The organism is Cellulomonas endometrii (assembly GCF_949769265.1).
GTDB classification, from domain to species: Bacteria; Actinomycetota; Actinomycetes; order Actinomycetales; family Cellulomonadaceae; genus Cellulomonas; species Cellulomonas endometrii.
Genome location: NZ_CATKPC010000012.1, coordinates 1 through 54,728 on the forward strand (window position 1 = coordinate 1; position 54,728 = coordinate 54,728).

Here is a 54,728-nt window from a genome sequence, read left to right on the forward strand (position 1 = left end):
CGCCCACACCGCGGCGGGGCGGAACACGTCGTCGACGGTCAGCTGCTCGGGGCTCGTCGGCCCGCCGAGCTCCGCGGTGAGGTACTCGACCACCAGCGCGACGTCGGCCGTCGGCAGCAGCACGGGGAGGGCCGCGAGGTGCGCCGCCAGCTGCCGCTCGCCGACGACGGTCCCGCCGCCGCACACCGCGACGGGCTCGTGGTCGCGTCCGGCGAGGCACAGCACGGCCTGCACGGCGCGGCGGTGGGTCGGGGCGAGCAGTGCCGTGAGGGCGCCGGCGGTGGCGGCGACCGCGGCGACGTCGGGCGTGCGGCCGTACCCGCGGTGGCGGAGCGTGCCGCCGGCCACGGTGATCTCCCCGTCCCAGTGCAGCGTCTCGACCACGACGATCCCGCCGGGCCCGACGGCCACCAGGTCGACGGTGGCGCTGCCGCTGCCGGGGCGGTGCAGGTCGGTCAGGGTGGTCCAGCCGTCGGCGCGCTCGAGCGCCCGGCGGGTGCCGGCCGTGGCGGCGGAGTCGGTGAGCCAGGAGTCGAACCAGTCGTCGGCGCGGTCCGCCGCGGGGCGTGCCGCGGGGACGCCGGGCGCTGTGCCCGCCGCCGTGCCCCACCACCGGGCCCGCCGCCGCGCGCGTCGCGCGACCGGGTCACCCGTGCCGATCCCCTGATCCATCTCTCTCACCCCACGGACCTATCGACACGCGGGGGTGCGGTGCTGAGCCGAACGGACCGCGGAAATCGTGTCGCCGGCGCCCGGGCGTCCTAGCCTCGGTGCATGGCCGCGCTGCTGGACATCGTCGTCGACTGCCACCACGCCGCCTCGCTCGCGCGCTGGTGGGCGGAGACCCTCGACGGGTACCGCGTCGCCCCGTACGACGAGGCCGAGCTCGCGCGGCTGCGGGCGAAGGGCGTCCACGACCCCGAGGACGACCCGACGGTGCTCGTCGAGCCGGAGTCCGGCACCGGCCCCCGGCTGTGGTTCAACGCCGTGCCCGAGCCGAAGACGGTGAAGAACCGCGTGCACGTCGACGTGACCGTGCCGGACCTGGAGCCGGGCGTGGCGGAGCTGGTCGCCCGGGGTGCCACGGTGCTGGCGCGGCACGACGGCTGGGTGGTGCTGGCCGACCCGGAGGGCGACGAGTTCTGCGTCTTCCCGCGCTAGCCGTCAGTCGTCCCAGCCGGCGATCGTCCGGCGGGTCTCCGCGATCCAGGCCAGCGTGGCGCGGCCGCTGTGCTCCCCTGCGCTGAGGGTGAGCAGCGCGTACCGCTGGTCCGGGTCCCGCGGGTCCAGGCTGCGGCGGACCTCGTCCAGCCGCGCCAGGCGGTCCGTGACCTCCCGCTCCGTGCCGGCGAGCAGGTCGAGGCACGCGTCCCGGCCGATCTGCCCCCCGAAGAACAGCCGCAGCAGCAGCGCGTTGCGGGGCGGTGCGATCTCCGGCGGGGTCAGCAGGAGCTCCCGCAGCCGACCGAGCCCCGCCTCGGTCGCGGTGAAGCGGCCGTCCTCGGTGCGCCCGACGAGCCCGCCCTCCTCGAGCCGGGTCAGCGTGGGGTAGATCTGCCCGAAGCTCTCCGCCCAGAAGTGCCCGAGCGTCTGCTGGATCTCCTGCCGGACCCGGTACCCCGACATGGGCTCGATCGACAGGGCACCGAGCACCGCGAGCTCGGTCTGGGACGGGGGGCGCGCCATGGCGTTGACTATATCTGACAGATAGCCGAGGATCGCCGCATGGCAGAGACGGCCGCGGTCGCGGCACTGGTGGTCCTCGGGCTGCTCACGGTGTTCCAGGTGCTGCTCGTGGCGGGGGCACCGCTCGGCCGGTACGCCTGGGGCGGGGGGCACGAGGTCCTGCCGCGCCGGCTGCGTGTCGGCAGCGCCGTGGCCGTCGGCATCTACGCGGTGATCGCGCTCGTGCTGCTCGACCGGTCGGGCGTGACGGCGGTGCTGCCCGGTCGCTTCGTCGACGTGGGCGTGTGGGTGGCGTTCGCCTACTTCGTGGTGGGCATCGGCATGAACGCGATCTCCCGCAGCCGGCGCGAGGCGGTCGTCATGACCCCGACGTGCCTGGCCCTGGCGGGCCTGACGTTCCTGGTGGCGACGGGCGCCTAACCCTCGTCCTCGGCCGGCGTGGCGTCCTGGTCCGCCGCGTACCCCGCCGCCGCGTACCCGTCCGCCGCGTACCCGGCCACCGCGTCCCCGGCCACCGCGTCCGCCGCGCCCGGTGCCTCCTGGTCCGCCGCCCGCCTGGCCTCCTCGTCCGCCTCCCGGGAGGCGCGCCCCTCGGCGATGACGCGCGCGGCCCACTCGTCGAGCGACTCCTCCGCGTGGAGCGCCCCCGGTTCGGCCTCGAGCCGCTGGAGCCGCATGAAGTCGTCGACGCCGATCAGCACCGCCACGAGCGACCCGTACCGGTGCAGGCCGATCCGGCCGCGGCCGTATGCGGCCTCGTTGACGAGGGAACCCAGGTGGGCCCGGAGCTCCCGGGCGGTCACTTCGCGTGTGAGTGTGCTCATGGTCCGACGCTAGGGCCGCAACCGGCGCCGATCGCCGTCGTCCCCAGGGCAGATCTCGGCAGGTGCGCTCGGGGGTCGTGTACCGGTGTGCACCGTGTACGCGGTGTCGCCGAGGGAGGCCGGCACACCTCTTCCGCAACCGTGACTGCGGTGCGTGCGGTGACCTCGGTGCGTGCGGTGCCTGCGGTGCGTGCGGTGCCTGCGGTGCTCGCGGTGCGTGGGGTGCGTGGGGTGCCCGCGGTGCGTGGGGTGCGCGCGATACAGACGGTGCGCACGGCGGTCACGGCGGTCGCGGTTGCCGAAGGGCTGTGTCGTGGCCGGTGGGGAACACGGTGGACACCGTGGGCACGGCGGTCGCGGTCGCGGAAGGGCTGTGTCGTGGTCGGTGGGGAACACGGTGCGCACGGCGGTCACGGCGGTCGCGGTTGCCGAAGGGCTGTGTCGTGCTCGGTCGGGGACACCGTGGGCACGGTGGTCACCGCCGTGGCACGCACGATGCTGCGCGTCAGCGACCGCGGGTCCGCGACCGCGGGGTCAGCGACGGCTGGGTCAGAGGCCGCTGCGGCGGGCGTACGCCGCGGCGTCCACGCCCCGGAGCTCACAGAACTCCCGCACCGGCCCGGTGATCAGCAGGTCGACGCGGCGCAGGTCCGCGACGGTGCGCGCGCCGAGCAGCGTCATGATGTCGCCCACCTGCTCGAGCCAGGTCTGGATCCGGGTGACGAGCGCCGACTCGCCCTCGGTGAGCAGCACGCGCAGGAAGCCGCCCGCCACGCCGACCGCCGTCGCGCCGAGGGCCAGCGCGCGGACCACGTCGAGCGGGTGCCGCACGCCGCCGGACGCCAGCAGGTCCACCCCCTCGACCGACGACGCGTCGAGCAGCCCCTCGACCGCCGACTGCCCCCACGAGGCGAGGTAGCCCATGCCGCCGTCGTCGCGGCGGGCCGACTCGATGGCGGTGAAGTCCGTGCCCCCGCGGCCGGAGACGTCCACGGCCGCGACGCCGAGGTCGCGGAGCTGCGCGACGGTGCCGCGGCTCATGCCCGCGCCGACCTCCTTGACGACCACCGGGACGCCGACGCCCTCGACGATCGCGGCGATGTGGTCCGCCCAGCGCGTGAAGTCCCGGTCGCCCTCCGGCATGACGATCTCCTGCGCCGGGTTCACGTGCACCTGCAGGCCGTCCGCCTCGAGGATCTCCACCGAGCGGCGGGCCTGCGCGGGGCTGAGGTTCGCGTTGACGTTCGCCATGACGAAGCCGTCGGGGTTCAGCTCGCGCAGCACCCGGAACGACGGGATGGCCGCGGGCTCGCGGTGCAGGATGCCGGTCGACCCGGACGCGATCGGCACCCCGGTCTCCCGGGCCGCCAGGGCCAGCGCCCGGTTGATGGTCGCGGTGTGCGCGGTGCCGCCCGTCATGCCGTTGATGTACAGCGGCACGTCCCAGGCCAGGACGCGGCCGGTGGTCGCCAGCGACACCTGGGACCGGTCGCCGGCGGCGAGCGGGTGGTTCATCGGCCGCACGTGGTCGAAGTCGTGGGCGCGCGGCTCGGCGTGCTGCGCGGAGGCGAGCCGCACGTGGTCGTCCTTGCGCCGCGCGTCCTGCGCGGCGGGCCCGGGCTCGTCCTGCCCGGACAGCGCGGGCTCGTCAGCAGGCATCGTCGACCTCTCGCGGCGGCTGCACGCGCAGCGACAGGTGCCGCACGTCGGACAGCTCCCAGTCCCGGAGCATGGGCTCCAGGTCGGTGTCGGCGTCCACGAGCACGATGCCGCAGTCCCCGCCCCCGGCGCCAGAGGACTTCGCCGCCGCACCGACCCCCTCGGCGGTCTCGCAGAGCGTGCGCAGCGCCGGCGTCTCGATGTCCACGCCGGCCGTCCGGGCCAGCGACGTGAGCAGCCCGCGGGCGCGCCGGATCTGCTCCTTCGCGGCGGGGGCGTCGTCCCGCTCGATGGCGTCGGCCAGCGCGTCCACGCACGCGCGGGAGGCGGCGAGGAACTCGGGGTAGTGGCTCTCCGTGACGCCCTTGCGCGACTGCATGGTGTCCACGAGGCGGGTGGTCGACGCCGGGACGCCCGTCCACCCGACGACGAGGCGCATCGACCGCGGGGTGGGCAGGCGGCGCACCGACAGCCCGGGCCAGTCGGCGTCGAGCAGGTCCGACAGCGGGCGCGGGGACCCGGCGGCCTCGGCCGCGGCCTGCGCCTGCCGCAGCCAGTCGCGGTCGAGCGCCGCGTACCGGATCCACCCGCCGTACAGGCTCGCCGCGACGTCGCCGCCGGAGCCCATCGGGTTGACCACCACGGTCGCGAGCAGCGCCAGGCGCAGCAGCCGCTCGGTCGGCAGGCCCAGGTCGTAGAACCGGTCGAGCGCCCGGACCGTCGCCACGGTCACGGCGGCCGACGACCCGAGGCCGAACTTCCGCCCGGACCGGTCGTCGAGCTCCGAGGTGATCGTGATGTCGTAGAACCCGAGCGTGCGGCCCTGCTCGGCGGCGAACCGCTCGACCACGTCGATGGCGGCCAGGACGTAGTCGAACGGGCGGCTGTCGTGGTCCAGCACGACCCGGTCGCCCCGGCGGCGCCACACGACGGGCAGCCGGCCGTACTGGTCGGACGCGATGGACCCGGCGCCCTCGGCGGGCGCGAGCCGGACGGTGACGTGCCGGTCGACGGCGACGAGCACCGCGGGGTACCCGGCCTCGACGACGGCGTACTCCCCGGCGACGAACAGCTTCCCGGGCGCGCAGACCTCGATCACGCCGCACCCCCCGCCGTGACGCGCAGCTCCGGCCCGGGGCGCGCGGTCACGACGCGGCGGGTGCCGCCCTCGGACAGCGCGCCGGCGACGGTGGCCAGGTCCGACGCGGCGCACAGCACCTTGACGTTCGGGCCGGCGTCGATCGTCGCCCAGCAGGGCAGGCCGTCGGCGCGCAGGGCGAGCACCTGGTCCAGCACCGCGACGGTGTGCGCGGTCCAGTACCGGACCGGCGGGCGGGCGCCGAGCATCGTCGCGTGCATCCGCAGGGCGTTGGACTCCGCGAGCTCCCCGAGCGCCGCGAGGTCGCCCGCGGCGACGGCCTCCAGCATGAGGGCGACGTCCCGCTCGGTGGCCTCCGTCCAGGCGGCGAAGAACGGCGACGTCTCGACGGTCCGGCGCATGGCGACGCGGCTCGACACGGACTTGGGCCCCGCGTCCAGCACCACGACGGCCATCGCGGGGTCCAGCGGTCCGCCCGCCTCCCCGCCGGGGACGGGCTCGGCGAACGACGACGCGTCGTCGGTGCCGGCGTGCCAGACCACCAGCCCGCCGAACACGGACCGGGCGGCCGAGCCGGAGCCCCGCCGGGCCAGCCGGGACAGGGCGCGCGGGTCGAGGTCCAGCCCGTAGGCGGCGGCCGCCGCACCGGCCAGCGCGGCGAACCCGCTCGCGGACGACGCGAGCCCGGCGCCGGTCGGCACGGTCGACGTGGAGGTCACCGACGCGTGGACCGAGGACCCGGCCAGGGACCGCACCAGGTCGAGGAACCGGCGGACGCGCACGACCTCGCCGTCGGACATCGGCCGGCCGTCCAGCACGCCGGAGTCCTCGGTCGCGCACGGGTCGAGCGTCACGGTGGTGGTCGCGTGGAACGCGTCCAGCGTGAGCGACAGGCTGGAGGTCGCGGGCAGCGCCAGGGCCTCGTCACGCTTGCCCCAGTACTTGGCGAGGGCGATGTTCGCGTGCGCGACGGCGGTCGCGGAGTTCGTCATCCGAGGGACACCTGGGCGGGAGCGGCGGGATGCCGCGCGTCGGTCCGGTGCAACCAGGTGCGCGCCGCGCCCGCGCGGCGCAGGGCAGCGGCGATCGTACCAGCGGAGGTGGTGTCGGCCGCGAGCGCCAGGAGGCATCCGCCCTGGCCACCGCCCGTCAGCTTGGCGCCGAGCGCCCCCGCGGCGAGCGCCGCCCCGACCAGCCGGTCGAGCTCCGGGGATGAGACGCCGAGCTCCGCGAGCGCGCCGTGGGCGCGGGTCATCCGGGCCCCGAGCTCGCGCGGGCGGTCCAGCGCCAGGTCGTCCACGGCGTCGCGGGTGATCTGCCCGAGCTCGGCGATCAGCTCCGCGCCGCGGGCGGGGTGCCGCTCGAGGAACGACCGCACGTCCGCGACGGCGACGCGGGTGCGCCCGTGCACGCCGGTGTCGGCGACGACGAGGTGCGCGCGCAGGCGCAGGTCCAGGGACCGGATCTCGCCGGCCTGGAACCAGACGGGCTCGGTGGACGCGGTGGTGCGGGCGTCGAGGCCGCTCGGGTTCCCGTGGGCGACGCGCTCGCCGACCTGCACGAGGTCGAAGTGCTCCTGCGGGGTGAGGGTGCGCCCGGCCAGGTCGGCGAGCGCCAGCGCCAGGGCCCCGGCGGTCGCGGCGCTGGACCCGAGGCCGCGGGCGGCGGGGATCGTCGACTCGGTCGCCAGCACGATGCCGGTGTGCGGCAGGCCCAGGTGGTCGAGCGTGGCCTCGACGGCGGCCCGCGGCGCGGCGAGCTGCTCGGGGGCGTCCGCGAGGGTCCCGGAGTACAGCACCGACTCGAGCATCAGCGGGCCGTCCTCCCGCCGCGCGGTGGCGCGCATCGGCAGGCTGGCGATCGGGAGCGCGATCGCGGGCTCGCCGTACACGACGGCGTGCTCGCCCACGAGGATCGCCTTGGCGCGGGTGCGCCCGGTGCCGGTGCTGCGCGGCGCGGAGCTGCTGGGGCTCGGGATGGTCGGCTCCTTCACATCAGGTGCAGGACGAACCACGGGGCCGCGTACAGCGACATGAACTGCACCCCGAAGTTGACGCCCAACCGGTTCAGCGTGCCGCAGGTCAGGCCGACCAGCAGCACGGCGAAGACGTTGATCAGCCCCGCGTCCAGGTACGCGAGCAGCAGCACGAACACGACGAACAGCGCGAGCACGGCCTCGTGCGGCACGTGCCGGGTGACCAGGGCCGTGAGCCGGAACGAGTACCGGACGGCGAGCACGTACGACAGCACGAGCGCCAGCACCCCGCCGACCAGGACCGCGGCCACGAACTGCCCGGTGGTCAGCAGGTGGTGCAGGTTCTGGTCGAGGGTGAGGACGGGCGGCGCGTTGAACAGCGCGTTCGCGGGTCCGACGGCGACCGGCGACAGCGGCAGCCCGACCGCGAGCAGCGGGATGATCACGCCGGCCAGGTAGGTGGAGTGCGCGAGCGCGGCCATCGAGGTGACGGCACGGGACGAGCGCTCGGTGGGGTCCTGGGCCCGGGCGCCGGACGCCTCGCCCATGAGCAGCGTGAGGGCGACGGGGCTGAGGAAGAACAGCGGCGTCGACGCGGCGGACACGGTGGCGCTCGCGCCGAGCTCGGCCCGGGTGAGCAGCCGGCGCGGGTTGAGCGACGACCCCCGCAGCTCGGACCGCGTGATCCGCACCGGCGTGCGCCCGGCCCGGGGCAGCGCGCCGCGCAGCGTCGGGTTCAGCAGCGTGGCCAGGCTCAGCAGCAGGGGGCCGGCGGTGATCGACAGGAAGAACGACACCGTGATGGTGCCGTCCTCGGGGAGCACGCCGGTCTGCCGGTAGAGCGCCTGCACGCCCTGGAACAGCAGGCCCAGCGGGATGATCGCCAGCAGCGACAGCACCCGGTTCTTCCCGAGCAGCGCCAGGACGACCGCCCCGCCGACGAACAGCAGCGACCCGTACTCGCGGAGCTGGTCGGCCAGCGGCGTGATGGCCCGGGCGATCAGCAGGGCCAGCGGCACGGAGATCAGCGTCCCGACGACCGACCCGGCGGCCATCTTCCGGATCGTCTCCGCCGCGCGCCCGGACCGCTTGAGGACCAGCGCGTGGTCGATCATCGGCGCCGACAGCACCCCGCCCGGCAGCCCGACCAGCGCGGTCGGGATGGAGTTCGTCAGGTTGAGCGTCACGACGGCGGCGATGAAGAACGCGAGCACCACCTGCGGGTCCGTGCCGGCGAGCACGAGCGCGAGCGTCACGGGCAGCAGCACGGACGTCTCGTCGGTGCCGGGGATGAACCCGATCAGCGTGTAGAGCGCGACGGCCGCCAGCGCGGCGGCGACCATCGGCAGCAGCAGGGAGAGGTCCACGGAGGTCTTTCGGTGCGGGGCGCGGTCCCGGACGGGTGCGCGCGGTCGGGCTCGGTCGGGCTCAGTCGGCGAGCGGGTCGGGTCGACCGGCCTCCGCGGCGTCGTCGTCGACGATCTGCACGTCCCGCTTCGGCCGGACGAGCGCGACCGCCGCACCGAACCCGACGACCGAGCCGCCCAGCCCCCAGAAGAACTCCGACCCGTCGAGCGCGCGGCCCACGGCGACCGCGGCGACCGTCGCGGCGGCGACCACGGCCAGCGCGAGCACGAGGTCCCGCAGGGAGACCCGGTCGCCCCAGATCTCGACGTACTGCTCGTCGTCGCCCACGTCTCTCCTCGCCGATCGTCCGGACCGCCACCCTAGGATCCCCGCTGCGGGGACCCTGTGCGGCCGGTGTGCGCGCGACGTGGATGTGCTGGTCGGGCGCCGACAGGCCGGGGGCCACTGTGGTGCGACCGAGGCCGGCGCGGCAACTCGGGGCGGCCCCGGTGCTGCGCCGGCGGGCAGGTTCACCCGCTCCGGTGGCGCTCGCGCGCGGGGCGCGCACCATGGATGAGCATGAGCGACCAGACGACTCCCCAGGACCCGACCACCCAGCACCCCGAGCCCGAGCAGCCGGCGGAGAACATCCCGCACCCCGGCCTCACGGGCGAGATGGAGCAGAAGCCCGACCACGGCGAGGAGTCGTACGTCGGCTCCGGCCGGCTCGAGGGCAAGCGGGCGATCATCACCGGTGGCGACTCCGGCATCGGCCGGGCGGTCGCGCTCGCGTTCGCGCGTGAGGGCGCCGACGTGCTGATCGTGTACCTGCCCGACGAGGAGCAGGACGCCCAGGAGACCGTGCGGCTCGTGCGCGACGCCGGTCGGAAGGGCGTCACGTGCCCCGGCGACCTCCGCGACGAGGCGTTCTCGCAGACGATCGTCGACACGGCCCTGTCCGAGCTCGGCGGCGTCGACATCCTGGTCAACAACGCGGCGTACCAGATGTCCCAGGAGAACGGCCTGCTCGACCTCACGACCGAGCAGCTCGACCGCACCATGAAGACCAACGTCTACGCGATGTTCTGGCTGACCAAGGCGGTCCTCCCGCACCTGCAGGCCGGCGCGAGCATCATCAACACCACGTCGATCCAGGCGTTCCAGCCGAGCCCGCAGCTCATCGACTACGCCGCGACCAAGGCCGCGATCCTCAACTTCACCAAGGCGCTCGCGCAGCAGGTCGCCGAGCAGGGCATCCGGGTCAACGCCGTCGCACCGGGCCCGATCTGGACGCCGCTGATCCCGGCCACCATGCCGGAGGAGAAGGTCCAGCAGTTCGGCGCGGACACCCCGCTGGGCCGCGCGGGCCAGCCGGCCGAGCTCGCGCCGGCGTACGTGTTCTTCGCCAGCCAGGAGAGCAGCTACATCACGGGCGACCGCATCGGCGTGACGGGCGGCAACCCGCTCAGCTGACGACCGGGGCCGGGGTGGCCGGGCCCGGTGCGTCCGGGCCCGCCGCGAGGTCCCGGGCGCGGAGCAGGACGGCGTCGAGCATGGCGGGCGTGAGGCGGCCCGTGAAGGTGTTCTGCTGGCTGACGTGGAAGCAGCCGAGCAGGGTCAGGCGCTGGGGCTCGGCCCCGTCCGGGGCCGGGCGCTCCAGGACCTGCTCCGCGCCGTGCGCGAACCGCGGGCGGGGACGCGGCACCGCCCAGCCCTGCTCGGCGAGCGTGCGCAGCAGCGCGTCCCACCCGAACGCCCCGAGCACGACCGCGACCCGCGGCCGGACGAGCTCCAGCTCCCGCGCGAGCCAGGGGCCGCACCGGTGCCGCTCCTCGGGCAGGGGCTTGTTGTCCGGCGGGGCGCAGTGCACCGGTGCGGTGATCCGCACGCCCGTGAGCGTGAGCCCGTCGCCGAGGTGCGTCGACGTCGGCTGGGACGCCATCCCGACGCGGTGCATCGCCGCGAACAGGAAGTCCCCGGACCGGTCGCCGGTGAACATCCGGCCGGTGCGGTTCGCCCCGTGCGCCGCGGGCGCCAGGCCGACGACCAGCACCGCGGCGTCCGGGTCGCCGAAGCCGGGGGCCGGGCGCGCCCAGTACGTCTGGTCCCGGTAGGCCGCGCGCTTCACGTCGGCGACGTGCTCCCGCCAGGCGACCAGCCGAGGGCAGGCCCGGCACTCCACGACGGCCCCGTCCAGCTCCGCGAGGTCCCGGGCGCCGGGCGCGACCTCCGCGGGGTAGCGGACGTCGTCGGGCAGCGCGGCGGTCACGGGCCCGCGCCCGTCAGGAGAACCGGTCCGGGTCGCCCGCGCCGACGCGGACCACCTCGGGGTACCCCTCGGACCAGTCGACGACGGTGGTCGGCTCCTGCCCGCACTCCCCGGCGTCCACGACGGCGTCGACGACGTGGTCGAGCTCCTCCTTCACCGTCCAGCCGTCGGTCTGGGGCTCGGTCTCGCCCGGCAGGATGAGCGTGGACGACAGCAGCGGCTCGCCGAGCTCCCGGAGCAGGGCCTGCACCACGCGGCTGTCGGGGATGCGCACGCCGACGGTCTTCTTCTTGGGGTGCGCGAGCCGGCGCGGCACCTCCTTGGTGGCCGGGAGGATGAACGTGTAGGGCCCGGGGGTCGCCGCCTTGATCGCCCGGAACGGCGCGTTGTCCAGCCGCACGAGCTGCCCGAGCTGCGCGAAGTCGCTGCACATCAGGGTGAAGTGGTGCCGGTCGTCGAGGCGCCGGATCGCGCGGATGCGGTCCGCCCCGGCGTGGCTCTCCAGGCGGCAGCCGAGCGCGTAGCCCGAGTCGGTGGGGTACGCGATGAGCGCGTCGTCCCGGAGCATCGCGACGAGCTGGCTCACCGCCCGGGCCTGGGGGTCGTGCGGGTGGACGTCGAAGAACCGGGCCATGCGGTCGAGCCTGGCACGGCTCCGGCGCCGCGACCAGCGCGGCTGTCAGCCGAGCACGGCGACCAGGAAGTCCGACTCCGGCGCGAACGGCCGCAGGTCCCAGGTGGCGAACCGGTGCTGGACCGTGAACCCCGCGGTGCGGGCGTCCCCGTCCAGGGCGTCGAACGCGTAGCCGCGCCCCGCACCGAACCCGACGACCAGCCGGCCGCCGGGGACCAGGTGCGCGCGGATGCGGCGCAGCACCTCCGCCTCGGTGCCGGGCGCCACGAACGTCAGCACGTTGCCCGCCATGACGGCGACGTCGAACGGCTCGGGCACCCCCGCCGCCGGCAGGTCCAGCTCGGCCAGGTCCCCGACGTGCCAGTCGCCCTCGGGGTGGTCGGCGCGCGCGGCCTCGACCAGCACCGGGTCGACGTCGACGCCCACGACGGCGTGCCCGCGCCGGGCGAGCTCCCCGCCGACCCGGCCCGGGCCGCACCCGGCGTCGAGCACGCGGGCGCCGCGCGGGACCATCGCGTCGACCATCCGGGCCTCGCCGGCCAGGTCCGCGCCCTCGGCGGCCATGCTGCGGAACCGCTCGACGTACCACTGCGAGCGGTCGGGATTCTGCCGGCCGATCTGCTCCCAGCGGGTCTGCTGGCGCATGCGGGCGCTCCTCGGGCGGGGTCGGACGCGGACGGACCGAGCCTAGCCAGCCCGCGCCCGGCCCCGGGGCGGCGTCAGCGCCGGACGGCCCTCGTGGCCTTCTTCGCGGCCTTGGCGCCGGCCTTCTTGGCCGACGAGGTCAGGGTGTCGATGAGGTACGACGCGGCGGCGCCGGCCATCACGACGTCCTTGGCGACGCCGATGCCCTGCGGGTTCGGGCGCGGGTCGTTCGGGCCGCGGTGCAGCGCGGGGGTGCGCAGGTACATGCCGACGAGCGCGGCGGAGAACGCCGTGAACCCGGTGGCGACGACGACGCGGGGCAGCACCGGCACCAGCAGCGCGGCGCCGAGGCCGACCTCCGTGGCGGCGAGCGCCTTGGTGAACGTCTTCGGGTCGACGTCGGCGAGGAACGGGTACGCGCCCACGGCGGTGCCGTGGATCCCGGCGGCGGCCTCCTCGTCGGCGGAGAACTTGTCCAGGCCGGAGCTCAGGATGTAGGCGCCGGCGCCCAGCCGGAGCGGCAGATGACGAAGCTTCACGCGGTCCTCCTCGGGGGATGGGTGTACACGCCGACGCTACGACCGGACGGCCGCCTCCGCAGGCCCGGCTTGACTTCGAGCGCGCTCCAAGGGCGACGGTCGGGCCATGACTCTTCCCACCCGCACCCTCGGCAGCGCCGCGAACGGCACCGCCCTCACCGTCTCCGCCCTCGGCCTCGGCTGCATGGGCATGTCCGAGTTCTACGGCGCGACGTCCGCGCCCGGCAGCGACCAGGAGCGCGAGTCGGTGGCGACGATCCACCGCGCGCTCGACCTGGGCGTGACGCTGCTCGACACGGCCGACATGTACGGCCCGCACACCAACGAGCGGCTGGTCGGCCGCGCGATCGCCGGGCGCCGCGACGAGGTCGTCCTCGCGACGAAGTTCGGGATCGTCCGGGACCCCGACCCGGCGGTCGCCACGCGGTCGGTCGACGGCCGGCCCGAGTACGTCCGCGCGGCGCTCGACGCCAGCCTCCAGCGCCTGGGCGTCGACCACGTCGACCTGTACTACATGCACCGCATCGACCCCACGGTGCCGGTCGAGGAGACGATGGGCGCGCTCGCGGAGGCCGTCCAGGCGGGCAAGGTCCGGCACCTCGGCCTGTCCGAGGCGGGGCCGGAGACGATCCGCCGCGCGCACGCCGTGCACCCGCTGACCGCCGTGCAGACCGAGTACTCGCTGTGGACGCGCGACGTCGAGACCGCCGTACTGCCCGTGCTGCGCGAGCTCGGCATCGGCCTGGTGCCCTACTCGCCGCTCGGCCGCGGCATGCTGACCGGGGCGATCACCGCGGTGTCCGACCTGGCCGACGGCGACTTCCGCCGCGCCAACCCGCGGTTCGCGGGCGAGGCCTTCGACGCCAACCGCGCCCTGGTCGAGCGGGTGCAGGCGCTCGCGGCCGACCGGGGCGTCACCGCGGCGCAGCTCGCCCTGGCCTGGGTGCTCGCGCAGGGCGAGGACGTCGTGCCGATCCCCGGCACCCGGCGGGTCCGCTACCTCGAGCAGAACGCCGGCGCCGTCGACGTCCGGCTGACCCCCGAGGACCTGGCGGCGCTCGCGGACGCGGTGCCCGCGCAGGCGGTCGTCGGGGACCGGTACCCCGACATGAGCACCATCGGCCGGTGACGGGGCGCATGCTGGTGGGCGTGACCGACCAGACGCGCACGCTCACGATCGCCGAGGCCGCCGCCGCGACCGGGCTGTCCCCGCACACGCTGCGGTACTACGAGCGCGACGGGCTGCTGCTCGACGCGGTCGAGCGGGCCGCCTCCGGGCACCGGCGGTACACCGAGCGCGACCTCGGGTGGCTGCACCTGCTCACGCGGCTGCGGGCCACCGGCATGCCGATCCGGGAGATCCGGGAGTACGCGGACCTGGTGCGCCGGGGGGAGGGCACCGAGCCGCAGCGGCTCGCCCTGCTGCAGGCGCACCGGGACGCGGTGCGCGCCCAGCTCGCGGAGGCGGCGGAGCACCTGGCGGCGATCGAGATGAAGATCGACCTCTACGCCGGCCGGCTGGGGACCGGGATGCCGGTCCCGGAGGCCCGGGTCCCGGCGGACGCCTGACGTCTGAGGACGCCCGCCCTTCCGGGTCGAGGCCCCGAGGGGCGGATCAGGGTCCGAGCAGTGCGGCAGGCACGACAGCCACACCGTCCCGCCGCCGGTAGGCGTCGGAGCCGGTCGTCACCACGACGGCGTCGAGCAGACGCGAGCCGATCTGGTCGCGCAGCCACAGCAGGTGCCGGACGTCCCGGTCCTCGACGTCGGTCGCGAGCTTGACCTCGACCGCGACCACCTTGCCGTCGGCGCGGCTGACGACGAAGTCGACCTCGCGTTCACCACCCTTGGTGCGCAGGTGCCCGACCGAGGCCTCGGAGTGCTGCGCGTAGACCCGCAGGTCCAGGGCGACGAGCGACTCGAAGAGGGCACCCAGCAGGGTGCCGTCGCGTGGCACGGCCGGTGCGGCGTCCTGTCCGGTGAGAAGGCTCTCGGCTGTCGAGCCGAGCAGCCGGCACGCGAGCGCGGGATCGGCGAGGTGGTGCTTCGGCGCTGCACCGAGCCGCTTGAGGTGGTTGGACGAGGGCGACCAGGCGGGCACGGGGTCGAGCAGCCACAGGCGCTCCAGCGTGTCTCGGTAGGGACCGGTCGTGGTCTTCGCCGGCTTGTCGCCGTGCCCGGACGTGGCGGCGTCCCGGATGGTCTCGTAGGAGGCCGTGGTCGACGTCGCCGCCGCGTACGCCGCCATCCACCTGCGCAGGGTGTCGGGACGCCGGACCTCCTGGCCGACCTCCGGGAAGTCCCGGTCGACGACCCTGGCGAGGTAGCCGTCGAGCTGCGCGCGCAGCGCCCGCCCGGGCAAGCCGCGCAGCGCGGGGAAGCCGCTCGCCAGGATCTCTGCCACGTAGTCCTCGAGCGACACCGTGGTCGCGCCGACGACCTGGACGGGGGCGCCGGAGAGCATCGCGCCGAGGCTGACGGACGGGGTCATCCCGCGTTCGGCCAGCGTCATCGGGCGCATCCGCACCTGGACGATGCGGCCCGCGCCCGAGTGCGTGGCCGGTGTACGGGGCGAGGCGGAGCCCGTCAGCAGGAAGCGTCCGGCGGTCGGGTCGCGGTCGACGTCTCGCCGTACGAGGTCCCACGTCCGAGGGAGCAGCTGCCACTCGTCGAGGAGGACCGGGGGCCGGCCCGTGAGCACGCGGTCCGGGTCGGCCTCGATCACCGCGCGCGTGGCGGGGTCGTCGAGCAGGTGGGTCGTGCCGGCCCGTGCCGCGGCCGTGGCGGTCTTGCCCACCGCCTTCGCGCCCTCGATGGCGATCGCTGGCACGCCCGGCAGCAGCGCATCGATCTCGTCGTCCACGACGCGACGGTGGTACGGCTCGGTCAGGGCGCTGGTCACAGGCGTTACGCTACCGTTGGTCGGTCACCTACGCTACCGATCGTCGGCTGGATGCACTACCAATCGTCGCCTCGCTACGCTACCGATCGTCGGCTCTCACACCGCCGCGAGGTGCCCCGGCCGGACCTCGTACTGCCCGGGCGCGAGCGTCACCTCGCCGCGGCCGCCGGCCAGGGCCCGCAGGTCCAGGGCGTACCGCACGACCTCCGCCTCCGGCACCGTCGCCTCGATCCGCACGCGCCCGTCGTCGGTCGTGCTGCTCGCGGTGATGTGCCCGCGCCGGCCGGACAGGTCCCCGAGCACGTCGCCCTGGGCCTCCGGCGGGACGACGACCGTGACGCGGACCGTGGGTTCGAGCAGGACGGTGCCGGCGGACGCGAGCGCGGCGCGCACCCCGGCGGCGGCCGCCGTGCGGAACGCCATGTCGGACGAGTCGACGGCGTGCGACTTCCCGTCGTGCACCTCGACCTGCACGTCGACCACGGGGTGCCCGAGCGGCCCGCCCGCGGCGAGGGCCTCGGCGGCGCCGCGCTCCACGGCGGGCAGGTACGACCGGGGGACGGCACCGCCCACCACCGAGTCCTTGAACGCGAAGCCGGACCCGGCCGGCAGCGGCGTGAGCCGGAGCTGCACGACTGCGAACTGCCCGTGGCCGCCCGACTGCTTCTTCAGCCGGCCCTCGGCCTCCGCCGGGCGCGCGAGCGTCTCCCGGTACGCGATCCGCACCGGCTCGGTGGTCACGTGCACGCCGAACACGCGGGCCAGCCGCTCGACCGCCACGGCCAGGTGCGCGTCACCCAGGCCGCGCAGCACCGTCTGGTGCGGCGTGCGGTCCACCCGCAGCGTCGGGTCCTCGGCCGCGAGCCGGGTCAGCGCGGCCGACAGCTTGTCGTCGTCGGCCTGGCTCACCGGGACCAGCGCGACCGCGAGCACGGGGGGCCGCGCGGGCAGGGCGGCCGGACGGACCGGCTGGGCGCGGGCGGCGAGCAGGCCGCCGGTCGGGGTGCCGGTGAGCTTCGCGACGGCGGCGATCGACCCGGCGGGCACCGCGTCGACCGGCAGGTGCTCCCGGCCGCGCAGCCGGAACAGGCCGTGCAGCCGCTCCTCGGTGCCCGTGGCGGTGCTGACCAGCCGGTCGCCGGAGCGCACGGTGCCGGACAGCACCTTGAACACCGACACCTGCCCGACGAACGGGTCGGCGACCGTCCGGAACACGTGCAGCACCGGTTCGCCGCGGGGGTCCGCCGGCAGGTCGGTCGTCGGGCCGTCGTCGCCGCCGACGCGCAGCCGGGCGGGGCGGTCCGACGGCGCGGGCCCGATCTCGCACAGCAGGTCCGCGAGCCGGTCGACCCCGACGCCGGTGGCGGCCGACGCGACGAGCACCGGCACCGCCTCGCCCGTCACGACCTCCCGCGCGAGCGTGCGCTCCAGGTCGGCCGCGTCGGGCACCTCCCCGGACAGGTAGCGCTCGAGCTGGTCGTCGTCGTGCGCGACGATCTCCTCCGTCACCTCGTCGTGCAGGCGGTGCTCCTCCTCCGCGACGTCCTCGGGCAGCGCGCAGGTCTGGTGCCGGCCGTCCGCGGCGTAGTCGAGCCCGCGGTCGGACAGGACGTCGGCGACCCCGTGCAGCGCCTGCTCCTCGCCCAGCGGCAGCTCCAGCGGGACGACGCTCGCCGGGTCGCGCCCGGTGCGGCGCGCGAGGTCACGCACCTGGTCGAGCACCCGGTGGAAGTCCGCGCGGGCGCGGTCCTCCTGGGAGACGACGACGAGGCGGGGGATCCCCGCCTCGTCGCACCGCCGCCACGCCGCCTCCGTCCCGGACTGGACCCCGTCGACGGCGCTCACCACCACCACCGCCAGGTCCGCCACGGACAGCGCGGCGTCGACCGCGCCCGCGAAGTCCGGCGCCCCCGGGGTGTCCAGCAGGGTGAGCCGGTGGGGGCACCCCTGGCTGCAGGTCCAGTCGAGGTCGGCGACGCCGAGCGCCACGGAGGAGCCGCGCGCGACCTCCTCGGGCTCGTGGTCGCAGACCGTCGAGCCGTCCTCGACGCGGCCGGCGCGCGGGACGGCCCCGGCGCGCAGCAGCAGCGCCTCGGCGAGTGTCGTCTTGCCGGATCCGCCGTGACCCACGAGCGCCACGTTCCGGACCGTCGGCGTCGTTGCCGCGTCCATCGCCGTCTCCTGACTGGTGCTGGGACGCCAGGCTAACCACGTCGGTCGCGAACGGAACAGGGCCCTCGGTCACTGGTGCGACCGAGGGCCCTGTGCTTCGTCCGGAGCGTCAGGACGCGGCGAGGATGTCCACCACGAAGATCAGCGTCGAACCGGCGGGGATGCCGGTCTTCTCGGTGTCGCCGTAGCCGAGGTCCGGCGGGATGACCAGCAGGACCTGGCTGCCGATCGTCTGCCCGACCAGGCCCTGCTGCCAGCCCTGGATGAGGTTGCTCAGCGGCGTGGACAGCGGGGCGCCGTTCTCCCATGAGGAGTCGAACGGGGTGCCGTCCCACAGCCAGCCGCTGTACTGGATGGTGATGTTCTGCCCGGCCTCGACCGCGGCGCCGGCGCCCTGGATCAGCGGCTGGACGACCAGGTCGGCCGGCGGGTCGGTGTCGACGGGCTCGATGGACGGCTGGCCGTCGTCGGCGAGCGTCACGGTCGGCAGGCCCTCGGGCAGCGGGGTGACGGGCGTGCCCTCGGCGCGGCTCGGGACGGACTCCGCGCTCATGATCTCGAACGCCCAGATCAGCGTCTGGTCCGTGCCCGGCTCGGAGTACAGGACCCGCGCCCCGATCTGCTGGCCGACGATCTGGTCGTTCACGATCTCAGGGAGGTTCGCCGAGGGCACGAGGTACTGCTGGGGCTCCGCTCCGTACGTGGTGCCCTGGCTCGCGCCGTCGGCGCCGTCCACGGCGGTGAGGTTGACCGTGACGAGCTGGCCCTCCTCGACGGTCGCGCCGGTGCCGGCGGCCGCGACGCGCGCGACAGGCGCGGACACGGTGAACGGCTGCTCGAACGCGAACGTCGGCTCCGCGCCGGGCTCCCCGGTGAGGGTGACGCCCTCCAGGGCGGCGACGTCCTCGGCGCTCGCCGTCGCGGCGGCGGAGGCGCTGGCGGAGGCCGACGGCGACGCGTCGTCCTCGGAGCCTCCGTCGCTGCACGCGCTGAGCAGCAGCAGGGAGGCGGCGAGCAGGGTGGTGACCGTGCGGCGCACGTTCTCGTCCTTCGATCGGGGGCGGCGGGGCGGCCATCGTAGGCGCCCCGGCTGGACGTGGCCTGTGCCCGCCCGCCCCCGTGCCGGCGCGGAGCCGCTCAGCGGCCCGTGACGATGCCCTCCGCGTGCGCGCCGATCCAGGCCATCAGGGGCAGCAGGTGCTCGGCGAGCTCCCGGCCGAGCGGGGTCAGGGAGTAGTCCACCCGGGGCGGGATCGACGGGGTCGCCTCGCGCAGGACCAGGCCGTCGGCCTCGAGGGTGCGCAGGGTCGAGGCCAGCATCTTCTCGCTGATGCCCTCCACGAGCCGGCGCAGCTCGCCCCAGCGCAGCGTCCGCTCCGACAGCGCCACGAGGACGAGGACGCCCCACTTGCTGGTGACGTGGTCGAGGACGACGCGGCTGGGGCAGGCCGCGGGGAGCACGCCGTCCGTCATCAGCGACGCGAGGGGCGAGGTGTCGAGCGCCGCAGGGGCCGTGACCTGGCTGCTTACCGTCATGTCCGTACCTTACCTGAAAGTGGGTACCCGCGATGAGGAAGGTCCGGCGCCGGTGCCGGGTTGGGCGGGGTGCCGGACGCGTCACGCCCCGGCGCGCACAACCGAGAGGAAGTCCCATGTCGATCGTCGTCACCGGTGCCACCGGCCACCTCGGCCGCCTCGTCGTCGAGCACCTGCTCGCCGACGGCGTCCCCGCGGACCAGGTCGTCGCGACCGGCCGCCGCACCGAGCGCCTCGCCGACCTCGCCGAGCGCGGGGTCCGCGTCGCCGAGACCGACTACGCCCGCCCGGAGACCCTGACCGCCGCCCTGGACGGCGCCGACGTCGTCCTGCTGGTGTCCGGCAGCGAGGTCGGCCAGCGGGTGGACCAGCACCGCGCCGTCATCGAGGCCGCGAAGGCCGTCGGCGTCGGCCGGCTCGTCTACACGTCCGCCCCGCACGCCGACACGACGCCGCTGGTGCTCGCCCCGGAGCACAAGGCCACCGAGGAGCTGCTGCGCGCCTCCGGCCTGACCTTCACCGTGCTGCGCAACGGCTGGTACACCGAGAACTACGTCGGCGACGTGCAGCGGGCTGGCGAGACCGGGGAGATCGTCGGGGCCTACGGCGAGGGCCGGGTCGCCAGCGCGCCGCGCGACGACTTCGCCGCCGCCGCCGCGGTGGTGCTGCGCACCGAGGGCCACGACGACGCGACCTACGAGCTGTCGGGCGACGTCGCGTGGACGTTCGACGAGCTCGCCGCCGCGGCGTCCGAGCTGCTCGGCCGCCCGGTCGTGTACCGCGCGGTGACCTCCGAGCAGCGCCGCGCCGACCTGCTGGCCGCCGGGCTGGACGAGGGCACGGCGGGCTTCGTCGTCGCGCTGGAGGAGAACACCCGCGACGGGCTGCTCGCGGAGACGTCCGGCGACCTGTCCCGCCTGACCGGGCGTCCGACGACGCCCCTGGTCGACGCGCTGCGCGCCGCGCTCGCGCAGGCGTGACGCCGCCGCCGGCCCGCTCCGGATGCCGGGGCGGGCCGGTGGTGCTTGTCTCGGAGGCATGACGCGATTCGGCTACACCCTGATGACCGAGCAGTCCGGCCCGAAGCAGCTCGTGGGGTACGCGGTCGACGCCGAGCGGATCGGCTTCGACTTCGAGGTGTCGAGCGACCACTACTTCCCGTGGGTCGACGAGCAGGGCCACGCCCCGTACGCGTGGACGGTGCTGGGCGCCGTGGCGCAGGCGACCTCCCGCGTGGACCTGATGACGTACGTGACGTGCCCGACCGTCCGGTACCACCCCGCCGTCGTCGCGCAGAAGGCCGCGACCCTCGGCGTGCTGTCGGACGGCCGGTTCACGCTCGGCCTCGGGGCGGGGGAGAACCTCAACGAGCACGTGGTCGGCGAGCGCTGGCCGGCGGTCGGCGAGCGGCACGACATGCTCGAGGAGGCCATCGAGATCATCACGGCGCTGCTCGACGGCGAGCGGCTGACCTTCGACGGCGTCCACTTCCGCACCGACTCCGCGAAGCTGTGGGACCTGCCGGAGAGGCCGGTCGAGATCGGCGTGGCCGTCTCCGGCGCGCAGTCGATCTCCCGGTTCGCGCCGCTGGCCGACCACCTCATCACCACGGAGCCGGAGGCCGACCTGCTGCGCGGGTGGGACGAGGCGCGCGCGCAGGCGGCGGCCGAGGGCGGGGGCGGGGAGCCCGCCCCGTCCCGCAAGATCGGGCAGATCCCGATCTCCTGGGACCCGGACGTCGACACCGCGAAGCAGCGCGCGCACGAGCAGTTCCGGTGGTTCGCGGGCGGCTGGCACGTGAACGCCGACCTGCCCACCACCGAGGCGTTCGACGCGGCCAGCCAGTTCGTCCGGCCCGACGACGTCGCCGAGACCATCCCGTGCGGCCCCGACCTGGACGCGATCGTCGAGGCCGTGTCCGCGTACTGGGAGGCCGGCTTCACCGACATCGCGCTCGTCCAGGTCGGCGACGCCGCGCAGCAGCGGTTCCTCGACGAGGCCGCCGGGCCGCTGCTGGAGAAGCTGCGCGCGGCCGCGCCCGCGTCCTGAACCCGTCGACTCGGACGTTGCGCAACCCCACGGTTGAGAGGAGCAGCATGGCTGTCACCGCGTTCCAGGACCTCCCGCTCGCCGACCGCGACCGCGAGTGGGACGGTGCCGCCGCCGAGAAGCGAGTCCGCGCCTGGGCCGACGCCCAGGACGAGCCGAACGAGAAGTACCGCGACGCCCACGTCTGGTACGACGCCGACGCGAAGCAGAACTTCACCGCGTACAAGCTGCTGATCGCGGACGTGGTCGGCGGGAAGCTCGTGGCGGTGCCCCGCGGGGTGTTCGCCGCGGCGGCCGTCATGCAGGGCTCGCGCGGCGGCGTGGACCTGCCGGCCAAGGACGTCGACCGGGTCAAGAGCCACCTCGCGAAGTACTACGCGAAGCTCGATGACACCCCGCCCTGGGAGGACTGAGACCGCGCGGGTGGGCGGACGCCCCGATTCGGGCGCCCGAACAGGCGTGGAACGCGTGACTCGGCGCCCGCGGGACTCCACCATGGACGACCGTGCCACCCACCGACAGCCCCTCCACCAGCGCCACGCCCACCCGGCGGCAGGTCCGCCGCTGGCGCCGCTACCTGGCCGACGAGCGCGCCGAGGCCGCCGCGTACCGCGACCTCGCGTCTCGCCGCACGGGCGAGGAGCACGCGATCCTGCTGGAGCTCGCGGACGCCGAGCGCCGGCACGAGCAGCACTGGCTCGACCTCCTGGGCGACCAGGTGGGCCGGCCCCTGCGCGGCGACTACCGCTCGCGGGTGCTGGGCTGGCTCGCCCGCCGGTTCGGCGGGGTGTTCGTGCTGGCGCTCGCGCAGCGCGCCGAGGCCCGGTCGGCCTACGACGAGGACGTGGACGCCACGCCGACGATGGCGGCCGACGAGCGGATCCACGAGGAGGTCGTGCGGTCCCTGGCGATGCGGGGCCGGAACCGGATGTCCGGGACGTTCCGCGCCGCCGTGTTCGGGGCGAACGACGGGCTCGTGAGCAACCTCGCGCTCGTGCTCGGCATCGGGGCGAGCGGCGTCGCGACCTCGACGGTCCTGCTCACCGGCCTGGCCGGTCTGCTCGCGGGTGCGCTGTCGATGGGCGCCGGCGAGTACGTCTCGGTGCGGTCCCAGCGCGAGCTGCTGGAGGCGTCGCGCCCGAGCCGTCAGGCTCGCGAGGCGCTGCCGCACCTGGACCTGGACGCCAACGAGCTCGCGCTGGTCTACCGGGCGCGCGGCATGTCGGTGGACGACGCGCGCGACCGGGCCGACCGGGTGCTCGCCGACCTCCGCGTCCTGGACGTGGCGGTGCCCGCGTCGGCGCTCGGCACGGCCGGGTCCGCGGACGAGGCCGCCGTCGGTGCGGCGCCGGTGGACGGTCCCGAGGCGCCGGAGGTCGACGAGCACGAGACCGTCGGCAGCGCGATCGGGGCGGCCGCGGCGAGCTTCTGCTTCTTCGCGACCGGCGCGCTCATCCCGGTGCTGCCGTACCTGCTCGGGCTGGAGGGGTGGGTGGCCGTCGCGGTCGCCAGCACCCTGGTCGGGCTGGCGCTGCTCGTGACCGGCGCGACGGTCGGCGTCCTGTCCGGGTCCTCGCCGACCAAGCGGGCGCTACGGCAGCTGGCCATCGGGTTCGGGGCCGCCGCCGCGACGTACCTGCTGGGTCTCGCGTTCGGGACCTCGGCTGCCTGAGCGCCGCCCACGGCATCCACCATGTGGGATGTGTCACAAGGGGGGTGAGGTAAGGCTCACCTTCGATATACGGTGGCTCGCATGACAGCGTCCACCACCGCACCGGCCGTCACCACGCCGTTCCGGTTCTTCGACGTCCGCGTCGCGCGGATCGTGGACCTCACCCCCTCGTTCCGCCGGTTCACGTTCACCGGCGACGACCTCGACCAGTTCGCCGACAACGGCTTCGACCAGCGCATCAAGCTGCTGCTGCCGCTGCCGTGCGGGTACGACGTCGTCCCGCAGGGCGAGTCCTGGTACCTGCAGTGGCGCGACCTGCCCGAGGAGCTGCGGCACCCGATCCGCACCTACACCGCCCGCGCGGTCCGCCAGTCCGAGCGCGAGATCGACGTCGACGTCGTCCTGCACGGCGACGCCGGGCCCGCCTCCCGCTGGGCCGGCTGCGCCGCCGTCGGCGACTCCCTCGTGATCCTCGGCCCGAACCGCGAGCACCCCGGCCCGTCCGGCGGTATCGACTTCGTCCCGCCCGCGCACGCCGACCGGCTGCTGATCGCCGGCGACGAGACCGCGGTCCCCGCCATCGCCGGCATCCTGGAGCGCCTGCCCCGCGACGCCCGCGGCGAGGCCCTGCTCGAGGTCCCCGTCACCGGCGACGAGCTCACCATCGACGCCCCCGCCGGCGTCACCGTCCGCTGGCTCCCGCGCGACGGAGCCGCCCACGGTGCCCGCCTGGTCCCCGCGGTCCAGGCCGCCTGCGCCCGGCTCATGCCCGGCGAGGCGCCCCTGCCCGACGGCATGGAGCTCGAGGACGTCGACATCGACACCGGCATGCTCTGGGAGGTCCCCGTGGACCACACCACCGGCGAGCCGCTGCGGCAGAGCGCCGCCCTGTACGCGTGGCTCGCGGGGGAGGCCGGGGCGATCAAGACCCTGCGTCGGCACCTCGTCGGGACCTGCGGGGTGGACCGGAAGGCCGTGGCGTTCATGGGGTACTGGCGCGAGGGGCGTGCCGAGGGGGCCTGAGGGTCTGACGACGTCGGTCGTACGTAAGAATTTCGGACCGATCGCAGGAAACCTGAGCCGCAAGTCAAGAAACTCGGCGTCGAACTTCCTGACTTGGTGCCGTGTGCGTCGACCCCCGGTCGAGCACCGTTTCCAGCAGCTCTTCAGAGGTGCTGCTGCTCCGCTGACCTCGTGTATTACCGCGGGCAGAGGTTGGCTGATCACGCTTATACCTCGCACCAAGGCGCTCGCCGCGCCGTCGCAGCGTTACGTGCACGCCGCGCGATGAAGTCGGGTCGTGCGCTGAGCCTGTTCGGGCTCAGTGCCTGTGAGTCCGAGCCCGAGCGCCGCGTCGCAGGGGTTGAGGCCCGCGAACGCCGGAGTGGGCGAGTGGCGCGAACCGTCGCACGCGTGTCGGGGCGCTCGCAGCGCCTGTCAATCGGCCTGCTGGGGCGAGCTCAGCGTGGTCTTCGGGACGACCGGATCGGCCGCGTCCCACTGCTTCTCTAGGTACTCGCGCACGGTGTCCGTACCGGGATCCGGTAGCCGGGTGATGGTCGTGAAGTGTCGTTGCAGGCCGTTCAGCGACGAACCGATCGTGAAGATCGCCCCGTCCTGTGTGACGAGGAACCGGTCGTGGACCGCCCTCAAGGGCAGGCACCGGATCTCGAGGTCGCGGCTGATCAACGATGCCGCGCCAGCGATCATCGGCAGTACCGAACGGTCTGCCGGTTCGCGGCACACCAGCACCCGGCGGATGGATGTGGACTCCATCAGCCACTGGAAAAGGTCGTCCTTGAAGTAGGGGTCGACCAGCATCCCGGCCTGAGCCTTCGCGATGGTGCTGGTCAACGTCACGAGGTTCATCGGATTCTGAGGGGACAGGATCACGAGGGCCTCATCCTGGACGCCTTCGTTTCCCTCGTGTGCCTTGACCACGGCGCGACCCGTCGCGGTGATCCTCATCGGGTCGCCGTCGGCCCACCCGACGAGCTCGATGTACTCGGCGTAGCCATGGTCGCGGCCGATCAGCTGCTCGAACTGGCGCGTGAGCGCGTCAAGTCGGCTGAGTTCTGCCGGTGGAGTCACGTTCAGCCACGCGTCGAGGTGCGCTGCGGGAACCCCTGCGCCGGCGTCGTTCACCATCTGCAGGTACCGCAGCGCATGCAGGAGGTCGTTCGTGATCAAGTCACTTGTCCTCGGCCGCGAGAGTCGCGCGCAACTCGCTCATCTTCGTGTCCAGCGCCATGGCGCGACGCGGGCCGGTGAACCCCTGAACGTGCTGGAGCAGGGTGGTTGCGGCGCGCCCGATGATCTTCGGCGCGATGATCGCGACGAGCTTGTCGAACTGCTCGATCGGCTTGGAGTAGCCGAGGAGTGCTGCGAACGAGTTGCTCGTCATCACTCGCAGCGCCAGGGCAGCTTCAGCGGGCGTCAGCTGGGAGAGCAGAGTCTGGCTGATGTCGACAGCAGCCCACGAGATGCCGCTGGAGCGTCCGAGGAAGATCTCCACGAGACCATGGACGTACTTCGAGCGGACGCCGTCGGGGATCGGAAGCGTACCGACGTAGTCCGCGAGTTCCCGCATGATCGGCGGCTCGGTGTAGAAGTTGTCGAAGCCATTGTGAGCCTGATGCAGTCGGTCGAGGAGCACGTCGATGTCGGCGGTGCGGATGTCCTCGGGCAGGTAGGACTCGCCGCCGACGGACTCGAGGAACTCGCGTGCGAGCTCGGCCTGCTTGGTGTCGAGGTTTGCCTTGAACCGTGCGTGACGCGTTCCGAAGCTGAACTTCGTGTCGTCGGTCAGGTGGGGCCACAGGCGATCGAGAACGAGCCGGATGTTGTCACGGGTCGTCGGAGTCGAGTCCAGCGTGACGTAGATGCCGAACAGTCCGTTCGCCAGGGTCTCGGCCTGGTCGGGGCGCAGCCCGTTGAACAGGGTCGCGAACGTCGCGGTGTCCGCGGCAGTGAGCGTGGTCGTCTTGATGTTGGACAGCAGCCTGGACGTGGCGACCATCGTGGAGCTCTGTGGGAGGGTGATGACCTCCTTGATGCAGGTCTCCATGTACCCGAGGAGCGTGTACGGCTGGAGTTCGTGCTGGTTCGGGTGGGCCGCGCTGGCGTGGTTGCGCATGAAGCGCACCAGGTCGAGCTGCTGGCGTCCGACCGGGGAGATGAACCCGATCCGCGCGGCAGCCTGGATGAGCTCCTCGTCGGTGATCTTGACCAGGTCGTCGGGACCCTTGAGGTCCTTGCGCTTCTCGGGGGTCGCGACGGCGAGGTCGAAGAAGTAGTTGAGGTCGTACGCGACGATCCGCTTGCGCAGCTCGGTGATCGTCTCGTCCCACAGGTAGTTCAGTGCTGCGTCGAACAGGCCAGCGCTGACCGCCATCATGAACTTCGACAGGTACATCGCGTGAGCGCGCTTCTCCGGAGTGAGTCCGGCCATCGCGCCGTCCATGTTCGTGAGCACCTGCACCCGCTGGGGAACCGGCACAAGGACGCCGCTGGACGGCAGTCCCATCATGTCCGCGTGATCGAGGAGGGCTGCTTCGAACTGCTCGAGCGTGGTGGGCAGGGCTACCGCGCTCGTCGTCGAGGCCACTGTGACCTCCGTCGGCTCCGTCATCGCTACCCCTTGGTGTTGCCAGAGTCACATTTCGGGCATCACCGTAGGGCATGTTTCGGGGCTGTGGTGCTCTACTCCTCGGTCTGCTTCGGAGTTGCGTCGCGGAAGAACTCCATCGGTGTGACCTGGAGGGCGTCGGCGAGCAGCCACATCGTGTGGAGCGAGGTGTTCCGGCGGCCGTTCTCGAGGTGGCCGACGTAGGCGCGTTGCAGGCCGGCGACGTGACCGAGCTGTTCCTGAGACATGCCGGTTGCTTTGCGGAGCGACTTCAGCGCGGCGCCGAAGGCGCGGCGCTGTTCGAGTTGACGGTCCGGATCTGGCACGCGCTGGAACGTAGGGGTATACGCGCTGAGGGTCCACGCACTCTGTTGCGACGCCCTAGAGTGCCACGCTTCATGGTGCACACTCGTGTGTACCACGGCGTCTAGACATTGAGGAAGACCGTCGGTTCGGCCCGGCCGATGTCGAACGCGTCAGAGCGGAACGGCGACCGAGATGGCGTCCCTGCCCATCAGGGACAGGAACTGGTCAGGCGGCTTGCTCAGCGCGCGCTGCACGCCGTGGGCCACCTCCCTCAGGAGTTCAGGTGGCGCTTCGCTTCCCTGCCAGTAGGCGGCGTGCTGGTCCGAGCAGTACACGTCCTCGTCGAAGCGCTGCTTGATACCGCGCGACGAGCCCGTCTGGGGTGCGGTACCGCGCGCATACTGCTCATGTGGAGGACGAGGACGCCGAGGGCGTCGCGACGACGTTGCGTATTGCGGCTGCGATCGCAGCAGCGAGCGTGGCGACGGTCAACCCGGTCGGCGGGATCGTGCTGGCCGCCGGCGGTCCGGTCGTCGACGCCGTGATTGATCGTGCGCGGCAGCGGCGCCGCGAGGCGCTCGAGTACACGCTGCATATGGGTGCGGGCGTGGCGGGGTTCACCGTCGAGGAGCTCGTCGATCGTCTCACCGCCGACCCAGGCAAGGCCCTTGTGCTGATGACCGCGCTTGAAGCGGCAGCGCAGACAGCCTGGCGTCGAAAGATGCGTGTGCTCGGGCGGGCGTTGGCGAATGGAGTCCTTCTGGACGATGACGCGAAGGTTGATGAAGAGCAAGCCTGGATCAGGCTGATCCAAGGCATTGAAGCGCCGCACTTGCGGATACTGGCGGCCGTCGACCGTGAAGACCCCGAGGCGCCCGGGCACATGTTCGCGCTGACGCGGACGCAGCTGAAGCAGGTGTCGGGGTTCGACTCCCTCATCGGCGGGACGCTCGCCTCGCTTGAGCGCGACACCCTGATCCGGTCGACCGACGGCACCGGCATGGGACAGCACTTCCAAGCTCGCTGGGGGCTGTCCGTGGGGCGCGGAAGTGTCGTCTACATCCGGGGTGAACTGACCAAGGCTTGCCTGCAGCGCTTCCTCGACGTCGCCGAGGGCTGACCTGCCGCGCACTGTTCATCCGGCGGCTGCTTCTCCGGCTGTCTGGGTTGATCGAGCGCAGCCCTGTCGAGCGCGTCTCGGCCTTGACCTGGTGCGTGGCGCGCACGTCGGGTCAAGGCCGCGGAGCCGGGGTGTGCCCTGAGTTGGGGCCGCGCAACAGAGGGTCGCGAGCCGCATCCGCCGACGGGCCGGTCGGAGCGTTCTCTCGCTGACGGGCCGTCGGCCCGGCTGCCTTCCCCAGCGGCGTGCGTGCGGATCTGCCGGTGCGTCTTGCCGACTCATGATCGGTTGTGCGTACTCTGTGACTACGCGCCAGAGTACGCACTAGGAACCAGTGAGATCTGCGGCCCGGCACCCCGCCGCGGCTCAGGGAAGGGGGTACCCATGGTCCAGCCCGGCAACCCTCGACAGTCCGCGTCGCGGGCGACGATGCTCGCGAGCCTCCGATGGTGGGGACCGGCCCTCACCATCTGCGCTATCTGCCTCGCCGCCGGCATCGTCGAGCTCGTCCTGAACGGACGAGTCGCCGAATCGGTGGCGATGTTCGCGATCGTCGTCGTCGCCGGTTCGTTCGCGATCCAAGCGCGCAGAGAGTTCAGGCGCGGGTGGCGCTACGGGTACGAGACGGCCTTGCGCGTTCTCGTCGAGAAGTCGATAGGCCGCGTCACTGACGTCGAGACCCGTGCGGTGGTCCTCGGTGACCCCACCCCCGATCCGTGGGACACGCACACCCCGCTGCACGCCCAGCGGAGCGTCCGGTGACCGCGCCGTCGGTGAACGAGCTCGTCCTGGCGGACGCTTCCGGTGTCTGGGCGATCCGTTCCAGCAGCGAGACGGTCTACTACGTCGATGCGGACTCCTGGCTGCTGCTCCGTCAGGTTGGCCCGAGCTCGTCGCCGGGCTACGCGGACGACCGGTGGGCGCCTCTCGTCCAGGTGGAGTCCTTGTTCGGGAACGACTCTGGGATCATCCGGGTCGGCGACCGTCACAAGTACCTGTACGACTACCAGACCGAGGGCGAGAATTACGGTTGGTGGGTCCAGCGGCTGGTCACGTCGATCGACTACGTCGAGGCCGAGGAGCTCGCCGGGCTGCCGGCCTTTCCGCAGGACGACCCGCTGTGACCGGCATCGGGCGCCCGTGGTTGTGGTCGTTGCCGACTCGGGTGAAGCTTGCCGAAGGCGCGGTGATCGAGTTCAAGGAGCACGGGCAGCCCGCCGTCCGGCTTAGCCAGTCGCAGATCGATAAGTCGTTCGAGGTCGGACTGATGCAGCCGCCCCGGACGCTCGAAGGAGACTCCGACGCGGACGCCGGCGTCAGCTTGGACGGCGACGCCCGGTTCCTTGTGGGCGAGGTCGACCTCGGGCGGAGGGTCGGGCTGGAGGTCCTCGTGCGTGGCCTCGAGGCCACGGTCGACGCTTCGTACCGGGAGTACCGCGAGCGGCACCCTCGGTTGGAACCTGACGACCGCGACGGCGGGAAGTCGGGTTCTGGCGAGGGTGCGTTCGACGAGCCGGACCTGCTGGGTCTTTCCCATGAAGTCACCGTCCCGGTTGACGAGGTCGCCGCCCGGTTGGACGACCTGCTCGACGAGATCGACCAGGAGGCCCACGTCGTCGTGATCCGGGACGGGAAGCGGGTCGCAGTGATGATGGCGTGGCACGCCTACGTGGACCTGCACGGGAAGCTCGCGGGGATGGCCGCGGCGTTCTGGTCCGCGTGGCGGTCCGGGGTGTTCGACGTCGCCGGGTACGCCACCGACGTGACCCGGATCCTGCACCGCCACCCCGGGACGACGCCGACCCTGCCCTCGGACGACGAAGTTGAGGCACCGAGGGGCGGTGACGGCGATGAGTCCACTCGGTGACGGGCGCCGCAGGTTCGCCTGGGAGCAGACCGAGCGCGTCATGCCGGTGGCCAGCGTGATCCCGAAGTACAAGAAGATCCGGTCCGATGTGGAAGCCGGCATCCCGGTCGTCCTGACCGACGGCGGCGCTCGCATCGCCGTCATCGTCGGGTGGGACCTGTGGACGCTGCAGCACGAGCGGTACCTGTACGCGGCCGCGATGTCCTGGGCGTTCTGGCGCACCGGCAGGTTCGACGCCGCTGGGTTCGGCTGGGAGGTCTTGGCGTACCTGCGCCCGCCGATGCAGGAGCGTCTGCACCCCACCGTGCAGATCGGCGAGGACGAGGATCCTGATGAGCAGCCCGGTTGACCCGATGTGCACCCGGGTAGGTGGCTGGTGACGACCGCGCCCGGGGCGATGCACCTGATCGAATCCGAGGGGCCTCGCGGCACCGGTATGGCGCAGAAAGTTCAGGTTTCCCTGGTTGACGACATTGACGGCGGCACTGCGGACGAGACGGTGACGTTCGCGCTCGACGGTGTCTCCTACGAGATCGACCTGACGGCGGCGCACGCGTCCGAGTTGCGCGAAGGGCTCACTATCTGGGTGGGGCACGCTCGCAAGGTCGGCGGTCGCTCGAGTTCGAGGCGTAGCAGCGCCGGGACCGGCCGGCCGCGCCGTTCCTCGGACGCCGGTGCGGTGCGCGCATGGGCCAAGGAGAACGGGCACGAAGTCTCCGAGCGTGGTCGGATCTCCGCCGAGATCCGCGAGGCATACGAGGCCGCTATTCGCTGACGATTTCTGCGAGACCGACGTCGAGCGCCGTGGGGCAGACCGCATCGCCGCCGAGCTCCAACCGAGACGATCACGATCTCGAAAAAGGAATTCCGCGCCGACCTCGGGCGGGCTCCCATGCCTGCCCGAGGCGGGCGCAGAGGGCGGCGTGTCGCGATCGAAGTGTCAAGCCGATGCTGGCACGGCGGAGTCGGCGAGCACGGTTACCTGGTCGCTATCTACGATCTGTACCCGCCTGAGATGTGAAGATGAAAAACTGGTGCATCCGCCGGTCGGACCAGAATGCTCCCGCTTCCCAGCACGGCCGCTGTCGGCTCGTGGCGGGGCCGGATGCTCATCGACCCCGAGATCGACGGAAGGCTGACCGATCCGGCCTGGCCGTGCCACACGGGGCCGTCGGGCGTGACGATCTCTAGCGTGAGTGCGCGGTCTGCGGAGACAGCAGAAGACTGATCAGACACACGAACCTCCTTGATGGCGTGCAAGGTGCAGTAAGCGAGTCTTCGTGGTGCTGCTGCTCGCGGCATCGTCCCGCTGGGGCGCATGTATACCGCGTCTGGAGTAGATGGCTCGGGGCCCGGCCTTCCCCGGCACCCATCTCTACCGCCAGACGCGGCCTTAGGCGATGGGCCGGCGCAGGACGACCGGCAGAAGCGTCAAGAGCGCGGGGCGTTGCTCGTCGCCACTCGCGTTGACGACGTAGTCACCGCGACGGGCAGGTTCGCTTGCATCGCGGACCGAGACGGTCCTGGCGTGCCCTCGCACGGCGGCGTGTGCCTTGTTGATGATCGCCGTGGCGTCGGTCGGGTCGTCGATAAAGACAATGAGCGCCACCCGGGACTGACGCCACAACGTGTATCGCCCGAGCAGCTGCTCGACACCGGCACGCAGGGCGGCCGCGCCCGACCAGATCTTGCACTCACCGACGAACGCGTCGCGATCGTGCCAGCGGAGCAACAGGTCACTCTTTCCGTCCCCGATGAAAGTCTCGCCCGTGGCGAGACCCTGGTACGTCGAGTTGAGGATGCACAAGAGCACGTCCCTGAGCGTCTCCTCGTCGCCGCCGACGAGACGGCTAGCGGCGGAAGGGGACCGTTCGAGCGCTCGGCCGAACGAAGCGATGGTCTCGACGACTCCCTCGGCCAAGTCCTCGGCCAGCACCCAGTCACTTGCTCCCGCCGTCCGAGCGGCGGTCGTCGCGGTCAACGACAAGGGCGTCGGGCTTGCCGGGATCAGTCGGGCGGCCGTGGGCTGCTGCTCGAGCGGGATGTCGAGCTCCGCGAGCACGCCGCGGATCGTGCGGGCCATCGTCCAGCGCTGTTGCAGCACCGGTGTGACGGTTGCCGCCAGTTGCGCTCGCTCTTCGTCGATCTGCTCGTTGACTTCTCGTGTCTTCTCTCGAAGTCTGATTTCGATCGCATCCAGGGACTTCTTGAGGTTCTCGCCCGTGAACTCCACGTCTGGAGGACAGGTCATGTCGAACGAGATGTCTTGCCGGCCTCCGATCGAGGAGTATCCGCAGCCGAGGCGGCCGACCGCACCGCTGCACGGATAGTGGATGCGTACGCCGCGCTCGAGCGGGTCCGCGTGCCTGTCGGCGTAGTCGATCACGACGGGCGCTGAGGCCATCGTCGTGACGATTCCCGCCAGCAGCGCCTCGAACGGCTTCGAGATCAGTGTGTCCTCGGACAGGTTTGCGACGTGATCGAGCACCCGCGCCCAGCGTTCCTCCGGCGTCGTCTCGCTCATGAGAAGACGGTAGCTCCAAGCAAGGTCCCGACCGCGGGATTTCACGGGCTTGCTGTGACGACTGGCCCGGTCAACGGGCAGTCGGTGACCGGTGCGGCCCGCCCCGCTGCGGGCTGGCAACGATGCTGCGCCGACCCAGACGCCGAGGCGGAGAGTCAGTTCGGGCTCCGCCGTCAGACCTTCCTACAGTGTGTTCCTCGCGATCCACTCGCTCACGTGAGGGCTTCGGATGGACCAGATGTAGTGGGTCTGTTGCTGTGCCGCCATGCCCTCGACCTCCGCGATCGCAGGTGCCAAGTAGAAGTCGGAGCCGACTCCGAACAGCGCGTTGCGGGTGGCGCCGCTGGTGACGATCTCCTCTATCAAGGGCTGGCTGCGGACAGCGAAGAACGCAGAGCACGACGGATAGAACTCGTGGTCGGACCGCAAGCCCGAACCGCGGCACTTGGTGACAACCACAAGGCACCAAAGGAAGTCGGCCTGGCAGAGACTGTCGAGCAGATCGTCGGGCTCGCCGTCCGGTGGCAGCAAGGACGGCCGATCGACCTCCTCCTCTGCGAGGTCGAACCGCAGCGCCGGGACCCGTCGAACGGCTTCCCGCGCGAACGACAGCAGCGCCCCGTTCGCCGGTGCCCCGTACTGCTGCAGCAGTCGGTTCTGACGCGACGCTTCGATGACTGCGTGGCGCATCCACGAGTGGTAAGAGTGGACGCCACCAGCGGAGCCGACCTTGCGAAGCACCAGGCAGGGCGCAAACGCCCAGGCGCGCAGGCGCACGATCAGCGCAAGCAACGCCAGGACCCGAGCAGCAACTGATCGCCACAGCCAGGCGGCCTGCCGCTCGTGGCCAATCCGAGCCGTCACCGACGTCGGGCTGTAGAGCGCCGACTTGTAGAGGTCGAACATGATTCCGACGGCAAGCTCGAAGCACTCGCGGTTGTCGAGCTGCACGGCCACGGCAGCTGCAGCAACGATCCGATCGAGCGCCGTCTCGACGTCTTCGTTACGGCCCGCATCGGTCCAGCGGCGACGCGATGGGCCCGTCTGGTGTAGTGCTCGACGGACTGCCGGCACCTCACCAGTTGAGAGCGCCGCGGCAACCGCTCGCTCGAACTCCTCGGCTCCCATCGCAATGTCGACGACAGCGGTGGCGCCCGCAGCGCCCCGAAGCGTTTCAGCGAGGCGACCAACGACGTCCTGGGTGTCGTTCGCCGCTTCGGCGCGGACGCGGGAACGGAAGTTCGCAAGGAGCAGCGGCCAGTGCTTGTGCTGCATCCGCACAGACGACGTGCCGTCACGCACGAAGATGTCCCCGGGACGGAGCACCACCTTGAGCTCCCCACTTGGGAGCCGGTACGAGCCATCACGCTTCATGACGGGCGGCAGCCCGTCACCGGTCGGACCCACGTACACGACCGCAACCAGCCGACCGGCGACCGTGTGGAGTCCCCTAGCCAAGCTGACCGGACCCTCGACGTACCGCGCGACGATCTCTGGGCGGTTGCGTCCTGAGGTTGACTCCGTAGCAGCCACTGACCGGACCAGGGGCTGCGTCGGTGCGGTCGCGCGAGCGCGCAGCGGTCTAGCCTGCCGACATGAGCGCGACAGACGGGTCAGTTGGCCCTGGTGACGAGGAGTCCGAAGAGAACTTCACCTCCGACGCAGCTGTCGCACTGAAGTACCCCGAACCCAGGCTCGCAACTGTGAAGCAGTTATACGCGACCGCCTTTCGTTGTGCGTATCCGGGCTGCACCAAGCCGTTGTACTCCCAGGACAACGACACCGGTGACTGGATACTCAGTAGTCGGATCTCCCACATCCATGCCAAGAGCCGAGGCGGGCCACGATGGATCGACATGCCCGCGGAGGAGAACAGGGGCTACGACAACCTGCTGCTGTTGTGCCTCGATCACGCGACGGAGATCGACGACTTCCCTAGCCGCTTCCCCGCTGAGCTCCTGCGCGAATGGAAGCGCACGCAGGTCGAGGAGTTCCAGCGGTTGCGGCGGAACTGGAAGATCGGTGATGACCAAGCGCAGGAGGTGCTGGACAGGTCGGACTCCTTTGAACGTCTTCACGTGCCAGCCGTCGTCGAACTTGTGCGACGCGTGGAGTCGCTCAGGCTGCGCGCGCTGCGGGCTCGTCAACTACCGCTGCGTCACGCACGACAGTGGCAAACACTTCGAGAGCAAACTCGGGCGCATTTTGGCCCGGCCTGGGATGAGCACGGCAACTTGCTGCCGAACACCGTCGAACCGCCGAAGATCGAGACCGACTCGATCTGGGATGCACTCCTGCGTGCCCTGGAGGACGCACAAGCGATGACCGCGGACCCGGCACACGACGCGCTGTCGGAACTCGCCGCCGTGCGTGTCACCGATGCAGCGATCGCACCGTGGTGCGACGAGCTGGAACGCTCGATCTCCGTCCTGCAAAGCGAGAGCTCGCGGTGGCACCTGGAACCGGACGACTACACCAAGGACACCGCGTTCGCCGCCGCCGCGACTTCTCTGGCTGACGCCATCTCGGCGCTCACTCGTGTCGCCAAGGGAGAAGTCGAGACGCCGCCCGTCGCTCCGGTCGTCGAGCTCGCAATCGCGCCTGTGGACCATCTGGCCGACCATCGCCGAGTTCTCGAATCGGCTCGACCCTGGATCCGGGTCAAGACCCGCCCCTACGACCCTGACCTGCATGAGCGTTTGGTGGCGGCGACCGTCCATCCCGCCAGCCTGATTCCGCCCGTCGTGAGCAATCTCGCGACCGGGATGGACACGACCGCGGCTCTGGCGGCGGCCGTGGCGCGCAACGCGTCCCCGGCCGAGAAGATGGACCTCGTCGAAGAGTACGAGGCCGTCCGTCCGCTTTGCGCTGCGGTCGCGCTGCTGCGAGCCGCGTCCCTGCTGGCCGTGGAACAGGGTCAGGAGGAGGTCGTCGACGCTGTCCACGAGTCGGTGATGCGGCTGTGGCAAGGCGCCGACTTGACGACCCCGGAGTTCTGGCGGAGCAACCGGGTTCACGGTCGCGCGCTTGTCGGAACGTGCTCATCGGTCACGTCCGCCGAGGAAGCTCGCGCCCGGATCAGCCAGGCGCTGCTGACAGACCCGTCATTGCGTGATGCGGTCCTCCTTGCGTGCGCCGGTTGGGATGAGCGACGCCAGCGCGATGACCTGACCCGGGTTGCTGGGGTCGACCGAACTTACCGAGACGTCCCGGTCTGGCTTCCTGTCGATGACCTTCTGGCGCTCGACGAGGATGCCGGCGACACAGCGCTAGGGGCGAGCCCCGACGCGCATGAAGTTCTCGCCTCGATGCTCAGACGAGTCGTGGAAACCGAGCACGAGCGCTGAACGGATCGATCATCCCGCTGCCGTGCGCTGGTGCGCAGCAGGCACGAACCAAGCCCGGGTGCCCCAACAATCCGGCCCGCATGTGGCCTGGCGTTACTGGCCGCTGCGAGCCTTGGTCGTGTATCGCTCAACGAAGTGCTGCGCCGTGAGCCCGTGGTAGGCGAGCAGTCGGCTCACCCGGGCGGGGTCGCGGTACGCATCACCCTCTGACAAGGACGTCGCGACCTGGTCAAGAGCGTTGCCGAGCTGGAACAGCCGCTCCGTGGTGACGACGCGACAGCCTTGCGGTACGGCCTCCTTGGCGTCGAACGTTGCCCACGGGTGCACCAGCACCGGAGTTCCCGCGGCGTTCGGGTACTGGCCACGGAACCAGTCCATCGAATTGGACAGCTGCTTCGCATCGTCCTTGAACACCGGGTGCTCGTCGGCGCCGCTCTTGGCCTCGATGACAAGGAAGGTGCCGTCGTTCAGCGCCCACAGGTTGTCCGGGCCGTGGCCGATCTCATCCTCGGGGCGCTGTCCAGCGAAACCCAGGTGCCTGGACAGGTCATCCATTGCCGTCTCGAACGCCTTGGTGCGCGGACCCCACGTGAGGTCCGTGAGGAGGGCATTGAAGCCCAGACGCAGAAGCGCACCCGTGGGGTACTGCTGCTGCAGCCACCCCGAGGCGGCCGCGCCCTGCTCCTGCACGGGTGTGGCCAGACGGGCGTAGTCGACACCGGTCGCCGGACGCAGCAGCGATCGATTGCTCTCATTTGCAGCGCGCTGAGTTTCCTGGGCCTTAGCCGGCTCAAGTCGGTGCTGGTACGAAGCCATCTCCTGCAACAGCTGCCCGCGCACCACGCGATCGCTGCCAGCTGCGTTCAACGCCTCCTGTACCGCTGAGATCGCTCGGTCCAGCGATCCCGCGCTGCCAGCTCGAAGGCCCGGCGACGGGCGACAGTGACCGGGTCGACTACCGAGTGCTCGTACCTCAGCGAGGACAGACGGGTCCGGCTGGTCTGGATCCATCCCTTGTCGCGGCCCAGAACCTGCTCGATCACCTCGACGAGCTGGTCGAGCCCGCCGCCGTGGATCTTCGCGGCGATCTTGCGAGACAAAGCCATCTGCGCGCGAGTCGCCGGCGACATCGACTCTTCCGCGCCAGGGCGCAACAGCCGCTCGGTCATCCGCGAGCCCATGAGCAGCACCACGCAGTAGTCATCGTTCGACCGGACCGCGCGACCCATGCCCTGCTCGACTCGCTGCAACTGACGTCGCAGCAGAGCGTCCGAGCCCGCGAGCTGGGCCTCGTCGAGGCGGTCGATGCCGCCGAGTGCCTCGGGCAGGCCGTCGATCACCAAGATGTGGCACGCATCGCCGGGCAGGTCCACCCTGTCGTAGCGGTTGACAAAGATGACAAGACCAACGTGCTTCCCGCTCCGAAGCTCTTCGACGCCCTCCTTGATGTTGGTCCGATCGAAAACCTTCGCGCCGTGCTCAACCCACACGTCAGCGCGGACCTTGGAGGGCACGATCACCACGACGTTGCGGTCCTGCGCGAACTTCGCGACGAGCTCGCGGACGTCACCTTCGGTCGCCTCGGGCACGATCTCCTGCGGGATGACGATGAGCCGGTCCCCGATGTCGCCCGCGTTCGCGGGGGCGACCGGGTCGGCGATCGTATTGGGGTCCGCGGCGAAGTCCTTCACCAGCACTCCGTCGTCGGCCAAGGTCGCCGTGAGGTAGACACGGCGCTTGGCGCTGGCGAACCCGGTGAGGACCTCCACGGGTAGGTACTCCGGGGCGATCTCCAGAGCGTCCGACGTGAACACGGCACGACATAGGGGCAGCACGTCCGCGATCAACGGCCAGCCGAACGCGTGCGGGTCCTGATTCGTCAGAGGGTGGATCAGTTTGATCACCTCGGCGCGGTGATCCTGCCACGACCAGTACGGCACGGGCACCAGTGCGGACCGGCGCTTGCCCCGCAGGTCGAGCAGGCCGTTCGAGCTCTGCTGCTCGAGGACGTCGTGGAACAGATCGAGCAGTGCAGAGTAGATGGGGGTCGTCGGCGGGGATGCTGAGCTTGAAGTCGTCCTCGGCCTTCGCAAGGCAGGCGTGGGCGTCGTCGATCACCACGGTGCCCACCCCGTACCGAGCGGGCTTGCCAGCTGAGCCGTCGACCCCAAACACGGATCGTCCGTTCACCAGACGCTGGAACGTGTCGACCAGGACGGCTTCCTGTGACAGGTACCCGTAGTCCTGCGGGTCGGCGGTGACCGAGATTCCGAGCTTGGCAGCCTCGTCGCGCACCTGCTCGGCCAGATACCGGTCGGGCACGAGATACGCGACCGGTCCACTGCCGTCCTCGAGCGAGGACCGCGCGATGAGCAGCCCGACCACGGTCTTCCCGCCGACGGTACCGGCCCGCACGGATCAGCGGAGCCGTGACCCGCGTGCGCTGCAGGAACGCCCAGGCCGGAAGAGGTCAGTGCGACCCACCCATGTTCGTCAGAGTCGGTTTCGTCAACACAGGACGCGTCGAGTCGGTCCGGCCCAGCAGCCCGTGGATCCGCACCGCGAGCACCCGGACATCGTTCTCGGGGCTCGATGCGTCCAGGACGGCTTCGCCGATCACGCAGGGCTCACCGACGTTGCGCCGGGTACGGTCGACAGCCTCCACTACCCACACGTGCCGGGGCATGCGCTGGCGGCGGTACTCGGTGACGTGGTGAGGGTCGATCCCGAGCCCGGGAAGGTTCGCCTTGAAGTTCTCGCTCAGGATCGGATAGGTCCGCAGCGCCAGACGCTTGTCAGCAATGAGCTCGTCGAGGCTCTCGACGTGGGTGCCGCGCGCGGCGAGCTTCCGGGCGGTCTCCGCGCTGTTCGATCGCAGGACGTCACCGGCGGTGCGTTCCGCACCTTCCGGTTCAAGCCACAGGTCCGCGGGCAGCGGGATCTGCAGGCTCTTCCACGGACCGTAGTGGTGCGGTTCCGGCTCCTCGATCTGGTCGTCGAGCGGGTCGTGGACAGTCAGGTAGGGGCCGCGCTGATCGTCGTGTCGGCGGAACAGGATCCTCCACGGCTCGTCGGGATCGCGCGACCAACCAACGATCGTGAAGGCGTGGTCGTGGGTGCCGACGATCACCGGGTAGCCGCCGTTGACGTACCAGCAGATCACCGGGAACAGCCGGGTGTCCCACGTTCCGGGCGCTGCTTCGAGGTCGTCTGTGGGTGGGTGTGGCTGGGGGTGCTGCCAGGGCAGCCTGCTTGACGGAAGCGACCCGAGGAGGTGGAACTCCGCGGGCAGACCTACCTGGGTCATGAGGGCCCCGATCTGCGGGGAGGTCAGACCCTTAGTGGGGACTGCACGCCCGGCGCTGAGGCTGGAGTTCGCGAGCAGCGCGAAGTCCGCGCGCGGGCGTCGCTCGACGTCACCGCGAAGCACCGCGGTGTAGTGGCAGACCCACGCGGCGGTGTGCGCACAGGCCCCCAGCCGGGAGTCCTGCTGGCTGAACGGCACCCCGCGGACGGTCAGTGGCTGCCCGAACAGGTGGATGGTCTCCTCGACGGCGCATTGCGCACCGGGGGCGTCCGCCGGAGGCGGGAGCATCGCGCGCGACACCAGGCCGGTGGACACCGGCCGAACCGTGACGTACCCGATGTACCTGTGGTCCTCGGGCAGGTCCGTCTGGTCCTCGCCGATGTGCCCGGCGAAGAAGTGCAGCCGGTGGGCGTAGGCGGGGACGTCGGCGAACTCCCGCCCGTACAGGGCGTGGTGCTCGCTGCGGTAGTCGAGGTCGGCGAACCGGGTCTCGATGACGATGTGCCGCGCCCCGTGGGACCGCGCGATCTGGATGCACCGGTCGAACGGCACGTCGTTCTTCGAACCGCGGTACCGGCTGACTGCCTCGGTCCAGTCGTCCTCGTTCTGCGGCGTCAGCGTGACGCCGGGAGCGGGTTCGGTCCAGTTCGACAGGTCCATCCGTGCTGCCCCCTAGGCCGGGTCACCGTCAGCGGTCCGGTGGCTCTCGCGGTATTCGGTGAGCCGGTCGACGAGTTCGAACACGAACTGCCGGTCCTCGCGGCTCAGCGACAGGAACGCGGTCGAGCAGGACACCGTGACGCTGCCGCCTGACGCGAGGGTGATCGTCTGAGACTCACCCGCGCTCTGGGGAGCGGCCGGGGCGCCAGCCGGCTCGATGACTGTCTTGGCTCTGCGGGCGCGGACTCGCGCGCCGGTGGGCCTGCCCTGCGCCGGGGTCTTGAAGTACGGGCTAAGCTGGACGCCGGCGTACTTCGCCATGTTGAGGAAGAACGAGATCGCCTTGCGCAACGTGCTGCCCTGGTAGTCCGTCAGCGCTCGGAAGCTCTCCTGCAGCTGGTCGGCGGTCGCGTGGTCGGCTGCCAGGGCGAGCTGGGGCCCGTACGTCTCGCGCAGCATGTCGGCGTAGATGGCGGGTCGCTCGTCCTCGGGGGTGCTCACGAGCGAGACGAACAGGGGCGTGACGTCCTTGTCCTCCGTGATCAGGTTGAACACCGTGAGCGTCCCGATCAGCAGGGTCTGGGTGCCGCCGGCCATCCCGACCATGAGGCTGCGGTCGATGCGTGGCGGGAGCGGGCGGCCGGTGCTCAGGCCGTCGATGAAGTTCTTGAACGTCGCGAACGACAGGTATGGAACCGCGGTTCGTTCTGCTGTCGTGTCGTCTGCCAGTGTCACGATCGCCTCCGAAGTCGGGCCGGTGTTGCCAGTGTACTTGCCTGGCAACTTGCCACGCCAAGGTGGCACAGATTCGGGCAGAGAAGTCCGGCTGCGAACCTTGGTTCACAGCCGGAACGGGCCGAAACTAGGAACATGACCGACATCCACAGGGGCAGCAGAGTCCTCGCCCGCACCGCGCAAGACGCGTGGGTACCGCTGCGAGCGACCACCGGAGTGACCGATGGGGTCGACTTCCCGATCGTGTGGCTCCTGGAGGAAGAACGCTGGATCGACGTCAGCACCGACGACGGGGGCGCCCCGGCGGACGCGCTTCCCTGGCCGGCGACGGACGTCCGACTCGCGACCGAAGAGGAGGGAGCATCAGCATGAACTCGCAGTCGTGGGAGCGGATGGCTCGCTCGGTGGCGCCGGAACCTCCCGAAGACCCGCGCGATGACGAGTTCACGTTTATCACGAAGCCGCTCGCCCTGCTGACCCCAGCCGAGCTCGCGGCCTTGAATGCCGACCTTGCCGAGATCGCCCGACGGCGACGCGAAGCCGAGACCGAAGCCAGGCTGCAGCACCTGCTGTAACCAACCACCCAGTACGACCGAGGGCCCCTGATCAGGGGCCCTCGGTCGTACTGGGAGAGGTCTGCAGGCTCGTTGCCGAACCTGTGACGTGCGGTGCTGTGAGTCAGCGACCGTTCTTCGTGAGGCGCTGGGCAAGCGCCAGAGCAGTCTTCGCGGACTGCTCGTACGCCTCGGCACCCTTCGGAGGGAGCAGATCGGTGTGCCCGTCGATCGAGGGGATCTCGAAGTACGGAACCGAGTCCTTCTTGAGGGTCGCCCGAAGCTTGACCAGGTCTGGCTCGTCGTGCTTACTCATCGGGTCCTCCTTGCGGTTGTTGGAACGATACCGTCGTGGTCTGACGCCAGCGACGGCGACGCGATCGTTCACCCTGAAGCGTCAGCCAGGCGCACGCACCGGTCGCCGCCAGGGACAGCGTCCAGTAGATCGGGAACCATAGGTCGCGCAGCTCCCACGTCAACGACGTCGCAGCGAGGACCAGTGCGCCAGCGCTTAGAGCGATCGCCGCGCGGGGGGCGACGAGCATCTGGGTCTTGAGCGGGTGTTCGCGTGCGCCGAGTGTGAAGACCGCAAGCGCCGCCGGGATGGCCAGCAGCAAGGCGGCGGAGTCCTTCGACTCCCGCATGGTCTGCATCGCACCGGGGAACACGAACGAGGCCAGGAAGAACAAGAACGCAGCGACCGACAGGACGCTGGCCTGCCGTGCAAGTCCGCGGTCGTTCATCGACACGACGAGCTCGGCGCCGAAGGGCGTGCCGGCGTACAGCGACGCGGGAGTCGAGCAGCGTACGTGCGCGACGGAACCCCCGCCGAAGTCCTCCGTCATGGAGTCCTGCGGCAGCAGGAGCGTGAGGGACTCCGCGCGCAGCCCCGGGGGCATGTGCACCTGCAGGTGATAGGACTCGGCGTCCCTTGGGGTCGTCTTGAACTTCACGACGGCGGCCTTGGTCCCGAACCCGGCCTGGAATAGGTGCCGCCGGCCGGTGGCCATGCCTCGCTGGATCCAGCTTCGGGAGAACTTCACGATCTGACGCTGCCCGCACGTCTCCTGGTCGACGAGCACGTACAGGTAGAAGTTCAGGTTCAGGTCGAGCAGGAAGCGCTGGGTCACACCCGAGAGCCTGTTCACGTGCTCCGGGGCGATCGCCTGCACGCCGTCGAGAGTCCCTTCGTCCAGGAACGTCAGCAGTTCCTCGCTGTCGGGGTGGTTCGGTCCGAGGATCTCGCGCAGGGCGACCTCGAGCTCGGGAGTGAACGGGATCTGGTCGAGTTGGACGATCAGGAACCGCAGGAGGTCCAGGGACAGGTCCACACCCTCGTCGAGGCGCAGGACGCTCAGCGGCTGTCCGGAGGCGTCGCGGATGTCGAACCCGCGCATCGCTCCCTTGGCGAGTAGTGCCATCGGGACCGCCACGAGAGGGCTGTCCTGCCAGCGCAGCCGGGGGTCGTCCGGGACGGTGCAGTCCAATGTCGTGGACCAGCGCCCTTGGTCGCCGTCTTCCAGGCGGATGGAGTCGATACGGCGATGCCGCCACGTGCGGTCCGCGGCGAGCTGGAACAGCGCAACACCGCGGTCGAGAGACTGCTCGGCCGGGGCGCGGGTGACCTGTTCGCGCAGTCGCCGACCCAACCATGACCGCATCCTCGCGTCCCCCCTGTTCGCGCGTTCCCCGGGGTCATCGGCAAGAACCGGGTGAACTTGAACTCGAACACCCGGAGGCTACCTGCGATGAGCCGCTACCTGTTCGTCATTCCGGACGGCGCGCTCGTCGAGGACTTCACCGTGCTCGTGCCGTCGCGGCCTGGTGGAGCAGGTTGCAGCCGCCAGGGAGAAGTGAGAGCCATGTTCACCGTGGACGTCAACATGAAGGCGAAGGCGAGCAAGTGGGGCTAGTGGAAGGTTGGGCGAGGCCGCGACACGCACACTAGGTGCTGCCTCCGCCGAGGAGACCGCTCGGTCGTCGGTCACGCGCTGGAGACGAAGTTCCCCGCACCTCTACACCGGCTGCCTCGATGAGGGTGTCCTGGGCCGGGTCCGAGCGGATGACGTCACTGCGGGGGTGTCACCAGGACCAGGGAGGCGAGGTCGACCCCGTCCCGGGCGCGCGCTTCAGGCAGGTCCGAGCCGTCGAGTGAAGCCGACTCCATCGCAACCCTTCCCTGAGCGAGCGCCGCCGCAACGGACTGCGCCGAGGCGATCGCGGAGTAGAAGCGGGCGGCGAACACGACCGCGCTGGCATCGTTGATCTCTTCCGACATCGCGACCACCGTCGGCACGGTCTGTAGAAGGTCGTCAGCCCCGGCGAGGCTCTCACAGGCGTTCAGCACGAGGAGCGTCGGCGGTGTGTCCGTCGCGCTCAGCAGCCTGGCGAGCAGACCGAACTCCAGGTCTTGCCCTGATGTAGATCCCTCGTCGTTCTCCATCAACACGCCGAAGGTGCTGGCGTGGCCGGAGAAGTGCACGACGTGCGGGCGGTGCTCGTTCAGCCCTTCAAGGAGATCCATGGTTGTGGCGGCCGGGAGGTGCTCGATCGTCACGAGGTCTCGGTACTTGGACTTCTTCAGCTGGTCCTTGACTTGCCGCACCTCGTAGTCGACCCGCAACCACGTGCCTGTGGTCGCAACGGTCCCGTCGGGATGGGTCGTGGTCGTCTCGACTGCTTCGGGGTTCGCGGTGAGGTAGAGAACCCGGAGCGGCTCGGGCTTGGGCGCTTGGACAGCGACGTACCGGACAACGGCTGTGGGCTGTGAGAGCCGCGCGATCTCCCGGGCGTGGTTCTTCTCCATGGTCCGCCGACGAGTGGCGTCCTGGTCGCGGGAACGCTGCTCGGACTTCAGCGCTGAGGCCAGTTGCCCCTCCTTGGTTGCGCTTACTTTGCGGTTGTCCGCGAGACGTCGATCGAAGTCGGCGGCCTTCTTTAGTGCCTCGGCGGCGCGCTTCTCCTCACGCTCGGCAGCGGTCGTCGCCGAGCGCGCGGTGGCGGTCGACTTGGTTCGCAGTGCGTCGGCACGCTTCTTCGATGCGGTGGCGCTCGCCTTCTGTGCATCTGACCTGGCCTTGGCGAGGTCGCGGGACAGATCTGCGGCCTTCGTTTGCAGGCGCGCGATCTCGTTACGGAGGGAATCGCTGCGGCTCACGGTCGGGCTCCTGGTCTCATGGGCCGTGTGGGTGGTCGTTGGGTGTTCGTCAGTGCTCGGCGAGGTCGGCGGCGTCGACGGTTGCGGGGAGTCCGTCGGGCGCTTCAGGGAGGCTGCTGAACGACGAGCTGCCGGGTGGCTGCTCGAAGGCGCCGGGTCCGACGACGACGTAGCGGTTGTCGTCATCGGGGTGGAGGTAGAGCACGTACCGGAACCCGGGAACGAGGTCCAGGGGCGTCTCGGCTTCGAGGCGCACCCAGAGCGGGTCCTGCGTGGGTGTTGTTCCGGCGAGAGTCTCGGTCACGGAGAACTGGACGAGTGACTGGTCCGCTTCGGTGTCTAGGCGTTGGGCGACGCCGGCGACGACGAGGGCAGCGTCCTCGCGCAGCGCGCTGAGCGTGTCGTACTCGTCCCAGGACGCCGGCGGTGGGTCGTCAGCAGGCGCGCACGCCGACATGACGACGAGCGCTCCGAGCATGGGTCCCAGCACGTTCCGCGCCATGGCTCGCCCCCTGCGAGTTCGCGGACACCGTTGCCCGTTGCGACAGCACGCTAGACCGAGATGGGCATGTTTGTCCGCTTTGCGCCCGTTCGGGTGAATCCGGGTGAAACGCCAGATCCGGGGGCCACGCGCCGTGTAGGCATCACTCGGGCGACTCGTCGCTAGGGGGCGCGAGCGCCGCGAGCCAAAGGGGGCCCGCGATGCGGGGTCGATGGCAAGCAGTTGTGGGGTTGAGCATCGGAGCTCTGGTCGTGTCGGCGTTGCCGGCGGCTGCTGCGAGCCCGAGCGTTCCATCCGGTCTGGCGTTCGAGTTCCCGGTCACGCACACCCCGGTCCTGGCGGCCACGGTGGCCGACCCGGACGGTGGGAACGTGGCCGGGCAGTTCTTCGCCAAGCGCGCGGGTGCGAGCACCTGGGACCTGGTGAACGGCACGAAGGTGACGGTGGCCTCAGGAGCGACCGCCCGGCTGCCCCTGCCGGCGCTGCCGGCAGGGCAGCGGGTGCAGTGGCAGGTCGCTGCGTGTGACGCCTCGACCTGCTCCGCGCCGTCGGCGGTGCAGACCGGGCGCGTGCAGCCCGAGCTCGGCGCTGGGGCACGCAAGAACGCGACGACGCTGCCGTTCCAGCTCGGCGACCGCGTCGCGGCGTCGGTCGACGTCGGTACCGGCAACCTCATGGTCACCGCCGCCGGGCTCACCGCGCCCGGCGTCAACGGGGACTTCCCGGTGGACCTGGCGTACAACTCGGTCACGATCGGCTCGGGGGGCCTCGCCGACCAGGACGCCGCACCGTACGGGCGCGGGTGGATGCCGTCCTCGGGGATGGTCCTGACGACCGAGCCGGACGGTTCGGTCGTGCTGTGGGCCGGGTCGGGCCAGGCAGCGACGTTCAAGAAGACCGGTGCGACGTTCACCCCGCCGGCGGGGATCACCGCCGACCTCGTCGCCGTCACCGGAGGCGGGTGGACGCTGACCGACCACGCCAGCCAGCAGAAGTGGACGTTCAACGCCGGCGGCTACCCGCTCTCGGTCGCCGACCGCAACGGCAACGCTCACCAGTTCTCCTACGGGGCGATCCAGGGCCTGCCGACGACCGTGAGCGCGACCCGAGGTGGGGGCGACCAAGACGTCGACGCCACCTACTCCACCAGCCAGCTCCTGGAGATCGCCCAGGGCCCGGCTTCGGACCGTCGCACGATGGAGTTCCACTACGACGGGAACCTGGACCTGGTCGCGATCACCGACGCAGCGGGCCGGGACACCGAGTTCGAGTACACCGACCACCTGCTCACCGCGGTCTACGCGCCCGGTGACGTGAGGACGCACTTCTCCTACGACTCCAACGGCCGTGTGATCGCGGTCCGGCAGGTCGAACCCGACGCCGGTGACGCCTGGACCCGCCTGGCGTACACCTCCGAGACCCAGACGCTGGTCTCCGACGCCGAGCAGGAGCAGGCCGGTTCCCCGAGCTCGGGCCCGCACACCACGTACACCCTGACGTCGGACAAGCTCGGCCGTGTCGCGAGCGCGACCGACGCAGAGGGGCGTCAGCGGTCGAGCACGTTTACCCCGAACATCGACCCGGCCACGCAGGTGCAGGGCTCGGGCACAGGTGCGCAGACCACCAGTTACGCGTACACCGCGAACGCAGGTGAGTCACTGACGAGCCGCGCCACGCAGAGCGGCGCGGCTACGACCTGGGCGTACGGCAACACCGCTGCGGCGACCAAGTACCTGCCGACGTCCTCGACCGACGACAACGGCAAGACCACGCTGTACACCTACAACGGCGCCGGGAACCAGCTCACGACCTCGGACGCGCTGGCCGCGCAGGCGGTGCTGACCTACAACACCGACGGAACCGTCGCCACGGCCACAGCCCCCGGGAACACCGGCAACCCCACGACCTACGGGTACGATGCCGGCAAGCAGCTGACCTCAATCACCCCGCCGAACGGAACCAGCCTGGGCGTCCGCAACATGACGTACGACCAGTACGGGCGCCTGGCGTCCGGAACCAACGGTGCCGGCGTCACGACGACATACGGCTACGACGACCTCGACCGGCTCACCCGGGTGGACTACTCCGGCACCAGTGCCAGCCCCGACGTCGCGTTCGACTACGACGGCGCCGGTCGCTTGGCTGAGCGCACGGACGCCTCGGGGACCACGACCTACGCCTACGACCGGATGAACCGCCTCCTAGAACGGGCGCACGATCGCGACGACGACCCCGTGTCCTACACGTACGACAAGTCCTCGCGGCTCGCCACCACCACCGACGGGCGCGGCACCACGACGTACGAGTACGACGCCGCCGGGGCACAAACCGCCCAGGTGACAGCGATCGGCGGACAGGAGTCGTGGACGCGGTTCGCCGTGGACGACAAGGGCCGCCGCACCGACACCTGGCTGGCCACCAACGCCGACAACACCCAGTTCGCGGCGCACTCGCACACCGACTACGACCCCTCGGGCCGGATCTCCGCGATCTGGGCGGACCGAGCCGGGACCGGTGGCTCCATCACCGAGGTCGTGGACACCACGTACTGCTACAGCACCAACGCCGCCCAGCCGGGCTGCACCGGAGGCACGGCCGCGGGTGACCGCTCGATGCTGCAGTGGAAGCGGAACAACCTCACCGGTCAGGTCACCACGTACGCCTACGACGACGCCAACCGCCTGATCGGCGCCGACGTCACGGCCGGCAACGGCGGCCAGCCGGCCCAGAGCTACGACTACACCTACGACGCCCGCGGCAACCGGCTCACCGCCGTCGGCCCGGACGGCACCCGCTCCCGCACGTACAACGCGGGCAACCAGACCACCACTGCCGGGTTCGCGTACGACGGTGCGGGCAACCTCACCGCCGATCCCGAGGTCGGCACGATGGGCTACACCGCCGGCGACCAGCTCGACTCGGTCGCTCGGACCGGGCAAACCTACGAGTACCTGTACGCCGGAATCGGGAACACCGAGCTCGTCGCGCAGACCACCCCGGACGGGGAGTACGAGTACACGCTCGGCCGCACCGACCAGCTCGGGCAGCCGCTCATCGAGCAGGTCCGCCACGGGGGCGAGACCGCGTACATCGAGCACGACGCCCTCGGCACACCGCTGTCCCTGTGGACCGAGGCCGCCGAGACCGGGCTGTACGTCTACGACAACCTCGGCTCACCGCTCGCGCTGATCGCCGACGACAACTCCACCGAGACCGTCGTGGAGTTCGACCCCTACGGCGTCCCCGAAGTCCTCGAGGACGGCGCCGGCGTCGGCGTCGCGTTCACGCCGTTCCTGTACACCGGGGGGCTGAACGATCGGACCACCACCTGGACTCTTAACGGCGCCCGCTACTACGACGCGTACGAAGGCCGCTGGACCCAGATGGACACCCTCGACGCGCCGCTCGACCCGGCGAACGGCAACCGGTACGCCTATGCTGCCAACAACCCGGTGAACTTCACCGATCCCACAGGACTGGCGAGCGGTGTCGCATGTGCTTTTGGAATCGCCGGCGTCGTCTTCACAGCGGCGAGTTCCGGCCCCGCCTGGGCGGTTGTTGGGGGCTATGCCGTGTCGGCCTACGGCGTCGCCACCGGCTGCATCTCGAACTCATCCGACGGTTCACCGTATCCTGGCTGGGCTGGCCGAGCGTCTCAACAGCGTGACGCACAGGGTTGCTTCGTGAACTCCTCCAACGGATCTAGGTGGTGCCCGTGATCACCGCACGCCAACGCGCCGTCCGGCTGGTCGCCGCCGTCATTTTCGGCGTTCTCGCGATCGTGTTCATAACCCGCGGAACCACTTTCTCGACGGTGATGGGAGTCATTGCGGCGGCACTGACGGTGTACTGGATCTACGCTGCGATCGCACTCAAAGGTCCCCGCTAGAACGGCCTGCCTCCCCCCGGAGGGCCTCGCGCACGGTTCCTCGTAGCATCGGCGAGACTGCGGTCCGTTCGTGATTGCGGAGTTGGCGCTCCGGATTTGTCGAAGTGACGGAATCGGCAGGTTCGTAAGCCGAGTCGCGGCCGAGTCCTGTGCGCATCAGAGGAATGAACAGGGGCGATGACGGACAGCTCTTGTGCTCGGGCTCAAGTTAGGGCCGATCCCTTACGCAGTGCCCCGGCCGATTTTGTCGGCCGGGGCACTGCGCTGGACGGCTGGCCCACGAGACGAAACCTCCCACCGCGCCGGCTGCGGGGACTCCGGCGAAGGACGTTGAGCCCAAGTAGACAACATTTCGCGAAGTGACGGCCTGTACAGGCGCCGGTTCGGCGCCCGTACACAGCACCACCCTCCACCTGTGCGCGCGTTTGACCAGGGGCTCCGTCCTTGCAGGTCAGCACTATTGACGAATGAGCCTGACTCAAACTCAGGTGCCGGTCGTGCGAGTACGAGAACGCCCGCCAACGCCGGGCTGAACTGCTCAGCCACGGCAGACGTGTCGGACCCGGCCTCTACGTTGACGGCCACAGCGCACGGAACGCGCTCCCTCGCCCTGATGGGGCGACGGGTCGGAACCCACGGAGGGGCCGCGATGAGCGGACGAGCAGCACGGGCATCACGACGAGCGAACGGCACCAGCCAGCACCGTCCCGCCGGTTCACGCCGGGGTGCGCCGCATGGGAAGTCCCGCAGCCGGCGAATTCTCGAAGGCATCGGCAGCGTCGCCGTTGTCACCGTGGTCGTCGTCAGCTCAGGAGCCAAGTTCTTCGCTTTCCTCGCCGCGGAGCACGGCGTCGGGCCCGGAGTCCCGATCCTCACCGAGGTCGGGTGGGGGTGGCTCGGGGCGACGTCGTACGACGCTTTCGGCCGGCCGGAGTTCAGCAACAAGATGATGGACGGCGAGGTCCTCAACCCGCTGCTGACCCAGGTCGACGAGGACCTTGCTGCTTTGGTCGCCGAGCTCATGGACGACGAGCTGATGCCGGCATGGCTCGTCGGGTGCGACTGTGGGCTGTGCGAGCGTTGCCTGCGTGGTCAGGCGCGACCCGACGTCGAGAACTAGTCCTGCCCTGAACCCGCGAGCTGGTGCTGAACGCTGACGGGGGTGCCTCGACGGGGGGCCGGCGAACCCCTGCTCCCTTACATCTCCACCGGCCACAGTGCGCTCTCACGAGACGATCCTCGACATCGTTCCTGAAGGCTCTGTGTTTGTCGCACCGGCAGACGCCTACTCGAACTGGAAGCACCCGGGCCCCGTCACGAGCCGTGCGGCTTCTGTGCGTGGCGAGCTGGTGATCGTCACGTCGGACATCCGATCCCGCTGGTTCGAGTCGGTCAGGTGCATGTGGTGATGCCCCGGTCCTGACGGGCTCGCGAACTCCGTGTCTTGTGAAGCCCACGCCGGACGCGAGCGTTCCCGCGTACCGGTTCGCGAACCCGATGTGCCACGAGCGGAAGCATGGGTATCGGCGATGACAGGTCATCCGAGCATGGAGCCTGACCCGGTTTCCCGGACAGTTGCGGTGTGGTGATCATGCCGCCGCGGCAGCGGTGGTGTGCAGGTTCTCGACCTCGTTCGGGGACTGGTAGCCGAGGCCGGGGTGGCGCCGGACGGGGTTGTAGAAGCCCTCGATCCACTCGAAGATCGCCGAGGCGATTTCCTCGCGTGATGACCAGGTGCGGCGGTCGAGCGGCTCGCGCTGCATGCTCGACCAGAAGCTCTCCATCATGGTGTTGTCCACCGAGGACGCGACCCTGCCCATCGAGCCGAGGAGGCCGGCCGCACGCAGCCGGTGCCCGAAGATCCACGAGGTGTGAGCTCCACGGTCCGCGTGGACAATCGCACCGGGTGCGGGGTGGCGCCGCCAGATCGCCATCTGCAGCGCGTCGACGACCAGCTCAGAGCGCATGTGGTCGGCGATCGACCAGCCGACGATCTTGCGCGTGAACACGTCCAGCACGGCGGCGCAGTAGACCTTTCCGGTGCTCGTGGGGTGCTCGGTGATGTCGGTGCACCACAACCGGTCCGGGCCATCGGCGGTGAACCGCCGCTGCATGAGGTCCTCGTGCGGCGCCGGCAGCGGCCGTGCACCGCGGCGCTTGCGCCGGTGACAGACCCCGACCAGGCCGGCTGCGCGCATCAACCGTGCGACCCGTTTGCGGCCGCAGGTGACCCCGAGCCCGAACCGCAGTCGGCGTGGACCCGTGGGGCGCCGTAGGTCGCCCGCGAACCGTGGTGGATCTCCACGATCGTCGCGCTCAGCGCCTGGTCGGCCACGGCTCGGGCGCTGGGCGCCCTGCTGGCGGCCTCGTAGAGCCCGGAGCGGGAGATCCCGAGCACCCGGCAGGTCAGCGCGACGGGTACTCCGTCGACAGCCAGTACCTGGACCAACCGGGCGCTCATTTTGGGAGGACGTTCTCCCGGGCGAAGTACGCCGAGGCCCGCTTGAGGATCTCGACCTCCATCTCCAGCACCCGAGTCCGGCGGCGCAGCTCGACCAGCTCACGCCGCTCGTCGGAGCTCATACCTTCACGACGACCGGCGTCGACGTCGTCCTGAGCCATCCACCGGCGCAGGCACGACTCGCTGATCCCCAGATCGGGCGCCACCTTCGCGACCGGCTGCTGACCCGAGCGGGCCAGATCCACTGCTCGACGCCGGAACTCCGGCGGCTTTGCTGCAGGCATCCCAGACTCCTCTCCGAGACGATCATCGCCTCAGACCAGGTGTCCGGAGAAGCGGGTCAGGCTCCCTCGTCGATCGGCGAGTAGAAGATCCGGTTGCCGTCCTGCCGCACGCGTACGATCTGCCCCCCTCCCCCCGGCCACGCCTGCGGGCGCTGTCGCCACAGGTCGCGGGGCTCTCGGGCCCCATGGGGCGTTCCGTCGCACCGGGTGCTCCCCGGGGACGTCCGGGCTTACCCCCCGAACGACTCCGGCCCGCGCAGCCCCTCGATCGGGCTGCGCGGGCCGATGGCATGCGTCGTTAGTCCTGCTGTTGCGTTAGTTCGGCCACCCCACGCATCGCACGTCTGCGGGCGAAAAAGCCGGTCAGAGCCGTTCGATCGCGCGCCGCAACCTCAACTCGACTGCGTCGAGCACACGCAACCTCAGCGGGACCCGCCGATCTCTGCGGCCCGCGACCACCCGCCGCCAGTCGTCCTGTTGACGACTGAGATCGGTGCGAGCATCCCCGTTCACCTGCTCGGCCTCGTACGGGCAGAACTCACCGGAGTGTGCCGGCGAGTGCTCAAGGCGGTGCGGGGCGAGCATGTAGCGCAGCGGGGCGGGCACACCGTAGCCACCGGGATGAGCAGTCAGGCTGACGAACTGGGCGAGCAGCGCGGCGCTCACGCTCGCCGAGAGTGCCGCGACGTTCTGCCGAGGTGCAGGCTGCCGCCCGGAGCCGGCGATGTAGGTCGGGTCGTCCAGCAGGCCCTGCATGTCGAGGCTGATCTCGCCGGGGATGAGCTGCCCGAGGCACACCATGCACGGCCTGTCCGGCACCAAGGTGTGGGAGCGCCAGATCCCGCCACGCAGACGCCCGTCGGGAAACGTCTCGAGGGCGATGCCGCCGTCGATGACAGGGATCAGGTCGGCGTAGGCGAGGGAGTTCAGCACCGCGCGCGGCCAGGGCCGGTCGACGCAGGAGAACACCAAGTCGTAGTCCAGCGCGTGCCGCAAGCCCTCCGGATCGGTCAGGCTGACCTCGTGGGAAGTGGGCGCGAACTGCTCGGCGGTCGCCGCGGACATCATCAGTCGGCGGGCCACGTCGACCTTGGCGCGGCCGAGCGCTGCATCCAGCCGCGTGGCGCCGACCATCCGGTCCAGGTTCACCTCTTCGACCGCGTCGAAGTCCATGACCCCCACGTCGACGAGACCGGTGGCCGCGAGCCTCTGCGCGACGTCCAGTCCGACGCTCCCGACCCCGACGACCAGGACACGTAGCCGTGCGATGGACGCCTGCTTGACCCCGCCCCACGACGAGGTGGTCCGGACCTGGGAGGCGGTCGGGCGGGGCACGGGGCGCAGCTCGTCGTTCCAGCTGACGTCCAGCCGGTCAGAGACGGTCCGCACGGACTCGGCCCACTGCGGCCGGTCGCTGTCGAGCCAGAACCGCGCCGACCACGTCGTGTCGTCTCCGGCGAGGGTCATGCCGAGCAACGGCTGCTGGGTGAACGCGGTCGCGACCCGCAGGTAGTCGGACTCGGTCTGGCGGTCCGGGCGGCTCAGCCCCTGCCACCCCCGCCCCTGCGGGTGGGAGTGCAGGAGCACGAGACCTTCGCCGCGGGCCCGGGCCTCAGCGGCAGTGCGCAGGACGTAGGTGCTCGTGAACGACGCGGTGCCGTGAACCTGCCGTTCCCCGTCGCGCGGCAGGATCACGGAGCGGATCAGCGCCGTCGTCCGCTCCGCCCCCGTGGACGGCCGGTAGGTGGCTAGCAGCACGTCTTCCTGGCCGTCCTCGCGGAGCAGGTGGTCGCGCATCTGCTGCGACACCTTGCCGGTCATCGCCACCGAGTACCGCATGTCAGGCCGCCGCCGCGATCGCGTACGAGATCAAGCCGCGTACGTGGCGGAGCCAGGCCAGCGCAGGCGGGATGGAGGTGTCGAGGAACCCGAACTCGCGCGAGTGACGAAGCCACCCCGGCGGGCAGTCGGTCGCGTCGGAGTTGGTCTCGGGGAACGTCACCGAATCCGGCAGGTGGATCCAGTGCGGCGGCGAGAGCGGCCAGCCGTGGACCTCGCCTACGCTGACGCCCGTCGTGACCTCGTGCCCGTTGAGAGCGCCGCTGACCGCCTTGACCCGGTAGAGCAGGAGCGCGCCGTCGATGCTCACGTGCACTCCCTGGGTGGCCATGTCCTCGATGAACCGACTGACGCCCGGGCTCACCTGCGCCGGCTCGCTCATGCGACCGGCCCCACCCGCTTGGCGGTGACGAACTCGTCGCCGTCGGCGATGACGACGACCGTGTCACCGGAGTAGGTGCCGGCCTCGCCGACAGCGCGCGCGAGGTCGAACTCGTCCGGGTTCAGTCCCGCGAGCCGCAGGAGCGCAGCAGCGGTCTGGTCGTCGTCGAACGACTGGAAGGGCTCGCCGTCGATCTTGAACCGCACCTTGTGCCGGGTAGCGAACTGCTGGCCGTCCTTGAGGTTCACGATCTGGTTGTCGCGGATGCGCTCCTCGATGCCCTTCTTCACTCCGAAGAGGTCGAAGAGCTTGGGGTCGCGACCAGCGAGCCGAATCAGCGCGGCCGCCTCCTGGTCATCGTCGGTGATGGGGTACCGCTGGTCGTCGATGGTGATGGTGATGCGGGTCATGGCGACCACCTCCGTTCTGGTTGCACAACACTGTTGCATCATCCCAACGCGTTGCGCAACTGGAACGGTGAGTCGGCATGCGGTACGGTCGACTTGTGAGCACCCATGAGTGAGTCAGTCGTCGACGTCCCCGCACTCGCCGCTGCGATGGAAGTTCGCGTCAAAGCCGAGGAGATCTCCTGGCGCACCGCAGCCAGCCAGATCGGGGTCAGCCCATCGCTGCTGAGCAGGCTGCGCAACGGTCAGCGCCCCGACCTCGAGGCGTTCGCCGCGATCACGTTGTGGCTCGGGCGCCCCGCAGACGAGTTCTTCATCAACGCAGACGACAGCTCGGCACAGAGCCAGCCACCGCTCAGCACCTCGGTGAACGCCCTGCTGCGCGCACGACGCGACCTGGACGACACCGACCGGGCGTTCCTCCAAGAGATCTTCTCCGCCGGCCTGCGGGCCGTGCAGCAACGCGCGGAACGCTAGGAGCCGGCGGGTGACGACCAAGGCAGAGCTCGGACGACTGGCAGCAGCGGTCCGAGCCGAGACAGGCTGCGGCCCGGATGACCCGTTCGACCCGTGGGCGTGGTCCGAGGAGAACGGCATCCCGTTCCTCTCGCTCAACGACCTGTCCGTGGACCCCGCTGCAAAGCGTCACTTCACCGTCACCCGGCCCGGTGTCTGGTCCGCCGCCCTGGCACGTACCGGGATGCAATTCGTCGTCATCTACAACTCCGCGCACTCACCGGAGCGAACCCGG

Annotated in this window: 61 protein-coding genes and 1 pseudogene (1 of these 62 running past the window's edge); 25 read left to right on the plus strand and 37 right to left on the minus strand. The window is 71.0% G+C overall.

Annotated elements, in window-relative coordinates:
• Nucleotides 1-672 (minus strand): nuclease-related domain-containing protein (locus QNH85_RS13200; RefSeq protein ID WP_282947107.1); only part of this gene is annotated, 672 nt, incomplete at its 3' end.
• Nucleotides 673-774: 102 nt separating this feature from the next.
• Here QNH85_RS13200 and QNH85_RS13205 point away from each other — a divergent pair.
• Nucleotides 775-1,161 carry a VOC family protein gene (locus tag QNH85_RS13205; protein WP_282947109.1) on the plus strand — a complete coding sequence of 129 codons (387 nt, stop codon included), beginning with the start codon at nt 775-777 and terminating at the stop codon, nt 1,159-1,161.
• Between the two features lie 3 nt (nt 1,162-1,164).
• On the opposite strand, the gene QNH85_RS13210 is transcribed toward QNH85_RS13205, so the two are convergent.
• Nucleotides 1,165-1,686, minus strand: coding sequence for a PadR family transcriptional regulator (locus QNH85_RS13210; RefSeq protein ID WP_282947112.1), 522 nt, complete (start codon nt 1,684-1,686; stop codon nt 1,165-1,167).
• Between the two features lie 39 nt (nt 1,687-1,725).
• Between QNH85_RS13210 and QNH85_RS13215 the strand changes: the two genes are divergently transcribed.
• Nucleotides 1,726-2,106: a hypothetical protein gene (locus QNH85_RS13215; RefSeq protein ID WP_282947114.1), complete on the plus strand. Its 381-nt coding sequence runs from the start codon at nt 1,726-1,728 to the stop codon at nt 2,104-2,106.
• On the opposite strand, the gene QNH85_RS13220 is transcribed toward QNH85_RS13215, so the two are convergent.
• From QNH85_RS13220 to QNH85_RS13250, 7 genes are all read right to left on the minus strand, one after another.
• Nucleotides 2,103-2,510 (minus strand): type II toxin-antitoxin system prevent-host-death family antitoxin, encoded by a 408-nt coding sequence (locus QNH85_RS13220; RefSeq protein ID WP_282947115.1) that lies wholly within the window; start codon nt 2,508-2,510, stop codon nt 2,103-2,105. The genes QNH85_RS13215 and QNH85_RS13220 overlap by 4 nt on opposite strands.
• Before the next feature lie 549 nt (nt 2,511-3,059).
• Nucleotides 3,060-4,169, minus strand: coding sequence for a type 2 isopentenyl-diphosphate Delta-isomerase (gene fni / locus QNH85_RS13225; RefSeq protein ID WP_282947116.1), 1,110 nt, complete (start codon nt 4,167-4,169; stop codon nt 3,060-3,062).
• The gene (locus QNH85_RS13230) at nt 4,159-5,268 is read right to left on the minus strand and encodes a phosphomevalonate kinase (protein ID WP_282947118.1); all 1,110 of its coding nucleotides are present in this window, start codon (nt 5,266-5,268) and stop codon (nt 4,159-4,161) included. Before QNH85_RS13230 ends, fni begins: the two co-directional genes overlap by 11 nt.
• Nucleotides 5,265-6,260, minus strand: a complete 996-nt coding sequence (gene mvaD / locus QNH85_RS13235) for a diphosphomevalonate decarboxylase (protein WP_282947120.1) — start codon at nt 6,258-6,260, stop codon at nt 5,265-5,267. The genes QNH85_RS13230 and mvaD overlap by 4 nt, the downstream gene beginning before the upstream one ends.
• Entirely contained in the window at nt 6,257-7,261 is a 1,005-nt protein-coding gene (gene mvk, locus QNH85_RS13240) for a mevalonate kinase (protein ID WP_282947122.1), read from the minus strand. The genes mvaD and mvk overlap by 4 nt, the downstream gene beginning before the upstream one ends.
• Complete coding sequence (locus QNH85_RS13245) at nt 7,258-8,610, minus strand: tripartite tricarboxylate transporter permease (protein ID WP_213281473.1); 1,353 nt, start codon at nt 8,608-8,610, stop codon at nt 7,258-7,260. Before QNH85_RS13245 ends, mvk begins: the two co-directional genes overlap by 4 nt.
• 61 nt (nt 8,611-8,671) lie before the next feature.
• The gene (locus QNH85_RS13250; protein ID WP_282947125.1) at nt 8,672-8,938 is read right to left on the minus strand and encodes a hypothetical protein; all 267 of its coding nucleotides are present in this window, start codon (nt 8,936-8,938) and stop codon (nt 8,672-8,674) included.
• A 231-nt stretch (nt 8,939-9,169) separates the two neighbouring features.
• Between QNH85_RS13250 and QNH85_RS13255 the strand changes: the two genes are divergently transcribed.
• Nucleotides 9,170-10,063 carry an SDR family oxidoreductase gene (locus tag QNH85_RS13255; protein ID WP_282947127.1) on the plus strand — a complete coding sequence of 298 codons (894 nt, stop codon included), beginning with the start codon at nt 9,170-9,172 and terminating at the stop codon, nt 10,061-10,063.
• Here QNH85_RS13255 and QNH85_RS13260 read toward each other — a convergent pair.
• The 4 genes from QNH85_RS13260 to QNH85_RS13275 all read right to left on the minus strand — a co-directional run bounded on the left by QNH85_RS13260 (nt 10,056) and on the right by QNH85_RS13275 (nt 12,677).
• A complete protein-coding gene (locus QNH85_RS13260) occupies nt 10,056-10,859 on the minus strand; it encodes a uracil-DNA glycosylase (RefSeq protein ID WP_282947129.1) in 804 nt (267 codons plus the stop codon). The genes QNH85_RS13255 and QNH85_RS13260 overlap by 8 nt on opposite strands.
• A gap of 13 nt (nt 10,860-10,872) precedes the next feature.
• A complete protein-coding gene (locus QNH85_RS13265; RefSeq protein WP_213281469.1) occupies nt 10,873-11,493 on the minus strand; it encodes an L-threonylcarbamoyladenylate synthase in 621 nt (206 codons plus the stop codon).
• A 45-nt stretch (nt 11,494-11,538) separates the two neighbouring features.
• Entirely contained in the window at nt 11,539-12,138 is a 600-nt protein-coding gene (locus tag QNH85_RS13270) for a class I SAM-dependent methyltransferase (RefSeq protein ID WP_282947131.1), read from the minus strand.
• A 74-nt stretch (nt 12,139-12,212) separates the two neighbouring features.
• On the minus strand, nt 12,213-12,677 hold the full coding sequence (locus tag QNH85_RS13275) for a DoxX family membrane protein (protein ID WP_282947133.1): 465 nt from the start codon (nt 12,675-12,677) through the stop codon (nt 12,213-12,215).
• A gap of 106 nt (nt 12,678-12,783) precedes the next feature.
• Here QNH85_RS13275 and QNH85_RS13280 point away from each other — a divergent pair, with 106 nt between their 5' ends.
• Nucleotides 12,784-13,806 carry an aldo/keto reductase gene (locus tag QNH85_RS13280; protein WP_282947135.1) on the plus strand — a complete coding sequence of 341 codons (1,023 nt, stop codon included), beginning with the start codon at nt 12,784-12,786 and terminating at the stop codon, nt 13,804-13,806.
• A 20-nt stretch (nt 13,807-13,826) separates the two neighbouring features.
• The gene (locus QNH85_RS13285; RefSeq protein WP_282947137.1) at nt 13,827-14,246 is read left to right on the plus strand and encodes a MerR family transcriptional regulator; all 420 of its coding nucleotides are present in this window, start codon (nt 13,827-13,829) and stop codon (nt 14,244-14,246) included.
• Between the two features lie 46 nt (nt 14,247-14,292).
• On the opposite strand, the gene QNH85_RS13290 is transcribed toward QNH85_RS13285, so the two are convergent.
• The 4 genes from QNH85_RS13290 to QNH85_RS13305 all read right to left on the minus strand — a co-directional run bounded on the left by QNH85_RS13290 (nt 14,293) and on the right by QNH85_RS13305 (nt 19,287).
• On the minus strand, nt 14,293-15,579 hold the full coding sequence (locus tag QNH85_RS13290) for an ATP-binding protein (protein WP_282947139.1): 1,287 nt from the start codon (nt 15,577-15,579) through the stop codon (nt 14,293-14,295).
• A gap of 96 nt (nt 15,580-15,675) precedes the next feature.
• Nucleotides 15,676-17,751, minus strand: a complete 2,076-nt coding sequence (locus tag QNH85_RS13295) for an elongation factor G (protein WP_282947141.1) — start codon at nt 17,749-17,751, stop codon at nt 15,676-15,678.
• A gap of 109 nt (nt 17,752-17,860) precedes the next feature.
• Nucleotides 17,861-18,790, minus strand: coding sequence for an FKBP-type peptidyl-prolyl cis-trans isomerase (locus tag QNH85_RS13300; RefSeq protein ID WP_282947142.1), 930 nt, complete (start codon nt 18,788-18,790; stop codon nt 17,861-17,863).
• 98 nt (nt 18,791-18,888) lie between these two features.
• Nucleotides 18,889-19,287 carry a winged helix-turn-helix transcriptional regulator gene (locus QNH85_RS13305; protein WP_282947144.1) on the minus strand — a complete coding sequence of 133 codons (399 nt, stop codon included), beginning with the start codon at nt 19,285-19,287 and terminating at the stop codon, nt 18,889-18,891.
• Between the two features lie 116 nt (nt 19,288-19,403).
• Here QNH85_RS13305 and QNH85_RS13310 point away from each other — a divergent pair, with 116 nt between their 5' ends.
• The 5 genes from QNH85_RS13310 to QNH85_RS13330 all read left to right on the plus strand — a co-directional run bounded on the left by QNH85_RS13310 (nt 19,404) and on the right by QNH85_RS13330 (nt 24,031).
• Nucleotides 19,404-20,267: an SDR family oxidoreductase gene (locus QNH85_RS13310; RefSeq protein WP_282947145.1), complete on the plus strand. Its 864-nt coding sequence runs from the start codon at nt 19,404-19,406 to the stop codon at nt 20,265-20,267.
• Nucleotides 20,268-20,325: 58 nt separating this feature from the next.
• Nucleotides 20,326-21,336, plus strand: coding sequence for a TIGR03557 family F420-dependent LLM class oxidoreductase (locus tag QNH85_RS13315; RefSeq protein WP_282947147.1), 1,011 nt, complete (start codon nt 20,326-20,328; stop codon nt 21,334-21,336).
• A 47-nt stretch (nt 21,337-21,383) separates the two neighbouring features.
• Nucleotides 21,384-21,749: a hypothetical protein gene (locus QNH85_RS13320; protein WP_213281458.1), complete on the plus strand. Its 366-nt coding sequence runs from the start codon at nt 21,384-21,386 to the stop codon at nt 21,747-21,749.
• Between the two features lie 92 nt (nt 21,750-21,841).
• Complete coding sequence (locus QNH85_RS13325; RefSeq protein WP_282947149.1) at nt 21,842-23,008, plus strand: VIT1/CCC1 transporter family protein; 1,167 nt, start codon at nt 21,842-21,844, stop codon at nt 23,006-23,008.
• A gap of 81 nt (nt 23,009-23,089) precedes the next feature.
• A complete protein-coding gene (locus QNH85_RS13330; RefSeq protein ID WP_282947151.1) occupies nt 23,090-24,031 on the plus strand; it encodes a siderophore-interacting protein in 942 nt (313 codons plus the stop codon).
• A 414-nt stretch (nt 24,032-24,445) separates the two neighbouring features.
• Here QNH85_RS13330 and QNH85_RS13335 read toward each other — a convergent pair whose 3' ends face one another.
• From QNH85_RS13335 to QNH85_RS13345, 3 genes are all read right to left on the minus strand, one after another.
• On the minus strand, nt 24,446-25,198 hold the full coding sequence (locus QNH85_RS13335) for a hypothetical protein (protein WP_282947153.1): 753 nt from the start codon (nt 25,196-25,198) through the stop codon (nt 24,446-24,448).
• A gap of 1 nt (nt 25,199) precedes the next feature.
• Nucleotides 25,200-26,639, minus strand: coding sequence for a hypothetical protein (locus QNH85_RS13340; protein WP_282947155.1), 1,440 nt, complete (start codon nt 26,637-26,639; stop codon nt 25,200-25,202).
• Between the two features lie 71 nt (nt 26,640-26,710).
• On the minus strand, nt 26,711-26,962 hold the full coding sequence (locus QNH85_RS13345) for a helix-turn-helix domain-containing protein (protein ID WP_282947156.1): 252 nt from the start codon (nt 26,960-26,962) through the stop codon (nt 26,711-26,713).
• Nucleotides 26,963-27,351: 389 nt separating this feature from the next.
• Here QNH85_RS13345 and QNH85_RS13350 point away from each other — a divergent pair, with 389 nt between their 5' ends.
• The 6 genes from QNH85_RS13350 (at nt 27,352) to QNH85_RS13375 (ending at nt 30,704) form a co-directional block, all read left to right on the plus strand.
• Nucleotides 27,352-28,062 carry a hypothetical protein gene (locus QNH85_RS13350; RefSeq protein ID WP_282947158.1) on the plus strand — a complete coding sequence of 237 codons (711 nt, stop codon included), beginning with the start codon at nt 27,352-27,354 and terminating at the stop codon, nt 28,060-28,062.
• Nucleotides 28,063-28,446: 384 nt separating this feature from the next.
• A complete protein-coding gene (locus tag QNH85_RS13355) occupies nt 28,447-28,824 on the plus strand; it encodes a hypothetical protein (RefSeq protein WP_282947159.1) in 378 nt (125 codons plus the stop codon).
• Nucleotides 28,821-29,186, plus strand: a complete 366-nt coding sequence (locus QNH85_RS13360; protein WP_282947161.1) for a hypothetical protein — start codon at nt 28,821-28,823, stop codon at nt 29,184-29,186. The genes QNH85_RS13355 and QNH85_RS13360 overlap by 4 nt, the downstream gene beginning before the upstream one ends.
• A 41-nt stretch (nt 29,187-29,227) precedes the next feature.
• Complete coding sequence (locus QNH85_RS13365; RefSeq protein WP_282947163.1) at nt 29,228-29,929, plus strand: hypothetical protein; 702 nt, start codon at nt 29,228-29,230, stop codon at nt 29,927-29,929.
• The gene (locus QNH85_RS13370; protein ID WP_282947165.1) at nt 29,913-30,278 is read left to right on the plus strand and encodes a hypothetical protein; all 366 of its coding nucleotides are present in this window, start codon (nt 29,913-29,915) and stop codon (nt 30,276-30,278) included. The genes QNH85_RS13365 and QNH85_RS13370 overlap by 17 nt, the downstream gene beginning before the upstream one ends.
• Nucleotides 30,279-30,365: 87 nt before the next feature.
• The gene (locus QNH85_RS13375) at nt 30,366-30,704 is read left to right on the plus strand and encodes a histone-like nucleoid-structuring protein Lsr2 (RefSeq protein ID WP_282947308.1); all 339 of its coding nucleotides are present in this window, start codon (nt 30,366-30,368) and stop codon (nt 30,702-30,704) included.
• Nucleotides 30,705-30,922: 218 nt separating this feature from the next.
• Here QNH85_RS13375 and QNH85_RS20045 read toward each other — a convergent pair whose 3' ends face one another.
• The 3 genes from QNH85_RS20045 to QNH85_RS13385 form a co-directional block, all read right to left on the minus strand.
• Entirely contained in the window at nt 30,923-31,249 is a 327-nt protein-coding gene (locus tag QNH85_RS20045) for a hypothetical protein (protein WP_428830407.1), read from the minus strand.
• Nucleotides 31,250-31,322: 73 nt separating this feature from the next.
• Nucleotides 31,323-32,453: a hypothetical protein gene (locus tag QNH85_RS13380; protein ID WP_282947167.1), complete on the minus strand. Its 1,131-nt coding sequence runs from the start codon at nt 32,451-32,453 to the stop codon at nt 31,323-31,325.
• Between the two features lie 183 nt (nt 32,454-32,636).
• Complete coding sequence (locus tag QNH85_RS13385) at nt 32,637-33,866, minus strand: hypothetical protein (RefSeq protein WP_282947168.1); 1,230 nt, start codon at nt 33,864-33,866, stop codon at nt 32,637-32,639.
• Between the two features lie 182 nt (nt 33,867-34,048).
• Between QNH85_RS13385 and QNH85_RS13390 the strand changes: the two genes are divergently transcribed.
• Complete coding sequence (locus tag QNH85_RS13390) at nt 34,049-35,800, plus strand: hypothetical protein (protein ID WP_282947169.1); 1,752 nt, start codon at nt 34,049-34,051, stop codon at nt 35,798-35,800.
• A gap of 93 nt (nt 35,801-35,893) precedes the next feature.
• Here QNH85_RS13390 and QNH85_RS13395 read toward each other — a convergent pair whose 3' ends face one another.
• From QNH85_RS13395 to QNH85_RS13410, 5 genes and pseudogenes are all read right to left on the minus strand, one after another.
• Complete coding sequence (locus QNH85_RS13395) at nt 35,894-36,640, minus strand: hypothetical protein (protein ID WP_282947170.1); 747 nt, start codon at nt 36,638-36,640, stop codon at nt 35,894-35,896.
• Nucleotides 36,641-36,663: 23 nt separating this feature from the next.
• On the minus strand, nt 36,664-37,740 hold the full coding sequence (locus QNH85_RS13400; protein ID WP_282947171.1) for a helicase C-terminal domain-containing protein: 1,077 nt from the start codon (nt 37,738-37,740) through the stop codon (nt 36,664-36,666).
• Between the two features lie 136 nt (nt 37,741-37,876).
• A pseudogene (locus QNH85_RS20050) lies at nt 37,877-38,215 on the minus strand (DEAD/DEAH box helicase); the annotation flags it as partial.
• Between the two features lie 55 nt (nt 38,216-38,270).
• Nucleotides 38,271-39,767 carry a hypothetical protein gene (locus QNH85_RS13405; protein ID WP_282947172.1) on the minus strand — a complete coding sequence of 499 codons (1,497 nt, stop codon included), beginning with the start codon at nt 39,765-39,767 and terminating at the stop codon, nt 38,271-38,273.
• 12 nt (nt 39,768-39,779) lie between these two features.
• Nucleotides 39,780-40,502, minus strand: coding sequence for a DUF5343 domain-containing protein (locus tag QNH85_RS13410; protein WP_282947173.1), 723 nt, complete (start codon nt 40,500-40,502; stop codon nt 39,780-39,782).
• Between the two features lie 135 nt (nt 40,503-40,637).
• On the opposite strand from QNH85_RS13410, the gene QNH85_RS13415 reads away from it, so the two are divergent.
• Both QNH85_RS13415 and QNH85_RS13420 read left to right on the plus strand, forming a co-directional pair.
• On the plus strand, nt 40,638-40,874 hold the full coding sequence (locus QNH85_RS13415) for a hypothetical protein (protein ID WP_282947175.1): 237 nt from the start codon (nt 40,638-40,640) through the stop codon (nt 40,872-40,874).
• Nucleotides 40,871-41,077 carry a hypothetical protein gene (locus QNH85_RS13420; RefSeq protein WP_282947177.1) on the plus strand — a complete coding sequence of 69 codons (207 nt, stop codon included), beginning with the start codon at nt 40,871-40,873 and terminating at the stop codon, nt 41,075-41,077. The genes QNH85_RS13415 and QNH85_RS13420 overlap by 4 nt, the downstream gene beginning before the upstream one ends.
• Nucleotides 41,078-41,180: 103 nt before the next feature.
• Here the strand turns inward: QNH85_RS13420 and QNH85_RS13425 are convergent, their stop codons facing one another.
• Nucleotides 41,181-41,372 (minus strand): hypothetical protein, encoded by a 192-nt coding sequence (locus QNH85_RS13425; RefSeq protein ID WP_282947179.1) that lies wholly within the window; start codon nt 41,370-41,372, stop codon nt 41,181-41,183.
• Complete coding sequence (locus QNH85_RS13430; protein WP_282947181.1) at nt 41,365-42,717, minus strand: hypothetical protein; 1,353 nt, start codon at nt 42,715-42,717, stop codon at nt 41,365-41,367. Before QNH85_RS13430 ends, QNH85_RS13425 begins: the two co-directional genes overlap by 8 nt.
• 87 nt (nt 42,718-42,804) lie before the next feature.
• On the opposite strand from QNH85_RS13430, the gene QNH85_RS13435 reads away from it, so the two are divergent.
• Nucleotides 42,805-42,969 (plus strand): hypothetical protein, encoded by a 165-nt coding sequence (locus QNH85_RS13435; RefSeq protein WP_282947182.1) that lies wholly within the window; start codon nt 42,805-42,807, stop codon nt 42,967-42,969.
• Between the two features lie 155 nt (nt 42,970-43,124).
• Here the strand turns inward: QNH85_RS13435 and QNH85_RS13440 are convergent, their stop codons facing one another.
• Nucleotides 43,125-44,213, minus strand: a complete 1,089-nt coding sequence (locus QNH85_RS13440; protein WP_282947183.1) for a CHAT domain-containing protein — start codon at nt 44,211-44,213, stop codon at nt 43,125-43,127.
• A gap of 49 nt (nt 44,214-44,262) precedes the next feature.
• Complete coding sequence (locus QNH85_RS13445; protein ID WP_282947185.1) at nt 44,263-44,715, minus strand: hypothetical protein; 453 nt, start codon at nt 44,713-44,715, stop codon at nt 44,263-44,265.
• A gap of 230 nt (nt 44,716-44,945) precedes the next feature.
• Here QNH85_RS13445 and QNH85_RS13450 point away from each other — a divergent pair, with 230 nt between their 5' ends.
• From QNH85_RS13450 to QNH85_RS13460, 3 genes are all read left to right on the plus strand, one after another.
• Nucleotides 44,946-48,434: an RHS repeat domain-containing protein gene (locus QNH85_RS13450; RefSeq protein ID WP_282947187.1), complete on the plus strand. Its 3,489-nt coding sequence runs from the start codon at nt 44,946-44,948 to the stop codon at nt 48,432-48,434.
• Nucleotides 48,431-48,604, plus strand: coding sequence for a hypothetical protein (locus QNH85_RS13455; RefSeq protein ID WP_282947189.1), 174 nt, complete (start codon nt 48,431-48,433; stop codon nt 48,602-48,604). The genes QNH85_RS13450 and QNH85_RS13455 overlap by 4 nt, the downstream gene beginning before the upstream one ends.
• Before the next feature lie 649 nt (nt 48,605-49,253).
• Nucleotides 49,254-49,724, plus strand: coding sequence for a hypothetical protein (locus QNH85_RS13460; protein WP_282947191.1), 471 nt, complete (start codon nt 49,254-49,256; stop codon nt 49,722-49,724).
• Nucleotides 49,725-50,193: 469 nt separating this feature from the next.
• Here the strand turns inward: QNH85_RS13460 and QNH85_RS13465 are convergent, their stop codons facing one another.
• The 5 genes from QNH85_RS13465 to QNH85_RS13485 all read right to left on the minus strand — a co-directional run bounded on the left by QNH85_RS13465 (nt 50,194) and on the right by QNH85_RS13485 (nt 53,980).
• Nucleotides 50,194-51,168, minus strand: a complete 975-nt coding sequence (locus tag QNH85_RS13465) for an IS3 family transposase (RefSeq protein WP_282947193.1) — start codon at nt 51,166-51,168, stop codon at nt 50,194-50,196.
• On the minus strand, nt 51,062-51,349 hold the full coding sequence (locus QNH85_RS13470) for a transposase (protein ID WP_282947194.1): 288 nt from the start codon (nt 51,347-51,349) through the stop codon (nt 51,062-51,064). The genes QNH85_RS13465 and QNH85_RS13470 overlap by 107 nt, the downstream gene beginning before the upstream one ends.
• Nucleotides 51,350-51,712: 363 nt before the next feature.
• The gene (locus tag QNH85_RS13475; RefSeq protein WP_282947195.1) at nt 51,713-53,170 is read right to left on the minus strand and encodes a ThiF family adenylyltransferase; all 1,458 of its coding nucleotides are present in this window, start codon (nt 53,168-53,170) and stop codon (nt 51,713-51,715) included.
• Nucleotides 53,171-53,189: 19 nt separating this feature from the next.
• Nucleotides 53,190-53,570: a hypothetical protein gene (locus QNH85_RS13480; protein WP_282947197.1), complete on the minus strand. Its 381-nt coding sequence runs from the start codon at nt 53,568-53,570 to the stop codon at nt 53,190-53,192.
• The gene (locus tag QNH85_RS13485) at nt 53,567-53,980 is read right to left on the minus strand and encodes a hypothetical protein (RefSeq protein ID WP_282947199.1); all 414 of its coding nucleotides are present in this window, start codon (nt 53,978-53,980) and stop codon (nt 53,567-53,569) included. Before QNH85_RS13485 ends, QNH85_RS13480 begins: the two co-directional genes overlap by 4 nt.
• Nucleotides 53,981-54,085: 105 nt before the next feature.
• Between QNH85_RS13485 and QNH85_RS13490 the strand changes: the two genes are divergently transcribed.
• Nucleotides 54,086-54,454, plus strand: a complete 369-nt coding sequence (locus QNH85_RS13490) for a transcriptional regulator (RefSeq protein WP_282947200.1) — start codon at nt 54,086-54,088, stop codon at nt 54,452-54,454.
• A 10-nt stretch (nt 54,455-54,464) separates the two neighbouring features.
• Nucleotides 54,465-54,728, plus strand: partial view of an ImmA/IrrE family metallo-endopeptidase gene (locus QNH85_RS13495; RefSeq protein ID WP_282947202.1) — the 5' end (the start) only. It continues 297 nt past the right edge of the window; 264 of the gene's 561 nt are visible here — the first part of the coding sequence; it begins with the start codon at nt 54,465-54,467; the stop codon falls past the right edge of the window.

What these genes read in the sequence shown, in the direction of transcription:
- QNH85_RS13295 (WP_282947141.1), bottom strand. Translation starts at nt 17,751, where the DNA reads ATGGACGCGGCAACGACGCCGACGGTCCGGAACGTGGCGCTCGTGGGT.
- QNH85_RS13315 (WP_282947147.1), top strand. Translation starts at nt 20,326, where the DNA reads ATGACGCGATTCGGCTACACCCTGATGACCGAGCAGTCCGGCCCGAAG.
- QNH85_RS13380 (WP_282947167.1), bottom strand. Translation starts at nt 32,453, where the DNA reads ATGAGCGAGACGACGCCGGAGGAACGCTGGGCGCGGGTGCTCGATCAC.
- QNH85_RS13480 (WP_282947197.1), bottom strand. Translation starts at nt 53,570, where the DNA reads ATGAGCGAGCCGGCGCAGGTGAGCCCGGGCGTCAGTCGGTTCATCGAG.
- QNH85_RS13320 (WP_213281458.1), top strand. Translation starts at nt 21,384, where the DNA reads ATGGCTGTCACCGCGTTCCAGGACCTCCCGCTCGCCGACCGCGACCGC.
- QNH85_RS13220 (WP_282947115.1), bottom strand. Translation starts at nt 2,510, where the DNA reads ATGAGCACACTCACACGCGAAGTGACCGCCCGGGAGCTCCGGGCCCAC.
- QNH85_RS13265 (WP_213281469.1), bottom strand. Translation starts at nt 11,493, where the DNA reads ATGGCCCGGTTCTTCGACGTCCACCCGCACGACCCCCAGGCCCGGGCG.
- QNH85_RS13270 (WP_282947131.1), bottom strand. Translation starts at nt 12,138, where the DNA reads ATGCGCCAGCAGACCCGCTGGGAGCAGATCGGCCGGCAGAATCCCGAC.
- QNH85_RS13445 (WP_282947185.1), bottom strand. Translation starts at nt 44,715, where the DNA reads ATGGCGCGGAACGTGCTGGGACCCATGCTCGGAGCGCTCGTCGTCATG.
- QNH85_RS13390 (WP_282947169.1), top strand. Translation starts at nt 34,049, where the DNA reads ATGAGCGCGACAGACGGGTCAGTTGGCCCTGGTGACGAGGAGTCCGAA.
- QNH85_RS20045 (WP_428830407.1), bottom strand. Translation starts at nt 31,249, where the DNA reads ATGCGCCCCAGCGGGACGATGCCGCGAGCAGCAGCACCACGAAGACTC.
- QNH85_RS13460 (WP_282947191.1), top strand. Translation starts at nt 49,254, where the DNA reads ATGAGCGGACGAGCAGCACGGGCATCACGACGAGCGAACGGCACCAGC.
- QNH85_RS13375 (WP_282947308.1), top strand. Translation starts at nt 30,366, where the DNA reads ATGGCGCAGAAAGTTCAGGTTTCCCTGGTTGACGACATTGACGGCGGC.
- QNH85_RS13490 (WP_282947200.1), top strand. Translation starts at nt 54,086, where the DNA reads ATGAGTGAGTCAGTCGTCGACGTCCCCGCACTCGCCGCTGCGATGGAA.
- QNH85_RS13405 (WP_282947172.1), bottom strand. Translation starts at nt 39,767, where the DNA reads ATGGACCTGTCGAACTGGACCGAACCCGCTCCCGGCGTCACGCTGACG.
- QNH85_RS13430 (WP_282947181.1), bottom strand. Translation starts at nt 42,717, where the DNA reads ATGCGGTCATGGTTGGGTCGGCGACTGCGCGAACAGGTCACCCGCGCC.
- QNH85_RS13420 (WP_282947177.1), top strand. Translation starts at nt 40,871, where the DNA reads ATGAACTCGCAGTCGTGGGAGCGGATGGCTCGCTCGGTGGCGCCGGAA.
- QNH85_RS13330 (WP_282947151.1), top strand. Translation starts at nt 23,090, where the DNA reads ATGACAGCGTCCACCACCGCACCGGCCGTCACCACGCCGTTCCGGTTC.
- QNH85_RS13355 (WP_282947159.1), top strand. Translation starts at nt 28,447, where the DNA reads ATGGTCCAGCCCGGCAACCCTCGACAGTCCGCGTCGCGGGCGACGATG.
- QNH85_RS13470 (WP_282947194.1), bottom strand. Translation starts at nt 51,349, where the DNA reads ATGCCTGCAGCAAAGCCGCCGGAGTTCCGGCGTCGAGCAGTGGATCTG.
- QNH85_RS13215 (WP_282947114.1), top strand. Translation starts at nt 1,726, where the DNA reads ATGGCAGAGACGGCCGCGGTCGCGGCACTGGTGGTCCTCGGGCTGCTC.
- QNH85_RS13305 (WP_282947144.1), bottom strand. Translation starts at nt 19,287, where the DNA reads ATGACGGTAAGCAGCCAGGTCACGGCCCCTGCGGCGCTCGACACCTCG.
- QNH85_RS13210 (WP_282947112.1), bottom strand. Translation starts at nt 1,686, where the DNA reads ATGGCGCGCCCCCCGTCCCAGACCGAGCTCGCGGTGCTCGGTGCCCTG.
- QNH85_RS13475 (WP_282947195.1), bottom strand. Translation starts at nt 53,170, where the DNA reads ATGACCGGCAAGGTGTCGCAGCAGATGCGCGACCACCTGCTCCGCGAG.
- QNH85_RS13205 (WP_282947109.1), top strand. Translation starts at nt 775, where the DNA reads ATGGCCGCGCTGCTGGACATCGTCGTCGACTGCCACCACGCCGCCTCG.
- mvaD (WP_282947120.1), bottom strand. Translation starts at nt 6,260, where the DNA reads ATGACGAACTCCGCGACCGCCGTCGCGCACGCGAACATCGCCCTCGCC.
- fni (WP_282947116.1), bottom strand. Translation starts at nt 4,169, where the DNA reads ATGCCTGCTGACGAGCCCGCGCTGTCCGGGCAGGACGAGCCCGGGCCC.
- QNH85_RS13340 (WP_282947155.1), bottom strand. Translation starts at nt 26,639, where the DNA reads ATGACGGAGCCGACGGAGGTCACAGTGGCCTCGACGACGAGCGCGGTA.
- QNH85_RS13415 (WP_282947175.1), top strand. Translation starts at nt 40,638, where the DNA reads ATGACCGACATCCACAGGGGCAGCAGAGTCCTCGCCCGCACCGCGCAA.
- QNH85_RS13370 (WP_282947165.1), top strand. Translation starts at nt 29,913, where the DNA reads ATGAGTCCACTCGGTGACGGGCGCCGCAGGTTCGCCTGGGAGCAGACC.
- QNH85_RS13280 (WP_282947135.1), top strand. Translation starts at nt 12,784, where the DNA reads ATGACTCTTCCCACCCGCACCCTCGGCAGCGCCGCGAACGGCACCGCC.
- QNH85_RS13435 (WP_282947182.1), top strand. Translation starts at nt 42,805, where the DNA reads ATGAGCCGCTACCTGTTCGTCATTCCGGACGGCGCGCTCGTCGAGGAC.
- QNH85_RS13425 (WP_282947179.1), bottom strand. Translation starts at nt 41,372, where the DNA reads ATGAGTAAGCACGACGAGCCAGACCTGGTCAAGCTTCGGGCGACCCTC.
- QNH85_RS13485 (WP_282947199.1), bottom strand. Translation starts at nt 53,980, where the DNA reads ATGACCCGCATCACCATCACCATCGACGACCAGCGGTACCCCATCACC.
- QNH85_RS13255 (WP_282947127.1), top strand. Translation starts at nt 9,170, where the DNA reads ATGAGCGACCAGACGACTCCCCAGGACCCGACCACCCAGCACCCCGAG.
- QNH85_RS13310 (WP_282947145.1), top strand. Translation starts at nt 19,404, where the DNA reads ATGTCGATCGTCGTCACCGGTGCCACCGGCCACCTCGGCCGCCTCGTC.